This is a genomic window from Rhodospirillaceae bacterium, from assembly GCA_028819475.1.
Taxonomy (GTDB): Bacteria; Pseudomonadota; Alphaproteobacteria; order Bin65; family Bin65; genus Bin65.
The window spans coordinates 1-57,032 of record JAPPLJ010000025.1; the positions used below are offsets into that span (position 1 = coordinate 1).

General features: G+C 67.8%; 57 protein-coding genes (1 of these 57 running past the window's edge). 38 read left to right on the forward strand and 19 right to left on the reverse strand.

From position 1 onward, the window contains the following. Positions 1–83 precede the first annotated feature (83 nt). Positions 84–941, reverse strand: a complete 858-nt coding sequence (locus OXM58_06095; protein ID MDE0147924.1) for a fumarylacetoacetate hydrolase family protein — start codon at positions 939–941, stop codon at positions 84–86. A 2-nt stretch (positions 942–943) separates the two neighbouring features. Next, entirely contained in the window at positions 944–1,507 is a 564-nt protein-coding gene (locus tag OXM58_06100; protein ID MDE0147925.1) for a MarR family winged helix-turn-helix transcriptional regulator, read from the reverse strand. Between the two features lie 142 nt (positions 1,508–1,649). Here OXM58_06100 and OXM58_06105 point away from each other — a divergent pair, with 142 nt between their 5' ends. Beyond that, positions 1,650–2,714 (forward strand): LLM class flavin-dependent oxidoreductase, encoded by a 1,065-nt coding sequence (locus OXM58_06105; protein ID MDE0147926.1) that lies wholly within the window; start codon positions 1,650–1,652, stop codon positions 2,712–2,714. A 252-nt stretch (positions 2,715–2,966) separates the two neighbouring features. Here the strand turns inward: OXM58_06105 and OXM58_06110 are convergent, their stop codons facing one another. Both OXM58_06110 and OXM58_06115 read right to left on the reverse strand, forming a co-directional pair. Further along, a complete protein-coding gene (locus OXM58_06110) occupies positions 2,967–4,232 on the reverse strand; it encodes an MFS transporter (protein MDE0147927.1) in 1,266 nt (421 codons plus the stop codon). Between the two features lie 46 nt (positions 4,233–4,278). After that, the gene (locus OXM58_06115; protein MDE0147928.1) at positions 4,279–5,148 is read right to left on the reverse strand and encodes an MBL fold metallo-hydrolase; all 870 of its coding nucleotides are present in this window, start codon (positions 5,146–5,148) and stop codon (positions 4,279–4,281) included. Positions 5,149–5,271: 123 nt separating this feature from the next. On the opposite strand from OXM58_06115, the gene OXM58_06120 reads away from it, so the two are divergent. Next, positions 5,272–6,306 (forward strand): cobalamin-independent methionine synthase II family protein, encoded by a 1,035-nt coding sequence (locus OXM58_06120; protein MDE0147929.1) that lies wholly within the window; start codon positions 5,272–5,274, stop codon positions 6,304–6,306. Between the two features lie 23 nt (positions 6,307–6,329). Here the strand turns inward: OXM58_06120 and OXM58_06125 are convergent, their stop codons facing one another. The 10 genes from OXM58_06125 to OXM58_06170 form a co-directional block, all read right to left on the reverse strand. Further along, positions 6,330–6,545, reverse strand: a complete 216-nt coding sequence (locus OXM58_06125; GenBank protein ID MDE0147930.1) for a hypothetical protein — start codon at positions 6,543–6,545, stop codon at positions 6,330–6,332. Positions 6,546–6,605: 60 nt separating this feature from the next. Beyond that, on the reverse strand, positions 6,606–6,986 hold the full coding sequence (locus OXM58_06130; protein ID MDE0147931.1) for a helix-turn-helix domain-containing protein: 381 nt from the start codon (positions 6,984–6,986) through the stop codon (positions 6,606–6,608). After that, complete coding sequence (locus OXM58_06135; GenBank protein MDE0147932.1) at positions 6,983–7,318, reverse strand: DUF6516 family protein; 336 nt, start codon at positions 7,316–7,318, stop codon at positions 6,983–6,985. The genes OXM58_06130 and OXM58_06135 overlap by 4 nt, the downstream gene beginning before the upstream one ends. A gap of 96 nt (positions 7,319–7,414) precedes the next feature. After that, positions 7,415–8,035: an SCO family protein gene (locus OXM58_06140; GenBank protein MDE0147933.1), complete on the reverse strand. Its 621-nt coding sequence runs from the start codon at positions 8,033–8,035 to the stop codon at positions 7,415–7,417. 140 nt (positions 8,036–8,175) lie between these two features. Further along, positions 8,176–8,850 carry an SOS response-associated peptidase gene (locus tag OXM58_06145; protein ID MDE0147934.1) on the reverse strand — a complete coding sequence of 225 codons (675 nt, stop codon included), beginning with the start codon at positions 8,848–8,850 and terminating at the stop codon, positions 8,176–8,178. Positions 8,851–9,133: 283 nt separating this feature from the next. Next, the gene (locus tag OXM58_06150) at positions 9,134–9,502 is read right to left on the reverse strand and encodes a DUF1330 domain-containing protein (protein MDE0147935.1); all 369 of its coding nucleotides are present in this window, start codon (positions 9,500–9,502) and stop codon (positions 9,134–9,136) included. 85 nt (positions 9,503–9,587) lie between these two features. Continuing rightward, positions 9,588–10,226, reverse strand: a complete 639-nt coding sequence (locus OXM58_06155; protein ID MDE0147936.1) for an MBL fold metallo-hydrolase — start codon at positions 10,224–10,226, stop codon at positions 9,588–9,590. Beyond that, positions 10,223–10,840, reverse strand: a complete 618-nt coding sequence (locus tag OXM58_06160) for a glutathione S-transferase family protein (protein ID MDE0147937.1) — start codon at positions 10,838–10,840, stop codon at positions 10,223–10,225. Before OXM58_06160 ends, OXM58_06155 begins: the two co-directional genes overlap by 4 nt. Positions 10,841–11,056: 216 nt before the next feature. Continuing rightward, positions 11,057–11,242 (reverse strand): hypothetical protein, encoded by a 186-nt coding sequence (locus OXM58_06165; protein MDE0147938.1) that lies wholly within the window; start codon positions 11,240–11,242, stop codon positions 11,057–11,059. A gap of 7 nt (positions 11,243–11,249) precedes the next feature. After that, entirely contained in the window at positions 11,250–12,854 is a 1,605-nt protein-coding gene (locus OXM58_06170) for an FAD-binding oxidoreductase (protein MDE0147939.1), read from the reverse strand. 211 nt (positions 12,855–13,065) lie between these two features. On the opposite strand from OXM58_06170, the gene OXM58_06175 reads away from it, so the two are divergent. From OXM58_06175 to OXM58_06240, 14 genes are all read left to right on the forward strand, one after another. Then, a complete protein-coding gene (locus OXM58_06175) occupies positions 13,066–13,326 on the forward strand; it encodes a hypothetical protein (protein MDE0147940.1) in 261 nt (86 codons plus the stop codon). 250 nt (positions 13,327–13,576) lie between these two features. Further along, positions 13,577–14,068 (forward strand): ribosome maturation factor RimP, encoded by a 492-nt coding sequence (locus OXM58_06180; protein MDE0147941.1) that lies wholly within the window; start codon positions 13,577–13,579, stop codon positions 14,066–14,068. 34 nt (positions 14,069–14,102) lie between these two features. Further along, positions 14,103–15,863, forward strand: a complete 1,761-nt coding sequence (gene nusA / locus OXM58_06185; GenBank protein MDE0147942.1) for a transcription termination factor NusA — start codon at positions 14,103–14,105, stop codon at positions 15,861–15,863. Positions 15,864–15,942: 79 nt separating this feature from the next. Further along, complete coding sequence (locus OXM58_06190) at positions 15,943–16,695, forward strand: RNA-binding protein (GenBank protein ID MDE0147943.1); 753 nt, start codon at positions 15,943–15,945, stop codon at positions 16,693–16,695. Further along, positions 16,688–19,417, forward strand: coding sequence for a translation initiation factor IF-2 (gene infB / locus OXM58_06195; protein MDE0147944.1), 2,730 nt, complete (start codon positions 16,688–16,690; stop codon positions 19,415–19,417). Before OXM58_06190 ends, infB begins: the two co-directional genes overlap by 8 nt. A gap of 40 nt (positions 19,418–19,457) precedes the next feature. Next, positions 19,458–19,895 (forward strand): 30S ribosome-binding factor RbfA, encoded by a 438-nt coding sequence (gene rbfA, locus OXM58_06200; GenBank protein ID MDE0147945.1) that lies wholly within the window; start codon positions 19,458–19,460, stop codon positions 19,893–19,895. Beyond that, a complete protein-coding gene (gene truB, locus OXM58_06205; protein ID MDE0147946.1) occupies positions 19,885–20,844 on the forward strand; it encodes a tRNA pseudouridine(55) synthase TruB in 960 nt (319 codons plus the stop codon). Before rbfA ends, truB begins: the two co-directional genes overlap by 11 nt. 18 nt (positions 20,845–20,862) lie before the next feature. After that, positions 20,863–21,132: a 30S ribosomal protein S15 gene (gene rpsO, locus OXM58_06210; GenBank protein MDE0147947.1), complete on the forward strand. Its 270-nt coding sequence runs from the start codon at positions 20,863–20,865 to the stop codon at positions 21,130–21,132. A 147-nt stretch (positions 21,133–21,279) separates the two neighbouring features. Beyond that, positions 21,280–23,472 (forward strand): polyribonucleotide nucleotidyltransferase, encoded by a 2,193-nt coding sequence (pnp, locus tag OXM58_06215; GenBank protein ID MDE0147948.1) that lies wholly within the window; start codon positions 21,280–21,282, stop codon positions 23,470–23,472. A gap of 72 nt (positions 23,473–23,544) precedes the next feature. After that, a complete protein-coding gene (locus OXM58_06220) occupies positions 23,545–24,267 on the forward strand; it encodes a glycerophosphodiester phosphodiesterase family protein (protein ID MDE0147949.1) in 723 nt (240 codons plus the stop codon). Between the two features lie 151 nt (positions 24,268–24,418). Then, positions 24,419–24,958 carry a bifunctional 3-hydroxydecanoyl-ACP dehydratase/trans-2-decenoyl-ACP isomerase gene (fabA, locus tag OXM58_06225; protein ID MDE0147950.1) on the forward strand — a complete coding sequence of 180 codons (540 nt, stop codon included), beginning with the start codon at positions 24,419–24,421 and terminating at the stop codon, positions 24,956–24,958. Positions 24,959–24,970: 12 nt separating this feature from the next. Beyond that, complete coding sequence (gene fabB / locus OXM58_06230) at positions 24,971–26,203, forward strand: beta-ketoacyl-ACP synthase I (GenBank protein ID MDE0147951.1); 1,233 nt, start codon at positions 24,971–24,973, stop codon at positions 26,201–26,203. 195 nt (positions 26,204–26,398) lie between these two features. After that, a complete protein-coding gene (gene recA / locus OXM58_06235) occupies positions 26,399–27,481 on the forward strand; it encodes a recombinase RecA (GenBank protein MDE0147952.1) in 1,083 nt (360 codons plus the stop codon). 25 nt (positions 27,482–27,506) lie between these two features. Continuing rightward, a complete protein-coding gene (locus OXM58_06240; protein ID MDE0147953.1) occupies positions 27,507–27,971 on the forward strand; it encodes a GFA family protein in 465 nt (154 codons plus the stop codon). 239 nt (positions 27,972–28,210) lie between these two features. On the opposite strand, the gene OXM58_06245 is transcribed toward OXM58_06240, so the two are convergent. Further along, a complete protein-coding gene (locus OXM58_06245) occupies positions 28,211–28,693 on the reverse strand; it encodes a MaoC/PaaZ C-terminal domain-containing protein (protein ID MDE0147954.1) in 483 nt (160 codons plus the stop codon). Positions 28,694–28,785: 92 nt separating this feature from the next. On the opposite strand from OXM58_06245, the gene alaS reads away from it, so the two are divergent. The 6 genes from alaS (at position 28,786) to OXM58_06275 (ending at position 34,149) form a co-directional block, all read left to right on the forward strand. Then, the gene (gene alaS, locus OXM58_06250) at positions 28,786–31,467 is read left to right on the forward strand and encodes an alanine--tRNA ligase (GenBank protein ID MDE0147955.1); all 2,682 of its coding nucleotides are present in this window, start codon (positions 28,786–28,788) and stop codon (positions 31,465–31,467) included. Positions 31,468–31,507: 40 nt separating this feature from the next. After that, positions 31,508–32,260 (forward strand): ferredoxin, encoded by a 753-nt coding sequence (locus OXM58_06255; protein MDE0147956.1) that lies wholly within the window; start codon positions 31,508–31,510, stop codon positions 32,258–32,260. A 196-nt stretch (positions 32,261–32,456) separates the two neighbouring features. Continuing rightward, on the forward strand, positions 32,457–32,648 hold the full coding sequence (locus OXM58_06260; GenBank protein ID MDE0147957.1) for a hypothetical protein: 192 nt from the start codon (positions 32,457–32,459) through the stop codon (positions 32,646–32,648). Positions 32,649–32,902: 254 nt separating this feature from the next. Then, entirely contained in the window at positions 32,903–33,532 is a 630-nt protein-coding gene (locus OXM58_06265; GenBank protein ID MDE0147958.1) for an LON peptidase substrate-binding domain-containing protein, read from the forward strand. Positions 33,533–33,565: 33 nt separating this feature from the next. Beyond that, a complete protein-coding gene (locus tag OXM58_06270; protein ID MDE0147959.1) occupies positions 33,566–33,772 on the forward strand; it encodes a Trm112 family protein in 207 nt (68 codons plus the stop codon). Further along, entirely contained in the window at positions 33,769–34,149 is a 381-nt protein-coding gene (locus OXM58_06275; protein ID MDE0147960.1) for a DUF971 domain-containing protein, read from the forward strand. The genes OXM58_06270 and OXM58_06275 overlap by 4 nt, the downstream gene beginning before the upstream one ends. 44 nt (positions 34,150–34,193) lie before the next feature. Here the strand turns inward: OXM58_06275 and OXM58_06280 are convergent, their stop codons facing one another. Next, a complete protein-coding gene (locus OXM58_06280; GenBank protein ID MDE0147961.1) occupies positions 34,194–35,456 on the reverse strand; it encodes a UbiH/UbiF/VisC/COQ6 family ubiquinone biosynthesis hydroxylase in 1,263 nt (420 codons plus the stop codon). A gap of 272 nt (positions 35,457–35,728) precedes the next feature. Here OXM58_06280 and OXM58_06285 point away from each other — a divergent pair, with 272 nt between their 5' ends. The 8 genes from OXM58_06285 (at position 35,729) to OXM58_06320 (ending at position 45,306) form a co-directional block, all read left to right on the forward strand. Next, positions 35,729–36,067, forward strand: coding sequence for a P-II family nitrogen regulator (locus OXM58_06285; GenBank protein MDE0147962.1), 339 nt, complete (start codon positions 35,729–35,731; stop codon positions 36,065–36,067). 131 nt (positions 36,068–36,198) lie between these two features. Then, the gene (locus OXM58_06290; protein MDE0147963.1) at positions 36,199–37,386 is read left to right on the forward strand and encodes an ammonium transporter; all 1,188 of its coding nucleotides are present in this window, start codon (positions 36,199–36,201) and stop codon (positions 37,384–37,386) included. A gap of 263 nt (positions 37,387–37,649) precedes the next feature. Next, a complete protein-coding gene (locus tag OXM58_06295; protein ID MDE0147964.1) occupies positions 37,650–38,879 on the forward strand; it encodes an ammonium transporter in 1,230 nt (409 codons plus the stop codon). A 317-nt stretch (positions 38,880–39,196) separates the two neighbouring features. Further along, complete coding sequence (locus OXM58_06300; protein ID MDE0147965.1) at positions 39,197–41,632, forward strand: DNA translocase FtsK 4TM domain-containing protein; 2,436 nt, start codon at positions 39,197–39,199, stop codon at positions 41,630–41,632. Between the two features lie 57 nt (positions 41,633–41,689). Beyond that, entirely contained in the window at positions 41,690–42,343 is a 654-nt protein-coding gene (locus OXM58_06305; GenBank protein ID MDE0147966.1) for an outer membrane lipoprotein carrier protein LolA, read from the forward strand. A gap of 53 nt (positions 42,344–42,396) precedes the next feature. Beyond that, a complete protein-coding gene (locus tag OXM58_06310; GenBank protein ID MDE0147967.1) occupies positions 42,397–43,209 on the forward strand; it encodes a gamma-glutamyl-gamma-aminobutyrate hydrolase family protein in 813 nt (270 codons plus the stop codon). Positions 43,210–43,242: 33 nt separating this feature from the next. Further along, on the forward strand, positions 43,243–44,031 hold the full coding sequence (locus tag OXM58_06315) for an exodeoxyribonuclease III (GenBank protein ID MDE0147968.1): 789 nt from the start codon (positions 43,243–43,245) through the stop codon (positions 44,029–44,031). 96 nt (positions 44,032–44,127) lie between these two features. Continuing rightward, positions 44,128–45,306 carry a serine hydrolase gene (locus OXM58_06320; GenBank protein MDE0147969.1) on the forward strand — a complete coding sequence of 393 codons (1,179 nt, stop codon included), beginning with the start codon at positions 44,128–44,130 and terminating at the stop codon, positions 45,304–45,306. A gap of 13 nt (positions 45,307–45,319) precedes the next feature. Here the strand turns inward: OXM58_06320 and OXM58_06325 are convergent, their stop codons facing one another. The 3 genes from OXM58_06325 to OXM58_06335 all read right to left on the reverse strand — a co-directional run bounded on the left by OXM58_06325 (position 45,320) and on the right by OXM58_06335 (position 49,096). Beyond that, a complete protein-coding gene (locus OXM58_06325) occupies positions 45,320–45,838 on the reverse strand; it encodes a hypothetical protein (GenBank protein ID MDE0147970.1) in 519 nt (172 codons plus the stop codon). A 19-nt stretch (positions 45,839–45,857) separates the two neighbouring features. After that, entirely contained in the window at positions 45,858–46,304 is a 447-nt protein-coding gene (locus OXM58_06330; protein MDE0147971.1) for a cyclic nucleotide-binding domain-containing protein, read from the reverse strand. Positions 46,305–46,366: 62 nt separating this feature from the next. Then, on the reverse strand, positions 46,367–49,096 hold the full coding sequence (locus OXM58_06335; GenBank protein ID MDE0147972.1) for an ABC transporter transmembrane domain-containing protein: 2,730 nt from the start codon (positions 49,094–49,096) through the stop codon (positions 46,367–46,369). Between the two features lie 196 nt (positions 49,097–49,292). Here OXM58_06335 and OXM58_06340 point away from each other — a divergent pair, with 196 nt between their 5' ends. From OXM58_06340 to OXM58_06375, 8 genes are all read left to right on the forward strand, one after another. Then, positions 49,293–50,585: a glycosyltransferase gene (locus OXM58_06340; protein MDE0147973.1), complete on the forward strand. Its 1,293-nt coding sequence runs from the start codon at positions 49,293–49,295 to the stop codon at positions 50,583–50,585. Positions 50,586–50,589: 4 nt separating this feature from the next. Next, complete coding sequence (locus OXM58_06345) at positions 50,590–51,879, forward strand: glycosyltransferase family 4 protein (GenBank protein MDE0147974.1); 1,290 nt, start codon at positions 50,590–50,592, stop codon at positions 51,877–51,879. Then, positions 51,876–53,006 carry a glycosyltransferase family 4 protein gene (locus tag OXM58_06350; GenBank protein ID MDE0147975.1) on the forward strand — a complete coding sequence of 377 codons (1,131 nt, stop codon included), beginning with the start codon at positions 51,876–51,878 and terminating at the stop codon, positions 53,004–53,006. Before OXM58_06345 ends, OXM58_06350 begins: the two co-directional genes overlap by 4 nt. After that, the gene (locus tag OXM58_06355; GenBank protein MDE0147976.1) at positions 53,003–53,623 is read left to right on the forward strand and encodes a histidine phosphatase family protein; all 621 of its coding nucleotides are present in this window, start codon (positions 53,003–53,005) and stop codon (positions 53,621–53,623) included. Before OXM58_06350 ends, OXM58_06355 begins: the two co-directional genes overlap by 4 nt. After that, entirely contained in the window at positions 53,613–54,755 is a 1,143-nt protein-coding gene (locus OXM58_06360; GenBank protein ID MDE0147977.1) for a glycosyltransferase, read from the forward strand. Before OXM58_06355 ends, OXM58_06360 begins: the two co-directional genes overlap by 11 nt. Next, positions 54,752–55,495: a polysaccharide deacetylase family protein gene (locus OXM58_06365; protein MDE0147978.1), complete on the forward strand. Its 744-nt coding sequence runs from the start codon at positions 54,752–54,754 to the stop codon at positions 55,493–55,495. Before OXM58_06360 ends, OXM58_06365 begins: the two co-directional genes overlap by 4 nt. A 67-nt stretch (positions 55,496–55,562) precedes the next feature. Further along, positions 55,563–56,075: a hypothetical protein gene (locus OXM58_06370; GenBank protein MDE0147979.1), complete on the forward strand. Its 513-nt coding sequence runs from the start codon at positions 55,563–55,565 to the stop codon at positions 56,073–56,075. Between the two features lie 18 nt (positions 56,076–56,093). After that, a protein-coding gene (locus OXM58_06375; protein ID MDE0147980.1) for an ABC transporter ATP-binding protein crosses the window boundary here: on the forward strand, positions 56,094–57,032 show its beginning. The gene runs 960 nt beyond the window's last position; the window shows 939 of its 1,899 coding nt (coding positions 1–939); its start codon is at positions 56,094–56,096; the stop codon falls past the right edge of the window.

Consider the following 57,032-nt stretch of genomic DNA (forward strand, 5'->3'; position numbering starts at 1 on the left):
AACGCCAGATCCCTCCCTACCGGCCTTTTGCAGAGGAATCCTCTGAAGAGGGGGAGGTAAAGGAGCGCGCGTCCGCCTACGGACTATGCGTTACGCACCGGCACGTCCATCGACCCGATCCCCTCGACCGTGCAGTGCATCGTGTCGCCGGCCTCGACCGGGCCGACGCCCTCCGGCGTGCCGGTCATGATGACGTCGCCGGGATGCAGGGTGTAGAAGGCGGAGCAGAACTCGATCAGCCGCGCGACCGAAAAGATCATGTTCCGCGTGTTGGATTTCTGTCGGGTCTCGCCGTTCACCCGGATTTCGAGATCGAGATTGTCGGGATCGGCGATCTCGTCCGCCGTCACCAGCCAGGGGCCGAGGACGGCGTAGCTGTCGATGCTCTTGCGCACCGAGCGGTCCTCGCTGCCGCGCACCGTCATGTCGAGGCCGATGGCGTAGGCGGCGATATGGTCGAGCGCGCCCGCCATCGGCACCCGGTCGGCCGTCTTGCCGACGATCGCCGCCAGCTCGACCTCGTGATCGTTGCGCCGGTCGGCGAAGCGCAGCGCCACGCCCTCGGACGGGCCGACCAGCGCGGAGCAGGCCTTCAGGAACGGCCCGGCCTGTTCGATCTTGAGGATCCGGTTGCCGGCCGAGAGGCCCGTGTCCTCCATCGCCTCGTCGATATGGAGCTGGTAGTTGACCGGGATGCCGATCACCTTGGTCGGGTTGGCGACCGGGCTGAGGAACTTTGCGTCCGCGACGGCGATCCGCGCGGCGCCCGACGCAATCTCGCCGACCCGCGCCCGCACGGCATCCAGGTGCCGGATCAGCAGGTCGCCCGGCGGCAGCGGCCAGCCGTAGTCCGGTATCGCTTCGAGGGCGGCGGTGACGTCGGCGATCCGGCCGCCCTCGACCAGGCCGAGGCGGTTGTCGTTGTAGCGGCACAAACGCATGGTCAGCCTCCTTCGCGATTCCGTTCTTTTGCGCTGCGCAAGCCGGCCGGCGAAACGGGCAGGTCGGCAATCCGCGCCAGGTTTTTGAGAAATTGCGCCCGCTGGCCCGCGGGAATCGGCGCGACGATGCGCTCCTGGGCGCGCTCGACCCGGTCCGCGGCAGCTTCGAGCGCCGCAACGCCTTCGGCCGTGACGCTGAGCCGGTTGGCGCGGCCGTCCGCTTCGGTGCGGACCCGGCGGATCAGGCCGCGGCCGGCCAGGCGCGTGATCATGTCGGCAGCCGTGCTGCGGTCGATCCCGGTGATGCGGACCAGTTCGCTCTGATTGGCCTCCGGATTCTGCCAGGCCGCCAGCAGCAGGGCGAATTGCGGCGGGCGCAGCCCCCGCTCACCGACCGCCTGGACGAACAGGTCGACGGCGCGCTGCTGCGCCCGGCGCAGCAGGTGGCCGGGCGTTTCATGCAGGGCAATACCGTCGATGGGCCGCCCGGCGGCATTCGGCCCGGCGGTATTCGGCGCGGGGTCCTGCACGCCAGGGCCGTCGCCGGTCGGGTTCGGTCTGTCCATGGGCCGATCATAGGCCCGAAGATTTCCTCCGTATACTGATAAAACCGATTGCCGGCGCACAACTCCTCTGTATACTGACGATCGATCCGCCAAGACGATGGTGGGGGCGCCGGCGTGGATGTCCGGCCGGGGAGAGGCGTTCATGGCTGGCAGAATCGATTTCGGGCTGCAGTTTTTCCCGGACGTCGGGCCGGACATCCTGTCGGCGCGCGACTATTGGGGCGAGGCGCTGCGCCTGGTCGACCATATGGACGCGCTCGGCTACACCAACCTGCGCACCGTCGAGCACTATTTCCTGCCCTATGGCGGCTATTCGCCCAACCCGCACCTCTTCCTGTCCGCGGCCTCGATGCGCACGCAGAAGGCGCGCTTCGTCACCGGCGCGGTCCTGCCGGCCTTCAACCATCCGCTCAAGATCGCCGGCGAGATCGGCATGATGGACGCGATCACCGGCGGGCGCATGGAATGCGGCTTCGCCCGCGCTTTCCTGCCCCACGAGTTCGAGAATTTCGGCGTGAGCCTGGACGAGAGCCGCGCCCGCTTCGAGGAAGGCATGGAGACGGTGCGCCGCCTGCTCGAGGAGGAGGACGTTTCCCTCGACGGGCGGTTCCACAGCTTCCAAAACGTCACCTCCCTGCCCCGGCCGACCCAGAAGCCGCGCCCGCCCTTCTGGATCGCCGCCTTCGCCACGCCGGAGAGCTTCGTCAACGCCGGGCGGAAGGGCTACAAGGTCATGGCGATCCCGCTGGCCGGCGGCAAGATGAAGGAATTGATCGGCCTGTATCGCGACGCCTGGCAGGAAGCCGGACACCCGGGCAGGGGCAAGGTCATGCTCGCCTTCCACATGTTCTGCCATGAAGACGGCGGCATGGCGGCGGAGATCGCCCGCCAGCCGCTCAACAACTATCTGAAATCCCTGGTCGATGCGGCGTCCCACTGGACCGGCGGCACGACCTCGAAGGACTATCCCGGCTACGACAAGATCATCGCCGGGCTGGCGAAGGATTCGTTCGAGAGCCAGGTGGAAAAGGGCGCGGCCTGGGTCGGCACGCCGGCGGATATCAGGCAGCGGATCGAGGATTACCGGGACTTTACCGGCGGCTTCGAAATCGCGTCCCTGCAGGTCAATTTCAACACGATATCCTACGACGACGCGCTGGCCTCGATGCGCCTGTTCTCAAAGGAAGTGATGCCGCACTTCCGGTAGGATTCTTCTGCGAAAAGCTGCGCGCCTCCGCGGCGCTATACCTCCCCCTCTTCAGAGGGGGAGGCTCGGACAAGAATCGGGGTGGGGGTGGCGCGTCGAAAGACGCGCAGCGCCGAAAGGCGCTTCTTCCAGCCTCGACACGGCACCCCCATCGACCTCGCTGCGCTCGGCCACTTCCCCCTCTGAAGAGGGGGAAGGATATCCGGCAGCGGCCGCGCTGGATTTTGCGGACGAATCCGTCCGCAACCGCCTTCACGCCGCCGCGCGGTGGGGCAGCCACAGCTTCATGCCGCCGCCGCCCTTGATCCGGCCGGCGAAGAAAACGAGCACGACCAGGTTGGCGACGCCGGCCGCGACCGCCAGGGCGAAAGCCAGCCGGTAGTCGCCGGTCCAGTCGAAACCGGCGCCGCCGATGAAGCTGCCGAAGCCCATGCCGCCCCAGCCGAGCAGGCCGACGACCGCCATGCCCCGGCCGCCGATGCGCGGCGGGATGAATTCCCGGCAGCAGGTGATGAACGACACCATCACGCCGGCGAAAAACAGGCCGAACATGATCGCCAGCAGCCAGATCAGCGCCATGCTGTCGACCACGACGAACCAGTAGATCACGGCCGTCTGCCCCACCGACATGGCGAAATAGGTCGGCAGGACGCCGAGCCTGTCCGCAACGGTGCCGCCGACCAGCCGGCCCCCGGCCCCGGCCAGCATCAGGGCCGACAGGATCTGAACGGCCGTCGAGGCATCCACGCCGCGGTCGGTCAGCAACGGCACGAGATGCACGATCAGCACCGACATGCAGGTGCAGCACAGGAAGACCGCGACCGAGAGCCAGGCAATGACTTCGTTCGCCGGCAGGCCGGTCTGGCTCCGGGTCAGGGCGCCGTCCGCGTCGCCGGCGGCAGCCCGCCGCGCCGCCAGGCGGACCGGCGCGTCGCGCACCATCAGCGCGAGGGGAATTCCGAGCGCGAGATAGATCAGCCCGAGGCTGAACAGCGCGTCGCGCCAGCCTCCGGACTCGATCAGCCAGTGATCGACGATCGGCATGAGGCCCTGCCCGACGCCGCCGCCGCACGCGACGATGCCGATGGCCAGCCCCTTGTTGCGGCCGAACCAGTAGCCGATGCCGATCAGCATCGGGCCGCTGACCACGGCAAGGCCGGTCGCGCCGAACAGGAAATGGGCGAGGTAATATTCGGTGAGCGTCGACTGGCCGGACTGCAGCAGATAGGCGGCGCCCATGCCGACGACCGCGACCGCGGCGATGGCGCGGGTGCCGAACCGGTCGGCCAATATCCCGAAGCCCAGCCCGGCCACGGCCGCCGAGACCGCGATGGCGGTGTAGCCCAGGGACGTCTCGCCCCGGGTCCAGCCGAACTCCAGGGTCAGCGGCTTGATGAACACGGCCACCGCCGGCAGGCCGCCGAAGGTCAGGACCGACAGCAGGAAGGTGACCGCGACCATGATCCAGCCATAGGGCTGTTCCCTGACGTCGAGGGCTGCCGGTGGGGTTCGCGCCATTGTCCTGTCGGAAAATCGAGGTTTGACCGCGGACGGAGCCTGCCGGCTACAGCCGGTTCAGCGGCACTTTCAGGTAGACCGCGCCGTTGTCTTCGGCCGGCGGCATATGGCCGGCGCGCATGTTGACCTGGATCGAGGGAATGATCAGCAGCGGCATGTCCAGTGTCCTGTCCCGGCTTGTGCGCATCTCGACGAATCCGGCCTCGCCGATCCCTTCGTGGATGTGGACGTTGCGCCGCCTCTGCTCGCCGATGGTGGTCTGCCAGGCGAACGCGTCCCGCCCCGGCGCCTTGTAGTCGTGACACAGGAAGACCCTGGTTTCGTCGGGCAGGGCGAACAATCGCTGCACGGAACGGTACAGCGTGCGCGCATCGCCGCCGGGAAAGTCGCAGCGGGCGCTGCCGTAATCCGGCATGAAAATGGTATCGCCGACGAACGCGGCATCGCCGATCACATAGCTGACGCAGGCCGGCGTATGCCCGGGCGTATGCAGCACCTCGACGGCCAGCCCGCCGAGCGCGAAGCTGTCGCCGTCGCCGAACAGGTCGTCGAACTGCGAACCGTCGGGCCCGAAATCCGGCCCGCTGTTGAACACGTCGGCGAAGGCGCGCTGCACTTCGACGATGCCGGCGCCGATGCCGATCCGGCCGCCGAGCGCCGCCTTCAGCCAGGGGGCGGCGCTCAGATGATCGGCATGGGCGTGGGTCTCCAGAATGCGCTCGACCGCGAGATCCCGGTCCCGGACGAAATCGGCGATCTCCTGTGCGGCCTCGGTCGTCAGCCGGCCGGAGCGGTGGCAGAAGTCGCGCACCGAATCGATGATGGCGGCCTTGCCGCTATCCGGGCACCAGACGACGTGGGTCGCGGTGTAGGTCGGCTCGTGAAAGAAGGTCTCGACTGCGGCGGGCCGGCTCATCTCGGGTCGCGTTCCTCCTTTTCCCGCACGGACTCTATCGCGCCGCGGCGGCGCGGCGAAGGCCATTGCCTCCGGCGCTGCACGTTGCGACAGTCGGGCCGTCCAGTCGAGAGGGCGTTCCGCATGAACGATATTCCGTTTCCGGCGCTGCCGGCGTTGCCGACGATGGGCGTCGGGTCGATGGCGGCGCCCGGCTGGTTTATCGCCTCCTGGCGCGCCGCGCGAAAGGGCGAATGGGGCGCCCATGACGTCGAGGAGCTGTTCGAGGACGCGACGCGGATCGTCGTGGCCGACCAGTTCGACGCCGGCGTCGACATTATCGGCGACGGCGAATTGCGGCGCCAGCGTTTCGTCTACGAGATGTTCGACCGGCTGAGCGGCCTCGACCGCGTGGCGCCGCGCCGGCGCCTCGGCATCGCCGGCTACGACATGGCGCCGCATTTCACCCCCGCCGGCGGGATCGACGCGCCGGAGGGCCTCGGCGCAGTCGAGGAGTTCGCGCTGCTGAAGGCGCTGGCGCCGGACGCTCCGCTCAAGGTCGCCGTTCCCGGGCCGCTGACCTTTCTCCAGGCGATCGAACTGAACGGCAGTGACCGGGATGGCGTTCTCGACCGGCTGGTCGCCATCGTCCGGGCCGAACTGGTGGCGCTCGCCGAGGCCGGCGCCGATCTGGTCCAGGTCGACGAGCCCGGCCTGCCCCGGGCGCCGCACGGCCTTTCCTTCGCCGAGGGCGCGGATGTCATCGGCCGCTGCCTGGAGGGCGTCGCGGCGCGGACCGCGGTCCATGTCTGCTTCGGCAACAATGCCGGCCGGCCGTTCGCCGACCGCCGCATCGGGCCGATGATGGACGCGATCCGGGCGCTGCCCTGCGAAATCCTGATGTTCGAGTTCGCCAACCGGGAAATGGCGGAACTGGAATTGATGGCGGCGCTGGCCGGCCGCTTCGCCATCGCGGCCGGCGTGGTCGACGTGAAGAACTTCCTGGTCGAGGACGCGGACACCGTCGCCCGGCGGATCGAGCTGTGCCTGGAGCACATTCCCGCCGGGGCGCTGTGGATCACCGCCGACTGCGGTTTCTCGGCCCTGCCGCGCTACATCGCGAAGCGCAAACTGGCCGCCATGACCGCCGGTGCCGCGCGGGTGCGGGACGGCCTATAGCCCTTGCGAACCCGCCGGCGGCGTCAGCCGCAGAAGGGGACGCCGCTCAGCAGCATCTCGAAAAAGGCCGGCACCATCCAGGCACTCCACACGCCGATAACGGCCAGGACGATCTCGGTCGCGAAGGCGGCCCCGAGCGCGCCGCCCGCCAGCGCCGCGCCGAACAGGACCGCCTGCTGGCGCGACAGGGGCCGCAGGACTGCGCGACCGGACAGTGTGGGGGCGGCGGACGAAGTCATGCCCGCATCATGGCCCGGCGGCGGCGGGAGGGCAAGGCGAGGCGGCAGATGCCGGCGGACCTACGCGGCCTGGCGGGACGCCGATGTCAACGGCAGATCGAGGCGGACCCGGTCGAACCGCACCCGCGGGGTCACGGCGCCGCGCTGTCCACGCTTCAATTCGACGAGGCCGTATTGCGACATCGTCTTCAGGGTGCGCGAGAGGTTGGACTTGTTTCGCCCCGAGAGCGCCGCCAGTTCGGTAAGCGATGCCGGCCTTTCCCGGGCGATCAGCGCCAGAAGCTCGCGGTTGCGTTCGGACAGCACCTTCGCGAAGCTTTCGACCGACGTGAACCAGACCGAGGGATCGTCTTCGGCCGGCTTGTAGCGGCCCCCGGCAATTGCCAGGGTGCGCGCCTTCATCGACTCGTAGCTGGCGATACCGATTTTGAGAGTGTTCACGGGATCGACCCTCTTTCCTGCAAAATACTGTCGACCTCGGCCCAGAAATCTTCGAGGAGAGTGACGGCATCTGCGTAATCGTAAGGCCGGACGACCCGCAGCCGGTGGCGGTGGTCGCTCTCCCTGCGCAATCCCGCGCCCGGCCTTCCCCGGTCACGAACCGGGTGTGCGTTATCGAACCCAACCAATCTTGTCCCGTCCGGTGCATGCAGAGTCAGCGAGTAGCGAAGACCGTGCGGCCGTGCCGCTGTGACTTCGGTCCGCCGTACGACGAATTTCACCCAGTGTCCGAACTCATCCACGAAGAATGTCTGGCCGTGCAGGTCCAGCAAGGTGTCGAGCCCATGATCCCGATCAGAGACCGACATTCTCAATGATTATGAGTATCTGATAACAAAAGACAAGCCTTCAGGCTACGCCGACGCCTGTCAGCTCTCGCGAGCCACCCACTTCTTCAGCGCCGCCGCCAGCTTGTCCGGCGCGATCCGGAAGGGGAAATGGGTGATGTAGCCGCCGTCCGGGCCCATCAGGTAGATCAGCGCCGTGTGGTTCACCATGTAGCTGCCGTCTTCCGCCGGCTTCATCCGGCTGTAGCCGACCTTGTAGGCCTTGGCGGCCCGGGCGACCGCCGCCTCGCTGCCGGTCAGCATCAGGATGCGCTCGTCGAAGGCTTCGCGGTAGGTTGTGAGGCGTTCGGGCGTATCGCGGTCCGGATCGACGCTGACGAAGACCGGCCGGATGCGCTGCGCCGACGGCCCCATCAGTTCGAGAGCGTCCGAAATCGTCTGGAGGGTAGTCGGGCAGACGTCCGGGCAGTTCGTGAAGCCGAAATTGACGACGGCGAATTTGCCCAGCAGGTCCTTCTCCGTCCGGGCCGTGCCGGTGTGGTCGACCAGCGCGAACGGGCCGCCGATCAGCGCCTTGCCCGCGCTGCGCGTTTCGGCCGTTTGCCTGACGTCGTCGCCGGCGCGCCACAGATAGACGCCGGCGGCAGCCGCAACAGCGGCAATCAGGGCGACGAGCAGAGCCTGTATCGCAGTTTTCGACATGCCGTTCGCTTTCGCCATGAATGGTGGGAGGCACGGGGCGCGTCGCCCGGAAATCTGGGCATTGCCGGCCGGATCGGAAAGACGGCGCGGTTGCGCTGCGCCACATTGCGCCGGGATGCTGCCGCGGGGGCAGGACGGCTTCAGGCGGCGAGCGGCTCCAGGATCGCCGGATCGTTGTTCTGCACCTTGTTGACCCGGTCGCTGACCCGGTAGGGGCGGAAACCCTCGATTTCACGCGGCGCCAGCAGGGCGTGCAGGTCCTCTTCCGGAGCCGGTTCGAGGCCCAGCCAGCGCCCGAATTCCGGCGGATCGATCACGACCGGCATCCGGTGGTGGATCGGCGCGAGCAGGGCATTGGCATCCGTCGTGATTATGGTGCAGGAGCGCACCGGCCCGTCCGGGCCGTCCCAGCGTTCCCAGAGGCCGGCGAAGGCGAAGGGCCGTTCGTCCTCGTAAGACACCCGGAAGGGGACTTTTGCCGCGCCGTCCGTCCGCCATTCGTAGAAGCCGTCGGCGGCGATCAGGCAGCGGCGCGCCTTCCAGGCGTTGCGGAAACTCGGCTTTTCGGCAATCGTCTCGGCCCGCGCCTGAACGAGCCTGGCGCCGATCTTCATGTCCTTCGCCCAGGGCGGGATGAGCCCCCAGCGCGCCTTGACCAGCGCACGCGGCCTGTCGCCGGAGCCCCTGACGACCGCCGGGACTTCCACCGTCGGCGCCACATTGTACATGGGCGGCCAGTTCAGGGCCGGGCCGTCATAACCGAACAGCAGGCGGATCGCCTTGTCCGGATCGGTCAGCGTGTAGCGGCCGCACATCGATGAGCCCGTTTTGCCGGCGGGTCGCTCATCCCACGCATCTTTGATGCCGTCGGTTTCAGAACTAACAACTGTCTTGGATACAAAAATCCTTTTATTTTACAATGAGTTTTTGGATACCTGCGAACTACCTCTTCCTCCTCCTCACTACGAACCCAATTCGTGCTCAGGACACGCAATAACCGAGACCGACACAAAGTGACGGTCTCGGTTTGAGTGTCTGCCGAGCCTCGCTCTGACGAATTCTGCAACGCCTCCTGCCTCACCGGCGCCGCGGACATCGTCACTCCCCCGGCGGGGCGAGCTCTGGATTCTGCGTCAGCAGATCCTTCAGATCGAAGCCCTCCACCGCGAAGGTGAAGTTAGGCGGAATGACGTCGGTGCGCAGATGCTTTATCGCTTGGTACTCCGGCGAATGCCAGAACCCCTGCAGCGCCGCCATCGACGGGAACCGGAAGATGGTGATGCGCGCATCCGTGGCCCAGTTTCCCTCGTAATGATCCATGAACTGGCCGACATGCCCCGCGACCAGAACCTCGCCCCCGGCCGCCTCGATCAGCGGATGCGAGGCAAGGGCATAGTCGTCGAGCGCGCCGTGACCCTCCGGCATGAACGAGCTCGCAATCAGATAGGCGGGCTTCCCCTCGGTCATCGTCGATTTCCTCCGACAGACAGGGCGGGTGGTCGTACCGTCGCGACGTGCCGGTCGCAGAGGCGACTTGGGGTTCCGCTTCGGCTCACGACGATCCGCCGAGGCGGGCAATGCGCTCGTCGAGCGCCGCCGTCCAGTCCTCGCGCGTGACTTCCCTGTACGCCACCTCGCCGACAAAGCCGCTGCTCAGCACGATGTCCGGGCTCCAGGCGCGCAATCTCGTCAGGCTCTCTGCAAGAGCCACCTTGCTGCCCCCGAAGCTGGAAAGCACGAAGGTCGACCATTTTCCGTTCCACTGGAAGATCGTGTCGCCGCTGAACAGATAGGATTGCCCGTGCGGGGAGCGGTAGAAGAAGCAGACGCTGCCGTCGGTGTGCCCCGGTGTGTGGACGATGTCGAAGTCCTCGATCCGGACGTCGTCCGCGCCGAATTCCAGATCGGGCTTGCCGTGCTTCGCCACGAACGGCGCCTCGATCGCGCTGCAGCCGAGCTTGCAGCCGAAGCGCTCCCGGATCCGCGCCTGGGACGGGCCGGCCTCGTCCCGGTGCGTCAGCAACTGGTAAACAACGCCGCCGTGGTCGGACATATGCTGGAGGTCGCCCTCGTCGCCGGTGTTGTAGAACAGCACGTTGCCCGACGGGCGCTCCAGGAAATAGGCGTGTGTGTTCAGTATGCCGCTGCTGTAGAGCGAGCTCTGCCACAGGTCGGGCGCGATCTGTTTCACGCCCGAATTCCCTCTTCCTCCTCGGCGCGCACCACACCCGGTTCGTCGCGAAACCGCCCGAAATGCCGCTTCAGATTCCGGAACTCGTCAATGCCGATCCCGCTGTAGGGCAGCCATCGGGTCATGACGCAGGCGAAGGCGTCGGCGCAGGTTCGTGCCTCGCCGACCATGAAGTCCCGCCCGTCGAGGTGACGGTCGAGGACCGAGTAAATGCCGCGCAGCCGAACGCCCGCCGCGGCCTTCACGTCGGCCAAGCTCGCCTCGTCCCGCTCGCCCGTGAAGCGTTCGGGCTTGAAGATCGGCATCCAGGCCGGATGCAGGTCGCCGTTCAGAAACGACAGCCACTGGTCGAAGGCCTGCTTCGCACGCGGCGTGTCCTCCCCGGCCAGCTTCTTCTCAGGGGATTTCGCCGCCACATAGTTGAGCAACGCGTGAGCCTGGGTCATCACGCCGCCGTCGCCGTCAACCAGCGCGGGGACCGCGCCCATAGGGTTGATCCGGCGGAACGCCGGATCGTCGAGATCGACCTTCTCCAATTCGTAGGGCTCCCCGGACCAGATGAGCGCGACATGAACGGCCAAAGCGCAGGTGCCGGGCGCATAGTAGAGCTTCATGGTCGTATCCAATCCACCTACTTCTTGTATGTCGCTCTCTCGAACATCCGCATCGGCTTATGACCGCTTGTATGTTGCCGGTCGGCAACCACGATGTCGCATCGAGCCTGCTTGAAGCCTTTGTCTGATGGCCGTTAATCGGCGTTCAACTTTGACCCCCGAGCGGCGTGCAATGTTGACCCCTCCAAGGGGCTGGACGGAGGCTGTCCCGGTAGGTCAACAGGGCCCCTCGGCAATGTGCGCATGACTGGAGGTGGTCGCGATTCCGGCATGGCCGAGCAGCCCGGCGACGGCGCGTACGCTCTCGCCGCCGTTGACCGCGACCGCCGCGTGCGAGTGTTGGAAAACGTGAATGCGCCGCGTCGACAGTCCCGCCGCTTCGCGGATGCGTGGGCGGACCAAGATTTCTCTACTTCGGAGGCGCTGTGAACTCACACCGCACGATCACGCCGGGGTTCATGATGCCGGCCGGATCGAGCGCCCGTTTGGCCGCGTCGTAGGCCGCGCCGAACAGGTCCGGCCGCTGGCGTTCGTACCAGGGCTGGTGGTCGCGGCCGACGGCATGGTGGTGGGTGATCGTGCCGCCGTTGTCGATCACCGCATCGGACGCCGCCTGTTTGATGACGGTCCACTGCTCCATCATGCGCGCCCGGTCGCCCTTGCAGTGCAGGGTGAAATAGGGCGCCGGCCCGTCGGGATAGACATGGGTGAAGCGGCAGGTGACGATGCCGTCTCGCCCGGTCGCCGCGCGGATCGCCCGCTGCGTTGCCGCCATCACGTTGCGGTGGAAGTCGGGGAACCGGTCCCAGGTGATGCTGGTCTCGAAAGTATCGTTCAGCACCCCCCAGGGCGTGATGACCTCGCGGAAATAGGGCATGCGGATGAAGGCGGTGCGCCAGCGGCCGACCGCACCCTCGGCATGGCCGCTGTCGTCGACCTGCCCGCCGTGATCCTGCACCAGTTCCCGGGCCCGCGCCATCGCCGGCGCGACATCGGCATGGGCCGATTCGAAACCCAGAACCAGCAGATGCCGCCCGTCCTCGCTCACCCCGTTGATCCGGCATTCCTCGCCGTCGACCAGGCGGCAGTTGGCCGGGTTCAGGCCCGACTGCGCAACCGCCCGCACGGCTTCGGCCGCCGCGTGGAAATCGTCGAAGGCCGCCGCGGCGTTGGCGCGGTGGACCGGCTTGTCCTGCAGCCGCAGCCAGGCCTCGGTAATGACGCCGACCGAGCCTTCGGAGCCGATAACGAAGCGGTCCGGGCTCGGCCCCGCGCCGCTGCCCGGCAGGCGGCGGCTCTCCATGACGCCGGCCGGCGTCACCGTGCGCAGCGACTCCACGAAATCGTCGATATGGGTGTAGAGCATGGCGAAATGGCCGCCGGAGCGCGTCGCGATCATGCCGCCGACGGTCGCCATCGGGAAGCTCTGCGGAAAATGGCGCAGGGTGAGGCCGTGGGGCTTCAGCGCCGCTTCGAGATCCGGCACCCGCGTGCCGCCGCGGATGCGCGCCGCGCGGGAGGTCCGGTCGACCTCGGCCACGCCGGTCATGCGCACGGTGGAGAGCGTGATCGCCGCGGCGTAGCCGTCGTCGACCTTCGGCTCGACGCCGCCGACCACCGAACTGCCGCCGCCGAACGGGATCAGCGCCGCCCCGGCGTCCGCCGCCCAGTCCATGACCGCGAGCACCTGCTCTTCGGTCTCCGGGAAAGCGACGATGTCGGGAACATGGGGCGTCTGCCGGTCGAACATGCGCACGGCATCGGGCAGCGACTTGCCCATGGCGTGGACCAGCCTGGTATGGGGATCGCGCGCGCAGATGGCTTCGAGGGCCGGCGGCGGCGACAGCCGGGGGGCGGGCAGGTCGAACTCGTCCTCCCGCGGCGGCGGCCCGTCCGGGAAACTGTCGATGCCCAGCGCCGCGCCGTAGGTGCGCTTCAGGTGCGCGACCTCCGCGTCCGTCGCGCCCTCGCCTTCCCAGCCCCAGCCCCAGAATTTCAGCCGTCCCTCGGTCATGCCGCCCTACCGTCTTCCGTGTCGTCGCGCCCGGTACATCGGTTCCGGCGGCATTCTTGCCCGAAGGGGCCGCGGAGTTCAAAGGAAAGGATATACGCAACTGAGAGCCGGCAATAATCTGGCGCTTTATGCTAAAGCATCGTCTTGACTGCGTTGTGTGACCACGCATTACCGATTCGGACAGCACATTTTGGCAAACAGGGAGACTGACGTGAGCGATCTGCTGGAACGTTCCCGAGCAGCAAAAATAGAACTTGAGGAGTGCATTCTTGAGCTCCTTTGCACCTGCCCTAGCGGCCTTCGCAATGCCGAGATTGCGGAGGCTTTGGATCTGCGGTCGGATTTTAATGGAAGGCAGAAGGATTATTTGAGCTACTCGCTCCTTGGCGGGCTGCTAAAGGCTGGCAAGATAGACAGGGATCAGCGCACAAAGCTGTTCACTGTATCGGGGAAGGCAAAAGTACCTGTCTAGATTGCGTGCCTTTCTGCGCTACAGCCTAGCGGCCCGCGTGGACTACTTCGACGACGGAGAGCGTCAAGAGCCTTGCCAGATCGCGGCAAGTCCGTATATTGCACGGTAGAACAAAAACCCGATGGGTCCTTGAGGGGCCCGGTGCAAAGGGTGGGCCCGGCGGCCCGCTCTTTTTTGTTGGCGCGGCCGCGGCCCGCCGGCAGCGCCGCGCCCGCGGGCCCTGAAATCCCGCCGCCAGCCCCGGAGCGCCATGCCCCTGTCCGACCGGATCGCCGCGATGACCGAACCCGCCCTGACGGCGATGGGCTATGAGATCGTGCGCGTGCAGCTTGGCGGCAGCCATAACCCGTCCGGCCGCAGCGCGACATTGCAGATCATGTGCGACCGGCTGGACGGGCAGGCGCTCACGCTGGACGATTGCGCGGAGATCAGCCGGCTCGCCTCTGCGGTGCTCGATGTCGAGGACCCGATTGCCGGGGAATACACCCTGGAGGTCAGCTCCCCCGGTCTCGACCGGCCGCTCACCCGGCCGAAGGATTTCGAACGGTTCGCCGGCGCCGAGGCGCGCGTCGAACTGAGCCTGCCGGTCGACGGCCGAAGGCGCTTCAAGGGCGTGCTGCGCGGCCTGGACGACGATGCGGTCGTCCTGGAAACCGGCGACGGCCGATGCCGCCTCGCGCTGGCCGACATCGAGAAGGCGAAGCTGGTCCCGGCCGGCCTGCCGGGCCGACCCAACGTGTGAGGAACCACGAGATGAATTCTGACGGTATTGCGTTATGAACGTCGCAACGACATTGCACCGGCCGGAACTGATCCAGGTCGCCGACGCCGTGGCGCGCGAAAAAGGCATCGAGCGCGACGAGGTCCTGGACGCGATGGAACAGGCCATCCAGAAGGCCGGCCGCTCGAAATACGGCCACGATCTGGACATCCGCGCCACGATCAACCGCAACAACGGCGAGATCCTGCTGGCGCGCTATCGCGAGGTCGCCGAGGAAATCGAGGACGAGGGCGCGCAGATCACGCCGGAGCATGCCGCCCGGATCGATCCGGAAAAGAAGGTCGGCGATTTCATCATCGATCCGCTGCCGCCGATCGATTTCGGCCGCATCGCGGCGCAGACCGCCAAGCAGGTCATCGTCCAGAAGGTGCGCGAGGCCGAGCGCGGCCGGCAATACGAGGAATACAAGGACCGCGTCACCGAGGTCGTCCACGGCGTCGTCAAGCGGGTCGAGTTCGGCCATGTCATGGTCGATCTGGGCCGGGCCGAAGCGATCGTCCGGCGCGACGAACTGATCCCGCGCGAGAATTTCCGCCAGGGCGACCGCATCCGCGCCTACATCTACGACGTGCGCCAGGAGCTGCGCGGGCCGCAGATCTTCCTGTCGCGCACGCATCCGCAATTCATGGCGAAGCTGTTCGCCCAGGAGGTGCCGGAAATCTACGACGGCATCATCGAGATCCGCGCCGTGGCGCGCGATCCCGGTTCGCGGGCGAAGATCGCCGTGATCTCCAACGACAGCTCGATCGACCCGGTCGGCGCCTGCGTCGGCATGCGCGGCAGCCGGGTCCAGGCCGTGGTGCAGGAGCTGCAGGGCGAGAAGATCGACATCATCCCCTGGTCGCGCGACCACGCCACCTTCGTCGTCAACGCCCTGGCGCCGGCCGAGGTCGCCAAGGTCGTGCTGGACGAGGACACCGGCACCATCGAGGTCGTCGTGCCCGACGAGCAGCAGAGCCTCGCCATCGGCCGGCGCGGCCAGAATGTGCGCCTGGCCTCGCAGCTTACCGGCTGGCACATCGACATCCTGACCGAACAGGCCGAATCCGAGCGCCGCCAGGAAGAGTTCCGCACCCGCAGCGCCATGTTCATCGAGGCGCTGGATGTCGACGACGTCATCGCCCACCTGCTGGTGACGGAGGGCTTCTCGACGATCGAGGAAGTCGCCTTCGTGCCGCTCGAAGACCTGATGGCCATCGAGGCCTTCGACGAGGATATCGCCGAGGCCCTGCGCGAGCGCGCCCGGGATTTCCTCGAGCGCCGCGACGCCGAACTGACCGAACGGCGACGGGCGCTGGGCGTCGAGGATGCGCTGGCGGAGATCGACGGGCTGACGCCGGCCATGCTGGTGCAGCTCGGCGAAGCCGAAGTCCGGCAGATGGACGATCTGGCGGATCTCAGTTCCGAGGAATTGCGCTTCATCGTGCTGACGAAGGACGCGCGCATTTCGGCGGACGATCTCGGCCATGTGAAGGAAAACCGGCGCGCCCGGCTGATGGCCGGCCAGACCCCGGACGAGGACAACAAGATCGACCTCACCCTCGACATGCTGAACTTCCTCAAGCCCTACAAGCTCGCCGCCATGGTGCAGCCGAGCCCGCTCGATACCGAGGAGGCCGAGGCCATTGTCATGGATGCCCGCAAGGCTGCCGGCTGGGTGACCGAGGAAGACCTGGCCGCCCTAGAGGCGGAAGCCGAAGCGGACGAAGCCGAAGCGGACGAAGCCTCCGGGGGCGAACCGGCGCCGGCGGCATAGCCGGCGCGAACGGGAAGGAGACCAGCCGATCGATTCCGCAACGCCATCGCCGGCCCGCACCGCCGACACGGAAACTTCCGTGCCGGACGGCGTGTCTCCGGACATCGTTACTCCCGACATCGGCAGCCGGGACGAGGCAGGCCGGGCGTGTACCGCTGACGGCGGCAATCCGCGCCGCTGCGCGGTCACCCGCCGCGCCGGGCCGCGCGCGGGCCTGATCCGGTTCGTCGTGGCGCCGGACGGAACGCTGACGCCGGACCTCGCGGAAACGCTGCCCGGTCGCGGCCTGTGGGTTACCGCCTCCGGCGCGGCGCTGGCCGCGCCGGGTCTGGCGAAAGCGGCGGCGCGGTCGGCCCGCAAACGGGTGCGGGTGCCGGACGGGCTGCCCGATACGGTCGAGCGGCTGCTGGCGCAGCGCTGCCGGGCGACCCTCGGCCTGGCGCGCCGGGCGGGGCTGGTCGAGGCCGGCTACGAAAAGGTCAGGGCGGCGGTTGCGGACGGCAGGGCATCGCTGATGTTGACGGCGCGGGACAGTGCAGGCAGGGACAGCCGGGAACTCGCCCGGCGGGCTGCGGCCGGATCCCGGCCGGTCCGGATCGCCGCGACGCTGGATTCGGCCGAACTCGGCGCGGCCCTCGGCCGCGAACGGCTTGTCCATGTCGCGGTGGCGGGCGGTTCGCTCGCCGATCACCTGTATCGGGATGTGCAGCGGCTGGCCGGCGTGAGAGGCACGGACGTTTCGGACGGAATGGCGGGGACGGCTGACGCCGGCCCCGGGAAGGTCGAAGAAGCGGCGCACACAGCGGCGCGGGGACGGATAGGGCATGGCTGAGACCAAACAGGACGAAGAAAAGAAGCCGCTGACGCTGACACGGCCCGGCCGCCTCGAACTCAAGAAGACGGTCGAATCCGGCGTTGTGAAGCAAAGCTTCTCCCACGGCCGGTCCAAGACCGTTGCCGTCGAGGTGAAGAAGAAGCGCACCTTCCGGCGCGGCGAAAGCGGCCGGATGGCCGAGGTCAAGGAAGAGGTGGCGCAAAGCGCGGAAGGCGCCTTCGCCGAGAAGAAGAGCAGCGCCGGCCCGATGCTGAGCCAGGCCGAGCGCGATGCCCGGCTGCGCGCCCTGAAACAGGCCGACGCCACGCATGGCATCCCGGAACGGCCGCTTCCCGCCGGCGAGGAGCAGCCCGCGATCGCTCCGCTGGACGCCGATACGGCGCCGGAAGCCGCGGACGCCCTGCCGGAAACGGTCGATCCCGGCGAGGCACCCCAGCCCGATCTGGATGTCGCCGCGGCGGATGCAGCGCCGCCCCAGGCGCTGCCGGCGGAAGACGGGGCCGAGGCCGACGCCGACGCCGGACCGCCCGTGGTGCAGCCGGAGGACGAGCAGCCCGATGCGTCGGACGCGGAAAGGACGCGCCGGTTCGCCGAAGAGCGCGCGAAAGCCGACGACCTCGCCCGGCGGCTGGCGTCGAAGGAGCTGGGTGTCGGCTTCACGCCGAGCTCGAAGGTGGCGCCCAAGCCGGCGGCCAGGACCGCCGCGCCGCAGACGGAGCGGGCCGCCGGCCCGGCCGAACCCGGGCGGGAGGAAGACCGCGACGAGCGGCGGCGGCGGTCCGAGCCCAAGCGGCCGGCGACCGGCAAGCGCGGCGAACCGCGCCGCCGGACGGGCCGCCTGACCATCGCCCAGGCCCTCGAGATCGGCGATGCCGGGATGGAGCGCAAGCGTTCGGAAGCGGCGGCGCGGCGGCGGCGGGAAAAGGAAAAGCAACGCGCCCTGAAGGGCCCGATCGAACACCGGAAACAGAGCCGCGAAGTCGTCGTCCCCGAAACCATCACGGTGCAGGAACTCGCCAACCGGATGGCGGAGAAAGGCGCGGACCTGGTCAAGTCGCTGATGAAGATGGGCGTCATGGCGACGCTCAACCAGTCGATCGACGCCGACACCGCCGAGCTGATCGTGGAGGAATTCGGCCACAAGATCCGCCGCGTGTCGGAAGCCGATGTGGAAATCGGCCTCGAAGGCGCGCCGGACGATGAAGAGACGCTGAAGCCCCGGGCGCCGGTGGTGACCGTCATGGGCCATGTCGACCACGGCAAGACATCGCTGCTCGACGCCCTGCGCGAAACCGATGTGGCCGGCCGCGAAGCCGGCGGCATCACCCAGCATATCGGCGCCTACCGGGTCACCCTGGCGAGCGGAGGCCAGATTACCTTCCTGGACACGCCCGGCCACGCGGCGTTCACCGAAATGCGGTCGCGGGGCGCTACGGTCACCGATATCGTGATCCTCGTCGTCGCGGCCGACGACGGCGTGCAGCCGCAGACCGTCGAGGCCATCGCCCATGCCAAGGCGGCGGAGGTGCCGATCATCGTCGCCGTCAACAAGATCGACGCCAGGGGCGCGGACGCGAACCGGGTGATGACCGAACTGCTGCAGCACGACATCCAGGTCGAGCCGATGGGCGGCGACGTGCTGTGCATCGAGGTGTCGGCAACGGAAAAAACCAACCTCGACAAGCTGGAAGAGGCGATCCTGCTGCAGGCCGAACTGATGGACCTCGCCGCCAATCCGGACCGCGAGGCCCAGGGCGTTGTCGTCGAGGCGAAACTGGAGCGCGGGCGCGGCGCCGTCGCCACCGTTCTGGTGCAGCGCGGCACGCTCGCGGTCGGCGACATTTTCGTGGTCGGCCGGGAATGGGGCCGGGTGCGCGCGCTGGTCGACGACCGGGGCGAGACCGTCCAGACGGCCGGCCCGTCGGCGCCGGTCGAGGTTCTCGGCCTGAACGGAACCCCGGGCGCGGGCGACGATTTCCTGGTCGTCGACGACGAGGGCCGGGCGCGGGAGATCTCCGAATACCGCCAGCGCGTCGCCAAGAAGGACGCCGGCGTCCCGCGCAGCTCGATCGAACAGATGTTCTCGATGATCCAGGCCGGCGAGGCGCAGGAACTGCCTGTCCTGATCAAGACTGACGTTCACGGCTCGGCCGAGGCCATCGCCGGCATGCTCGACCGGCTGTCGACCGACGAGGTCAAGGTCCGCATCCTACACAGCGGCGTCGGCGCCATCAGCGAATCGGACATCACGCTCGCCAAGGCCTCCGGCGCGATGATCATTGCGTTCAACGTGCGGGCCAACAATCAGGCGCGCGACCTGGCGGCGCGCGACGGCATCGACATCCGCTACTACTCGATCATCTACGACATCAACGACGACATCAAAGCGATGCTGTCGGGCATGCTGGCGCCGGAAATCCGCGAGACCTTCCTGGGCTACGCCGAGATTCTCGAAGTCTTCAGGGTGTCCAAGGTCGGCAACGTCGCCGGCTGCCGGGTGACCGAAGGGGTGGTCCGGCGCGGCTCCGGCGTGCGGCTGCTGCGCGACAGGGTGGTGATCCATGAAGGCAGGCTGGCGACCCTCAAGCGCTTCAAGGACGAAGTCCGCGAAGTGCATGGCGGCATGGAGTGCGGCATGTCCTTCGACCGGTACCAGGACATCCGCGTCGGCGACCAGATCGAGTGTTTCGAGGTCGAGGAGGTGCAGCGCGAACTGTAGCCCGGTGCGGCCTGCGCCTGCGGCCTGAGAGGGACGACCGATGGTTGCGGGCAAGCCCCCGACCCAGCGGCAATTGCGCGTCGGCGAAGAAATCCGCCATGCGCTGGCCCGGCTGCTGGCCGAGGAGAATTTTCGCGATCCGGTGCTCCGGGACGTGTCGATCACGGTCAGCGAAGTCGTGCCGGGCCGCGACCTGAAAACGGCCAAAGCCTTCGTCTACCCCCTGGGCGGCCGGTCGGCGGACGAGGTGACGGCAGCGCTGAACCGGGCCGCGCCCTTCCTGCGCGGGCGCCTCGGCCGGGAAGTCCGCCTGAAGTTCACGCCGCAGCTGGTCTTCCACGCCGACCGGTCCTACGACACCGCCAGCGCCGTCGACGCCCTGCTGACCGACGACCGGGTGGCGCGGGATCTGGCGGTCGGGGATCTGACGGCCGGGGATCTGACGGCCGGACCCGACGGAACGGGCGATGGCGCGTAAGCGGCGCGGCCGGCCGGTTCACGGCTGGATCAACCTCGACAAGCCGGTCGGCATCGGTTCCACCCGGGCGGTCGCAATCGTGCGGCGCGCGTTCGACGCGCAGAAAGCCGGCCATGCCGGGACCCTCGATCCGCTGGCCTCCGGCGTCTTGCCGATCGCCCTGGGCGAAGCGACCAAGACCGTCCCCTTCGTCGTCGACGGCCCGAAATCCTATCGCTTTACCGTCCGCTGGGGCGAGGCGCGGGATACCGACGACAGCGACGGCGCGGTTGTCGCGACCAGCGGCCGGCGGCCCACCGAGGCCGAAATCGAGCGCGCCCTGCCCGCCTTCACCGGCGAGGTCGCACAGACGCCGCCGCAATTTTCCGCCGTCAAGGTGGGCGGCCGGCGCGCCTACGCCCTGGCGCGGTCCGGCGCACCGGTCGAGCTGGCCGCCCGGCAGGTCGTTATCGACCGGCTGGCGCTGGTCGAAACGATCGACGCCGACCGTACCGCCTTCGAAATGGATTGCCGCAAGGGCGCCTATGTCCGCAGCGTGGCCCGCGACCTTGCGGTTTCGCTCAGCACCGTGGGGCATGTCTGCGGCCTGCGGCGCACGCGCAGCGGCCCGTTTCGCGACTGCGACGCGATACCTCTGGAAAAACTGGCGGCGCCGGGCCATATGGGCGCGCAAGACGGCGGCGCGGAACCGCCCGCCGTTGACTGTGCAGCCCTGCTGCAACCGGTCGCCAGGGCGCTGGACGACATCCCGGCCCTTGACGTGACCGAAAGTGAGGCCGCCCGGATCCGCAACGGGCAACCGGTGCCGGTTCTTCGGACCGGCAACCGCCGACGGATCGACGGCCTCTCCGACAACGCCGCCCTGTGTGCGTTGCTGAACGGCGAGGCGATCGCGCTGATGCGACTCGAGGGCCGTTCGGCTCAGCCGGTGCGGGTTTTCAATCTTTAGCCCCGAAGGAGGGTTACGATGTCGATTACCGCCGAGCGGAAGCAGGCGCTCATCGAGGAATACGGCCGGCAAATGGGCGACACGGGGTCGCCGGAAGTCCAGGTCGCCATCCTGACCGAACGCATCCGCAACCTGACGGACCATCTGGGCGATCACCGCAAGGATCACCATTCGCGCCGCGGCCTGCTGATCATGGTGGGCCAGCGCCGCCGGCTGCTCGACTATCTGAAAGGCAAGGACGAGAGCCGGTATGCATCGCTGATCGAGAGCCTCGGAATCCGGCGATAGGATTTCCGGCGGCCCCGGTCCGAGGCGCATCGCCCGGCCCGGCCATCGGCGACATCGTGCGGCCCGTCCACACGCGGCGGGCCCTGGAAGGCCCCACCGGCAATCCGGCCGGCGGGTAACGCAAGGTATACAGGACAAACACCCTACATGTTCGACATCTGCAAACGCTCCATCGAGTGGGGCGGCCGTACGCTTACGCTCGAAACCGGCCGGATCGCCCGACAGGCGGACGGCGCCGTGTTCGCCACCTATGGCGAGACCACGGTCCTGGCGACGGTCGTCGCCGAACACAGTCCGCGCGAGGGCATCGATTTCTTTCCGCTCTCCGTTCACTACATGGAAAAAACCTACGCCGCCGGAAAGATTCCCGGCGGCTTTTTCAAGCGCGAAGGCCGGCCGAGCGAAAAGGAAACGCTGGTCTCGCGCCTGATCGACCGGCCGATCCGGCCCCTGTTCGCAAGCGGTTTCCGCAACGAGACCCAGGTGATGATCCAGGTCATGAGCTATGACATGGAGAACGACGCCGACATTCCGGCGATGATCGCCGCTTCGGCCGCCCTGACGATCTCCGGGATCCCCTTCATGGGCCCGATCGGCGGCGCCAAGGTCGGCTACATCGACGGCGAATACGTCCTCAACCCGACATTCGACCAGCTGGACGATTCGGAACTGGAACTGGTCGTCGCCGGCACCCGCGACGGCGTGCTGATGGTCGAATCCGAAGCCCGGGAACTGAGCGAGGAAACCATGCTCGGCGCCGTGAGCTTCGGTCACGACGGTTTCCAGCCGGTAATCGACACGATCATCGACATGGCCGAAGCCTCGGCCAAGGAGCCCCGGGACGTGCCGGAGCCGCCGGCGGCGCTCGCGGAAGTCGACGGTGTCTGGCGCGACGCCGGGATCGACGGCGCCCTGCGCGAGGCTTATGCCGAAAAGATCAAGCAGGCGCGCCACGCCAGGATCGGCGCGGTGCGCGACCAGGCGTTCGCCGCCGTCGCGGAGGATGAAGACCGGCAGGCCGTCGCGCCGGAGGTCTTCAAGACGCTCGAAAAGGAGATCGTCCGCGGCGACATCCTCGATACCGGCGTTCGCATCGACGGGCGCGACACGAGCACGGTGCGCCAGATCGTTGCCGAAGTCGGCGTGCTGCCGCGCACCCACGGTTCGGCCCTGTTCACCCGAGGCGAAACCCAGGCCATGGTCACGGCCACCCTGGGCACCGGCCAGGACGAGCAGATCATCGACGCGATGGAAGGCGAGTACCGGGAGAACTTCCTGCTGCACTACAATTTCCCGCCCTTCTCGGTCGGCGAGACGGGCCGCGTCGGCTTCACCGGCCGGCGCGAGGTCGGCCATGGCAAGCTGGCCTGGCGGGCGGTCCGCCCGATGATGCCGGGCGAGGAGGATTTCCCCTACACCGTCCGGGTCGTCTCCGAGATCACGGAATCGAACGGATCGTCCTCGATGGCGACGGTCTGCGGCGCCTCTCTCGCCATGATGGACGGCGGCGTGCCGATCAAGCGGCCGATCGCCGGCATCGCCATGGGCCTGATCAAGGAAGGCGAACGGTTCGCCGTCCTGTCCGACATCCTGGGCGACGAGGACCATCTGGGCGACATGGACTTCAAGGTCGCCGGAACGGCCGAGGGCATCACCTCGCTCCAGATGGATATCAAGATCACCTCGATCACCCGGGAGATCATGCAGGTCGCGCTGGAGCAGGCGCGCGACGGCCGCCTGCACATCCTGGACGAGATGGGCAAGGCCATCGCGGGCTCGCGCGAGAGTGTGAGCGCCCATGCGCCGCGGATCACCACGATCCAGATCAACAAGGACAAGATCCGCGACATCATCGGCACCGGCGGCAAGGTGATCCGCGAGATCACCGAGCAGACCGGCACCAAGATCGACATCGACGACGACGGCACGGTGAAGATCGCCGCGACCGACGAGGCGGCGACCCAGGCCGCCATCGACTGGATCAACGGCATCGTCGCCGAACCGGAGGCCGGCAAGATCTATACCGGCAAGGTCGTCAAGGTGATGGACTTCGGCGCCTTCGTGAACTTCCTGGGCGCGAAGGACGGGCTGGTCCATATCAGCGAACTGACCGACGGCCGGGTCGGCAAGGTGACCGACGTCGTCGACGAGGGCGACGAGGTGAAGGTCTACTGCATCGGCTTCGACGACCGCGGCAAGGTCAAGCTGTCCATGCGCAAGGTCGATCAGGAAACCGGCGAGGAGCGGATGGACGTCGAAGTCGCCGAACCGCGCCGCGGCCCCCGGCGCGACCGGGACCGGGACCGCGACAGGGACCGGGGCCCGCGCCGGCGGGACTGACCGGACGCTGCCGACGCCTGCCCCGGCGTTTTTCGCTCCGGGGCGGGCGAAACGCGGGCCGGGCCGACGCCGATGCTGCCCCGGATCATCGGTCATCGCGGCGCGGCCCTGCACGCGCCGGAAAACACCCTGGCCGGGTTGCGCGAAGCCGCCCGGCAGGGCTGCCGCTGGGTCGAGATCGACGTGCGCCTGACCGCGGACGGCGGGCTGGTGCTGATGCACGACCCGACCGTCGACCGGACGACGGCGGCGACCGGCAGGGTCCGCGAACTGGCGCTGGCCGAGATCGCCGGAATGGACGCCGGCGCCTGGTTCGGTGCGGCCTGGGCCGGCGAACCCGTCCCGGCACTGGCCGACGCCATCGCCGCGGCGCACGCGCTGGCGCTGCGCCTCAATATCGAACTGAAATGCGATCCCGGCGATTCCGCAGCGGCGGCCGCCGCGCTGGTGCGCGAGGTCGGGCGGGGCTGGAAGGCGGACGAGCCGCCGCTGGTTTCCAGCTTCGACCATGCCGCGCTGGCGGCGGTGCGCGCAGCGCGGGCCGACCTGCCGGTCGCCGTCGTGACGCCGGCCCTCTCGGACGCCTGGCGCGAACCCTTCGAGGCGCTCGGCGCGGCGAGCCTGCATGTCGGCGCGCGCGGCCTGACTCAAGAAGCGGTAAGCCCGCTCGTCGCCGAGGGGATCGAGATCGGCGTCTATACGGTCAACGATGCGGCGCGGGCGAAGGAATTGCTGTCCTGGTGCGTCGCCGGGATATTCAGCGATTGTCCCGGCGCGATTGCCGCGGCGCTGTAAATTTCCTTGGCGTTTTGCGGAACCGCTTCCTATATGCGTTTTTTCAGGAACAGGTTGACAGTTCCGGGCGCGTCAACGCCCCCTGCGGACTTGCGGTCGGCGTAACGGTGGACGGCGAGTGCGTAGGGTTTTGGCATGCCCGCCGACACCGATGACGCCAGAGCCCGCCGACGGCCCGATGACGGATTTCCGCGACCGCAACGCCTTCGACTACGAAGACCTGATCGCCTGCGGCCACGGCGACCTGTTCGGCCCGGGCAACGCGCAGCTGCCCCTGCCGCCGATGCTGATGTTCGACCGGATCACCGAGATCGTCCGGGACGGCGGCGCCCACGGCAAGGGCGCGGTGACCGCCGAACTCGATATCCGGCCGGACCTGTGGTTCTTCGGCTGCCATTTCGAGAACGATCCCGTAATGCCGGGCTGCCTGGGCGTCGACGCGCTGTGGCAGCTCGCCGGCTTTCATCTGGGCTGGCTCGGCCATCCCGGCCGCGGCCGGGCGCTCGGCGTCGGCGAGGTCAAGTTTTCCGATCAGGTGCTGCCGTCGGTCAATATGGTGACCTACCGGGTCGATTTCCGCCGGGTGATCGCCCGCAAGCTCGTGCTCGGCCAGGCCGACGGCCGGCTTCTGGCCGACGGCGCCGTCATCTACGAGGCCCGGGATCTCCGGGTCGGCCTGTTCACCGGCTGACGGGGGGGCGGGATGCGGCGCGCGGTCGTCACCGGCATCGGCATCGTCTCGGCGATCGGCAACAACCGGCGCGAGGTGACGGACTCCCTGCGCGACGGCGCCTCGGGCATCCGCTTCTGCGAGACCTACCGGGACATGGGCTTCCGCAGCCACATCCACGGCGCGATCCGCATGGACCCGGACAAGGCGGTCGACCGGCGGCTGCGCCGCTTCATGGGCGACGGCGCGGTCTACAACTATGTCGCGATGGAAGAGGCCATCGCCGACGCCGGGCTGGAGCCGCACGACGTTTCGAACGAGCGCACCGGCCTGATCATGGGGTCGGGCGGGCCCTCGACCCGGAACCAGGTGCTGGCCGCCGACCTGCTGCGCGACAAGGGCACGACGCGCAAGATCGGCCCGTTCATGGTGCCGCGCACCATGTCGAGCACCAATTCGGCGACCCTGGCGACGCCGTTCGGCATAAAGGGCGTCAACTATTCGATCACCTCGGCCTGCTCGACCAGCGCCCATTGCATCGGCAACGCGCTGGAGCAGATCCAGCTCGGCAAGCAGGACATCGTGTTCGCCGGCGGCGGCGAGGAACTGCACTGGTCGCTGTCGATGCTGTTCGACGCCATGCCGGCGCTGTCCTCCGGCTTCAACGACACGCCGGAAAAGGCCTCGCGGCCGTTCGACGTCCGGCGCGACGGCTTCGTGATTTCCGGCGGCGGCGGCTGCGTCGTCGTCGAGGAACTGGAGCACGCAAGAGCGCGCGGCGCGAAAATCTATGGCGAGATCGTCGGCTACGGCGCGACGTCCGACGGCTACGACATGGTCCAGCCGTCCGGCGACGGCGCGGTGCGCTGCATGACGATGGCGATGGACGGGCTCGACGCGCCGGTCGACTATATCAACACCCACGGCACCTCCACGCCGGTCGGCGACGCGACGGAACTGGAGGCGATCCGCGCCGTCTTCACCAACGGCAAGGGCAACCAGCAGCCCCACCTCGCATCGACCAAGTCCCTGACCGGCCACGCACTGGGCGCCGCCGGCGTGCATGAGGCGATCTATTCGCTGATCATGCTGGACGAGGATTTCGTCGCCGCGTCGGCCAACCTGGACGAGCCGGACCCGGCGGCGGACGGCCTGTCGCTGGTGACCGAGCGGATCGACGACGCCGGCCTCCGCCAGGTGATGAGCAACAGTTTCGGCTTCGGCGGCACGAACTGCAGCCTGGTCTTCCGGCGCCACCAGACTTGAACTGCGCCTGACGCTTTTCTTCGCGTCCGTCTTTCTTGGCGTCCGTTCCCCGATCTTGCGGAAAGAACAAAATCAGACACAACATGAACACTTGCGGAACTTGAACAAACGGGATACATTCCACGTTCGCAAGGTTTCGGAGCCGCCGCGACCCCCTCGTCAGGCCGCGGCGGATATGAAATAAGGGAGCGTTCAATGTCTCAGGTTGCCCTCCGGATTGTCGAATCGGACGATATGGACCGCCAGAAAGCCCTCGAATCCGCCCTCAGCCAGATCGAACGCGCCTTCGGCAAGGGCTCGATCATGAAGATGGGCGAGACCGACCGCCAGGTGGAGGTCGAGACCGTGTCCACCGGGTCGCTCTCCCTCGATATCGCGCTCGGCATCGGCGGCCTGCCCAAGGGCCGGGTCGTCGAGATCTACGGCCCGGAAAGCTCGGGCAAGACGACGCTCGCCCTGCACCTGATCGCCGAAGCGCAGAAGGCCGGCGGCACCTGCGCCTTCGTCGACGCCGAACATGCGCTGGACCCGACCTATGCCGAGAAGCTGGGCGTCGACCTGGACGAACTGCTGATTTCCCAGCCGGATGCGGGCGAACAGGCGCTGGAAATCGCCGATACGCTGGTGCGCTCCGGCGCCATCGACGTGCTGGTGGTCGATTCGGTGGCCGCGCTGGTGCCGCGGGCAGAGCTGGAAGGCGAGATGGGCGACACCCATGTCGGCCTGCAGGCGCGGCTGATGAGCCAGGCCCTGCGCAAGCTGACCAGTTCGATCTCCCGGTCGAACTGCCTGGTCGTCTTCATCAACCAGATCCGCATGAAGATTGGCGTGATGTTCGGCAGCCCGGAAACCACGACCGGCGGCAACGCGCTGAAATTCTATTCCTCGGTAAGGCTCGATATCCGGCGCATCGGCCAGATCAAGAACCGGGACGTGGTCGTCGGCAACCAGACCAAGGTGAAGGTGGTCAAGAACAAGATGGCGCCGCCGTTCCGCGTCGTCGAGTTCGACATCATGTATGGCGAGGGCATTTCCAAGACCGGCGAGTTGATCGACATGGGCGTCGCCGCCGGCATCGTCGAGAAATCCGGCACCTGGTTCTCCTTCGGCAACCAGCGCATCGGCCAGGGCCGGGAGAACGCCAAGGCCTTCCTGCGCGACAACCCGGACATTGCCGGGCAGATCAAGGACCGCATCCTCGAAAGCGCCGGCCTGCTGGCCTCGAAGCTCGAGATCAGCGCCGCTAGCGATTCGCCGGCGGAAGAACTCGCCGGATGATCGCGCCGGGCGGACGGACGCCATAATGGCAACCGGCGGTTCCGGCGATCCGGAAGAAAAGGGCGCGGAAGCGGGGCAGCGCGGCTCCTGCCTGTGCGGCGGCGTGGTCTACCGGATACGCGGCCCGATGCGCGACGTGATCGAGTGCCATTGCACGGCCTGCCGCAAGACCACGGGCCACTATCTGGCGGCGACCCAGGCCTGGACCGACGATTTCGAGCTGGAGGCGGCCGGCGGCCTGCGCTGGTACGCCTCCGGGCCGCACAGCCGGCGCGGCTTCTGCGACCGCTGCGGTGCGACCCTGTTCTTCGAGTTCACCGGCTCCGGCAAGATTTCGATCGCCGCCGGAACGCTCGACGGCAGGACCGGCCTCAAGACCGCCTTCGGCATCTACGCCGACGACAAGGGCGACTATTACGACCTGCCCGACCGGCTCCATTTCCCCGCCGAATCCGACAACCGCGCACCCCTGCCGCCGCGGGAGGGTTGAAACCGGCCCGCGGCGCGTCCCCTTCGGCAGGCTCAGGGCAGACTCTCGATACGGCCCCCTCGATACGGCGCTGACGCGCCTACTCGGGATGAGGGTGTGTAATGCGTTCACCCCCCTTCACCCTCACCCTGAGTAGCCCCGGCCCCCGGCCGGGGCGTATCGAAGGGCCTGCCCTGAGCGAAGTCGAAGGGCCGGGGCGTATCGAAGGGTCGGGCGGGTGCATCCGCAAAATCCGGCGCTTACGCTGCCGTCCCGCCGTCCGGGCGTTTGCGGATCAGGTAGCGGTGGCGGCCTTCGAAGACCAGGGCATCGTCCTGGTTGTGGACCGTGGCGCGCATCTCGACGACGCCGGTGGTTTTCTGCGGCTCCAAGCCGACGATTTCAAGCTGCGGATAGAGCGTGTCCTCCCGGTAGACCGGCTTGAGGAAGGAACCGCTGACGTCGAGCATCGCGATCAGCGAGTCGGCGACCTCGGACGGGAAGGTTCCGGCGCCGGCCGCCGACTGGATCATCACCTGCATGCCGTGGGCGAGCATGTCGCGATGGCCGCGCGCCCGGCAATATTCCGCGTCGTAGTGGATCGGGTCGTTGTCGCCGGAGGCGGCCTGGAACATGGCGAACAGGCCGCCGGTCTGGGTCCGCGACGGCAGGGTATAGACCTCGCCCAGGCTGAAATCCTCGAACCAGCGCGACGGGCTTGCGTTCCGGTTGCGGTCGTTCATCAATCCACACTCCCGGGCTGTGCGGCGATTGGGCGTGGCGCCGCCGCGGCTGCCGCCTTTTTCCTCTGCGCCCCCAGCCATAGATTGTCGCCATGTCAACAGGCAACGAAATCCGCTCGACCTTTGTCGATTTCTTCGCCCGCCACGGCCATGCGCCGGTCGCCTCGAGCCCGCTGGTGCCGCGCAACGACCCGACGCTCATGTTCGTCAACGCCGGCATGGTGCAGTTCAAGAACGTCTTCACCGGCCTCGAGCAGCGCGACTACAGCCGGGCGGTCACCTCGCAGAAATGCGTGCGCGCCGGCGGCAAGCACAACGACCTGGAAAATGTCGGCTACACGGCGCGGCACCACACCTTCTTCGAGATGCTCGGCAACTTCTCGTTCGGCGACTATTTCAAGGATGTCGCGATCGAGCTGGCCTGGAACCTGGTGACGAAGGAATACGGGCTGCCGGCCGACCGGCTGCTCGCGACGGTCTACGCCGAGGACGACGAAGCCTTCGACCTGTGGCGCAGGATCGCCGGCCTGCCGGAGAGCCGGGTCATCCGGATCGCCACCTCGGACAATTTCTGGTCGATGGGCGACACCGGCCCGTGCGGGCCGTGTTCCGAGATCTTCTACGATCATGGCGACCATGTCCCCGGCGACCCGCCCGGCAGCCCGGACGAGGACGGCGACCGCTTCGTCGAGGTCTGGAACCTCGTCTTCATGCAGTTCGAGCAGTTCGACGACGGAAACCGCGAGCCGCTGCCCCGGCCGTCGATCGATACCGGCATGGGGCTGGAACGGATCACCGCGATCCTCCAGGGCAGGCACGACAATTACGACAGCGACCTGATCCGCCCGATCATGGACGCCGCGGCCCACGCCACCGACGGCGACCCGGACGCGGAACAACGCGCCAGCTTCAAGGCGATCGCCGACCATCTGCGCGCGTCGGCCTTCCTGATCGCCGACGGCGTGCTGCCGTCCAACGAAGGCCGGGGTTACGTCCTGCGCCGGATCATGCGCCGCGCCATGCGCCATGCCCATATGGTCGGCGCGCGCGACCCGCTGATGCACCGGCTGGTCCCGGTCCTGAACGACATCATGGGCCACGCCTTCCCGGAACTCTTGCGCGCCGAGGCCCTGATCGCCGAGACCCTGAAGCTGGAGGAAACGCGTTTCCGGCAGACCCTGGACCGCGGCCTCAGACTGCTGGCCGAAGAGACCGGCCGGCTCGGCGACGGCGAGACGCTGGCCGGCGACGTCGCCTTCCGGCTTTACGACACCTACGGCTTTCCCCTCGACCTCACCCAGGACGTGCTGCGCGGCCAGGGAAGGACGGTCGATCTCGACGGCTTCAACGCGGCGATGGAGCGCCAGCGGGCGGAGGCGCGCAAGGCCTGGGCGGGCTCCGGCGACCGGGCCGAGGACAGCATCTGGTTCGCCCTGCGCGAGAGCCACGGCGCGACCGAATTCCTCGGCTACGAAACGGAGGCCGCAGAAGGCGAACTGCGCGCCCTGGTGCGCGACGGCGCCGCCGTCGAGCGCGCGACGGCCGGCGACGCGGTCTCCGTCATCGCCAACCAGACGCCCTTCTACGCCGAATCCGGCGGCCAGACCGGCGATACCGGAACGCTCGAGGCCGAGGGCGGCCGGATCGAGATTACCGATACGGTCCAGCGCGCCGAGGGCCTGCACGTCCATATCGGCCGGGTCGCGGAGGGCGCGGTGGCGGTCGGCGACGCGGTGCGCCTTGTCGTCGACGGCGAACGGCGCACCCGGATACGCGCCAACCATTCGGTCACCCACCTCGCCCACGAAGCCCTGCGCCGCGTGCTCGGCGATCATGTGACCCAGAAGGGCTCGCTGGTCGGCCCGGAGCGGATGCGCTTCGATTTCAGCCATCCGAAGGCGCTCGCGCCCGACGAGATCGCCGCGGTCGAGGACGACGTCAACCGCCGCATCCGCGCCAACGGCGAGGTCGCGACCCGCCTGATGACGCCGGACGCCGCCGTCGAGGCCGGCGCGCTCGCCCTGTTCGGCGAAAAATACGGCGAGGAGGTGCGGGTCGTCTCGATGGGCCCGCCCGCCCCCGGCGAAGCCGGCGATTTCTATTCGACCGAACTGTGCGGCGGCACCCATGTCCGCCGGACCGGCGATATCGGCCTGTTCCGCATCCTTTCGGAAAGCGCGGTCGCCGCCGGCGTGCGGCGCATCGAGGTGGTGACCGGCGCAGCGGCGGAGCGGCACGCCCGCGCCGAAGCGCAGGCGCTGGCCAGCGCCGCCGCGGCCCTCAAGACCGGCGCTGCAGACCTGCCGACGCGGGTGGCGGCGCTGCTGGACGAGCGCAAGAAGCTGGAACGCGAACTGGCCGAGGCCCGGCGCGCCCTGTTGAGCGCCGGCGGGGCGGCCGGCGGCGGCGGGGCTGCGGGACCGGCAACGCGCCAGGTCAACGGCGTGACCTATGCGCCGCGCACCCTCGACGGCGCCTCGCCGAAAGAGCTCAAGCCCATGGCCGACGATCTCAAGGCGCAGATCGGCTCCGGCGTCGTTGCCCTGGTCGCCGCCAGCGGCGGCAAGGCGTCCCTCGTCGTCGGCGTCACCGACGACCTGACCGACCGGATCAGCGCGGTCGACCTGGTGCGCATCGGCTCGGCGGCGCTCGGCGGCAAGGGCGGCGGCGGCCGGCCCGACATGGCCCAGGCCGGCGGGCCCGACCCGTCAGCGGCCGATGCGGCGCTGGCGGCGATTGAGGACGCGCTGAAAGCGGCCGCAGACGCGGCCTGAAGCGACAAGCGCGGCGGCTGCGCGGCGCTGGAACGGAGCGATGGCCCGACCGGACTGGACGCGAAGGATCGAAGGCCCGCTCGCCGGCAGCGGCCTGTTCCTGCGCGGCGCGTTCCATCCGACGCCCGAAGACGCGGTGCCGCCGCTCCCGGACGGCCGGGCGACAGGGACGGTCGTGCTGATCGGCAACGCCGGCAACGACCTGTGGCGGGCGTTCCGGGCCAGCGATCCGGACATGGCGGCGCGCCATCCGCTGGATCGCTGGGTCGCCGGGTACCTGCAGGCTGCGGCCGAAGCGCTGGGCGCCGAGCTTGTCGATGCCATGCGGCCGCCCTGGCCGCCGATCCAGCAATGGGCCGCGCGCGCCGGCGCCGGTTACCGCTCGCCGATCAATCTGGTCATCCACCCGGAATACGGCCTGTGGCACACCTTCCGCGGCGCCCTGCTGACCGCGCAAAGACTGCCCCTGCCCGACGCGCCGGCGCTGGACAACCCCTGCGATACCTGCGCCGGCAAGCCCTGCCTGACGACCTGCCCGGCGGATGCCTTCGCCCTGCCCGAGAAAGAGACCGGGAACGGGCCGGAGGGCGGCCGTTTCGCCGAATTCGATTCGCCGGCCTGTGTCGACCATGTCGAGAGCCCGGCGGGACGCGGCTGCCGGACCGTCGGCTGCCTGGCGCGCCGCGCCTGCCCGGTCGGCCGCCCCTGGGCCTACGACCGCGAACCGGCGGCCTATCACATGGCCGCGGTGGTCAGGACGGTCCGCCGCTGGCAGGCCAAGCGCGCCGGATAGCCGGGACGGGCGCTTTCCGATTCCTCCCCCTCTTCAGAGGGGGAGGCCAGGTGGGGGTGCCGTAACACTTGGCACGGCCCTACAGGCGCACGGACACCCCCATCGACCTCGCTGCGCTCGGCCACCTCCCCCACTGAAGAGGGGGAAGGACAAGGTGGGGGTGGGCATGCGCCAGCCTCTTGGCAGAGCGACCAGTATGGACGTTGAGATTTTTCAGAAAAAATACGCCATTTTGATATTTTTTCTTGATTCTTTAGAATTTAGTGCCTATGTTCCTTTCATCAACGCCACAAATGCGCCCGCAACCCGTCTGGCCGGAGGGACGCGCCGCCCGTCGGACGGCCGGCAGGGCGCTCCCGATGGGCCCGCAGCCGGGCCGGCCGACTAAGGAATTAATCCTACGACGAACGCTTTTGTGTCACCGGGGGCGGCCAAAACGGCGCATTTCCGCCGTTTTTCGATTCGGCGTAGAAAAATTTTTCAAAAAAACATACCGGTCTGTCCAATTTCGCGGCCCGGCTTTGCATCCCGGCCTTGCATCTTGTCCGCGGCGGGTCAATGTAAGCCGGAGCAACCCCCGCGAGCCGACGCTGCGAGCCGATGCCCCGCCCCTCGACGTCCCGACCCTCTTCCGTCGCCGACATGCCCGCGCCGATCCCGGTGTTCCCGCTTCAGGGGGCGCTGCTGCTGCCCGGCGCCCGCCTGCCGCTCAACATATTCGAACCGCGCTACCTGGCGATGGTCGACGACGCCCTGGCGGGCCACCGGACGATCGGCATGATCCAGCCGAAGGTGCCGGAGCAGACGGCGCCGGACGACCGGCCGCCGCTGTACGATCTGGGCTGCGCCGGCCGCATCGTATCGTTCGAGGAAACCCACGACGGGCGCTACCTGATCGGCCTGCGCGGCCTGTGCCGGTTCGGCGTTGCCGGGGAACTGGACCTGCACAACGGCTACCGCCGGGTCCGGCCGGACTACGGCGCGTGGGCGGTCGATTTCGAGCGCCGGGACGACGCCGGCATCGACCGGGACACGCTGGCCGGCGCGCTGAAATCCTATCTGGCCGCCCGGCAGCTGGGCGCCGACTGGGATACGATAGAGAAGACGCCCACCGCAGAACTGATCTCGATCGTCGCGATGGTCTGCCCTTTCTCGCCGCCCGAGAAACAGGCGCTGCTGGAGAGCCGCACATTGACCGGGCGGGCCGAGCTGATCATTTCCATGCTGACCATTGACAGCGCCGCGACGCCGGCGCCGGACCGGGTGAACTAGGCGGGTGAACCGGACGCAGGGGGAATGAAGAAGATGACCGAACCGGCCCCGGCGGACAGCCCGAAGGTGGATCCGAAACTGCTGGAAATCCTGGTCTGTCCGGTGACCCGCCAGCCGCTGCAATACGACGCCGGGGCGCAGGAGCTGATTTCCGAAGCGGCCGGCCTCGCCTATCCGATTCGCGACGGCATTCCGATCATGCTGCAGGACGAGGCTCGCGCCCTGTCGGTCGACGAATGAGCGAAGCGCCGACCTTCGGAACCCGGGTCTGGCCGACCGAGATCGATCTCGACCGGGCGGCGAAGCGGCTGACCGTCACCTTCGAGGACGGCGAAACCTTCAGCTATCCGGCCGAACTGCTGCGGGTCGAGAGCCCGTCGGCTGAGGTCCGGGGCCATGGCGCCGACGAGAAGAAGATCGTCGCCGGGCGCCGGCATGTCGGCATCCTGAATGTCGAGGCGGTCGGCAACTACGCGATCCGGATCGCGTTCGACGACCTGCACGATACCGGCATCTACAGCTGGAGCTACCTGTACGGCCTGGGCCGGAACAGGGACGCGATCTGGCAGCGCTATCTCGACGCGCTGGAAGAACGGGGCCTGAGCCGCGAGCCGTAGCGCGTGTCCGTTTCAGGCGGACCGGGGCCGGACCGGGAGTGCCGTCAGAGGGCCTCGCCGCGCAGCAGCCGGGGCAGCGCGCCGACCGTGCCCATGGCGTGCTGCATGAACAGGCGTTTCAGGCCCGGCATGCGGTCGACCGCCGCCATGCCGAGATCCCGCGCCAGCCGCACCGGACCGACATCGTTGGAGAACAGGCGGTTCAGCCCGTCGGTCACGGCCATCAGCGTGGCGTTGTCCGGCCGCCGCCAGCGCTCGTAGCGCTCCAGGGTCGCGAGACCGCCATGGTCGAGGCCGAGCCGCCGGTCGTCGACGATGACCTCGGCCAGCGCCGCGACATCGCGCAGCCCGAGATTGAGGCCCTGGCCCGCGATCGGGTGAATCGTGTGAGCGGCGTCGCCGATCAGGGCGAGGCGCGGGCCGACATAGCGCTCGGCATGAAGCATCCGCAGCGGATAACGCCAGCGCCCGCCCAGCACGCGCAGGGCGCCGTACCAGTCGCCGAACCGGCGCTGCATCTCGCTGCCGAACGCGGCGTCGGACAGCTTCATCATGGCCGGCGTGCGCGGCGCCCGCTCGGTCCAGACGATCGAGGAGCGGTGGGTGCCGTCCGGCGCGTCGGTCATCGGCAGGACGGCGAACGGGCCGGCGGCGAGAAACCGCTCGTGGGCGATGCCGTCGTGGGGTTCGTCATGGCCGATGGTGCAGACGATCCCGTCCTGGGGATAGCGCCATTGCGCGGCGGCGATGCGGGCCTGGCCGCGCAACAGGGAGTCGGTCCCGTCCGCGGCGACGATCAACGGCGCTGCCAGAACGGCGCCGTCGGCGAGGGCCAGTTCGGCAACCGGGTCTCCCGGCTCCAGGCGCTCGGCCCGGGCCGGCGCCACGACCTGCACATTCGGCGCCGCTTCGAGCAGGGCGGCCAGGCCCCGGCGGATCGCGCCGTTCTCGACGATCCAGCCGAACGGCGCGCCCTCCAGCGTGCCGCCGAGCTCCCGGTGGTCGTAATGCAGGAACAGCGACGAGGCGCCGTCGGAAACGCGGATATCGAGGATCGGCTCGGCGGCATGCTCGACCTCCCGCCACAGGCCGATCTGCGCCAGCAGCCGCTGCGACGCGTAGGCGACCGCCGAGGCCCGGCCGTCATAGGCTGCGGCGGCCATCGCCGGCAGCGGCGTCCGGTCGACCAGGGCGACGGCGAGCCCGCCGGCCGCCAGCGCCAGCGCCAGCGTGCCGCCGACCATGCCCCCGCCGACCACGATCGCATCGGCAGTGTCCGACCGTCCGTTCGAGCCGCGCGCCGCCATGGGGCGAGAAGTGGCGCTTCGGCCGCGGCGGGTCCACAGCCAAATCGTCCGCGGCGTAGTCTGCGGTTATTTTGGGCAAGAATCATTTTTGCCTATTTATTGTTCATGTCCGTTCGAATTGCTGCACCGCAATATCCGTCGGCCCGCCGGCGTCCCGGACTTTTCCGCTGTTTTTCGACTATTGCTTAAATTTGGCATGGAAATTGCTTCCCCTTGGGCATCTGGCGTTTTGCAGTTGCGAAAGCGCCGCAAGCCAAATGAGGAGAGTCGTTGTGAAACTGGTCATGGCGATCATCAAGCCCTTCAAACTGGACGAGGTGCGCGAGGCGCTGACCGAGGTCGGCGTCACCGGGCTCACCGTCTCGGAAGTGAAGGGATTCGGCCGGCAGAAGGGCCACACGGAAATCTATCGCGGCGCGGAATACGCCATCAGCTTCCTGCCGAAAATCAAAATCGAGGCGATCGTGGACGACGGCCTCGCCGACCGGGCGGTGGAAACCATCATGGAGAGCGCCCAGACCGGCAGCATCGGCGACGGCAAGGTGTTCGTTATGGACGTGGAATCGGCCGTTCGCATCCGCACCGGCGAAACCGGCGCCGAAGCGCTGTAGAGGGGGCCCAGAACATGCAATCCTTTCGCAACCTGAAACGGCTTCCGGCGCTTCTCGCAGGCCTCGCCCTGTGCCTTGTGCCCGGGGCCGCCCGCGCCGCCGACAAGCTCGACTCGGGCGATACCGCCTGGATGCTGACCGCGACGGCGCTCGTTCTGCTGATGACGATTCCCGGCCTCGCCCTCTTCTACGGCGGCATGGTGCGCAAGAAGAACGTGCTGAGCGTTCTGATGCAGGTGTTCGCCGTCTGCTGCGTCGCGTCCATCGTCTGGGTCGTCATCGGATATTCCATCGCATTCGGCGGCGACGGCCCGTATATCGGCGGCTTTTCGCAGCTGTTCCTGGCCGGCATCGCGCCGGAATCCATGTCCGGCTCGATCCCCGAGAGCGTCTTCGCGATGTTCCAGATGACCTTTGCGATCATCACGCCGGCGCTCATCGTCGGCGCCTTCGTCGACCGGATGAAATTCTCGGCCATGCTGCTCTTCACCGTGATCTGGCTGATCGTCGTCTACGCGCCGATCTGCCACTGGGTGTGGGGATCGGGCGGCTGGATCGGCGGGCTCGGCGCGCTGGACTTCGCCGGCGGCACCGTCGTGCACATCAATTCCGGCGTCGCCGCGCTGGTCGCGGCGATCGTCGTCGGCAAGCGGCTGAATTACGGCCGCGAGAACATGGCGCCGCACAACCTCACGCTCAGCGTCATCGGGGCGTCGCTGCTGTGGGTGGGCTGGTTCGGATTCAACGCCGGGTCCGCCCTCGCCGCCGGCACCGGCGCCGGTTTCGCCATGCTGGTCACCCAGCTGGCCACCGCAGTCGCCGCACTGGCGTGGACTTTCGCGGAGTGGATGCAGCGGGGCAAGCCGAGCGTTCTGGGTATCGTCTCCGGCGCGGTCGCCGGGCTGGTCGCGATCACGCCGGCGTCCGGTTTCGTCGGCGTCCTGGGCGCGATCGTCATCGGCCTCGCCGCCGGCCTGGTCTGCTACTGGGCCTCCACCAGCCTCAAGCACAAGCTGGGGTACGACGACTCGCTGGACGTCTTCGGCATTCACGGCGTCGGCGGCATCGTCGGCGCGCTGCTGACCGGCGTCTTCGCCACCCGGTTCGTCACCGGCGGCGAGGATGCGGTCGGCTGGGTCGACGGCAACTTCGCCCAGATCCTGCCGCAGATCTACGGCGTCCTCGCGACGATCGTGTGGACCGGCGTCCTGACCGTCGTCATTCTGGTCGTCGTCAGGGCGATCACCGGGCTTCGCGTGAGCGAAGAGATCGAGCGCGGCAGCCTCGACCTCGAACTCCACGGCGAAACGGTGCAGTAGTCCTTCGGCTGCGCCGGGGTTCCGGACCCGGCCAGCAGCCGGCTGCCTCGAACCGAAAATGGCCCGGATCCCCGGTCCTGGGGGTCCGGGCCATTTTGTCGATTGCGCCGAGGCGGGATTGCCGTACTCGATCCGGACCGGCCGAAGCGGATCCGCCTCGGCGAAGCCGGCGCCGGAGCATCGTCGAAACTGCCGTCCCGCGGCGCGCCATCCCAGCGCGCCCGCCGGGCCGGCAGCGCGTTCAGACAGGAAAGGTTGATCCCATGGAGGCATTCAAATCGGGCGGCGACGTCCTGTTCGTCCTGATGGGCGCGGTCATGGTGCTCGCCATGCATGCGGGTTTTGCCTTTCTCGAGGTCGGCACGGTGCGGCGAAAGAACCAGGTTAACGCGCTGGTCAAGCTGTTCGCCGACTTTTGCGTGTCGACCGTCGTGTATTTCTTTATCGGCTACATGGTCGCCTACGGCGTGACCTTCCTGGCCGACGCCGCGATGCTGACCGGCGCCGCCGAGGGCAGCCCCTTCGCCAAAAGCGGCTACGACCTGGTGAAGTTCTTCTTCCTGCTGACCTTCGCCGCCGCCATCCCGGCCATCATTTCCGGCGGCATCGCCGAACGGGCGCGCTTCTGGCCGCAGGTGCTGGCCTCCGCGATCCTGGTCGGCCTGTTCTATCCGCTGTTCGAAGGCGTCGTCTGGAACGGCAATTTCGGCATCCAGGGCTGGCTGGAAAGCAGCTTCGGGGCGCCGTTCAACGATTTCGCCGGCTCGATCGTCGTCCACGCCGTCGGCGGCTGGATGGCGCTCTCGGCGGTCCTGCTGCTCGGCGCGCGCCGGGGCCGCTACCGCAAGGACGGCAGCGCGGTCCCGATTCCGCCGTCCAACATTCCGTTCCTGGCGCTGGGCAGCTGGATCCTGTCCGTCGGCTGGTTCGGCTTCAACGTGATGAGCGCCCAGAAGCTCGCCGACGTGACCGGCCTGGTCGCGCTCAACTCGGTGATGGCGATGGCGGGCGGGCTGCTCGCCGCAACGGTGGTCGGGCGGCGCGATCCGGGATTCGTCCATAACGGCGCGCTCGCCGGGCTGGTGGCGGTCTGCGCCGGCTCGAACCTGATGCACCCGATCGGCGCGCTGGCGACCGGCGCGGTTGCCGGTGTGCTGTTCGTCGTCACCTTCATGCTGTGCCAGAACCGCTGGAAGATCGACGACGTGCTCGGCGTCTGGCCGCTGCACGGCCTGTGCGGCCTGTGGGGCGGCATCGCCTGCGGCATCTTCGGGCTGACGGCATTCGGCGGACTGGGCGGCGTTACCTTCCTGTCCCAGTTGGTCGGCTCGCTCGCCGGCGCCGGCTATGCGCTCGCCGCGGGTGCAATCGCCTATGGCGCGGTCAAATTGACAATAGGAATTCGCCTGACCGAAGAAGAGGAAGAAAGAGGAGCCGACCTTGCGATACACAATATCGGTGCATATCCCGAAGAAGAATTTGTAAGACGATAAGGTTCAATTCGATAAGGATTCAGGGGCGCTTCAAGCGCCCCTTTTTTATTTGTTGCGATTTATTGTATACTTGCGCCGATTCAATATGTCCCGATTCCGCGTGGGCATGGGCTCACGCCGCGAATCGGATGCAACGGCATGCCGTTCGGCGCGACGCACGCCGCCGTCCGGCACCATCGGGAGCAGCCATGGCGCGCGCCGCCGCCCTGTCCGGCAAAAGCAGAGCCTCGTCCCGGCAGGCGAAGAAACGGCCTGTCCGCGCACCGGCCGGCACACAGGCCCGGCGCGGAACCAGATCGGCTTTCCTGCCGCCGGAAATGAAGGATCTGCTAAAGCGCAGCTGGCGGCGCGCCTGCGGATTTGCGCTGGCGCTGATTGCCGGCGCGTTCCTGTTAGCGCTGTTGTCCTACGCGCCGTCCGATTCTTCCTGGAACACGCAGTCCGGCGCACCGGTCAGGAACGTCATGGGGATTGGCGGCGCCTGGGTCGCCGACGCGGTGCTGCAGGCGATCGGGCTGGGCGGCTACGTTCTTGCGCTGGCGGTCGCCGCCTGGTCGGGCCGGCTGGCGAGCGGCGTGCGCCTGGACGCCTTCGGCTGGCGGCTGCTGCTGCTGCCCGTGGCCCTTTTGCTTCTGGTTGCGGCCTTTGCCGGCATTCCGGGGGCACAGGGATGGCCGGTCCATGCCGGGCCGGGCGGCGCGGTCGGACGGGCGCTGGCGCTTGCCGCGCGCGACATGTTCGGCGCCATGGCGCAGGGCTGGCCGGCCGTCCTTGCCGTTCTCGGGCTGGGTATCGTCGTTCTGTTGCCGATTCTGGGGCTGACGCTGCGCGAATGGCGCCGGGTCGGCGCGGCGTTGTTCTGGCCCTTCCGCCTTCTGCTCCGGCGGCGGGCCCGCACCGAATCCCGGATCGTGCGCCCTGCGCGGGCGGAGCCCGATTTCGTGCCGCCCGACGAGCGGCCCGATGAGCGGGACATCAGCCCCGCGGCCGAAGTCGCCGCGCGGCCCCTCGCGTCCAAGGTCAAGCGCGAACAGGCCAGGGCCGGCGACCGGAAACGCGGCGAACGGGGCCGCGGCAAGCGCGAACCGGCATCGGAGTCCGGAGAAAAGAAGGCTGCCAGCGCCGCGCGCGGCGCGAAACGGGCGGGCGCACGCGCGGCGCCGTTCCTCAAGAAGGGCGCCAGGCTCATCGCGGACAAGGCCAAGCCGCCGGCCCCGGGGGACCGGGCGCGCGAAGCCCGCGAACCGAAACTGGACCTGGACCCGGGCCGGTACAAGACTCCGGCGCTCAGCCTGTTGCAGGAACCGCCGCCGGGCGCCGGCGACCATCTCGACACGACGGCGCTGGAGCAGAATGCCCGCTACCTGGAGACCGTCCTGGCGGACTTCGGCATCAAGGGGCGGATCGTCAAGGTCAGGCCGGGGCCGGTCGTCACCCTGTACGAGCTGGAGCCGGCGCCGGGCGTGAAGTCGTCCCGGGTGATCAACCTCGCCGACGATATCGCCCGGTCGATGAGTGCCCTGTCCGTCCGGGTCGCCGTGGTGCCGGGCCGCAACGTGATCGGCATAGAACTGCCGAACCAGAACCGGGAAACGGTCTATCTGCGCGAGATGATGGCGGCGCGCAGCTTCGAGCGGTCGGCGCACAAGCTGGCGCTGGCGCTGGGCAAGGATATTGGCGGCGCGCCGGTTCTGGCCGACCTGGCCAGGATGCCCCACCTGCTGATCGCCGGCACCACCGGTTCCGGCAAGTCGGTGGCGGTCAACACCATGATCCTGTCGCTGCTCTACCGGCTGCCGCCCGACCGGTGCAAGTTCATCATGATCGACCCCAAAATGCTGGAACTGTCGATCTACGACGACATTCCCCAGCTGCTGACGCCGGTGGTGACCGACCCGAAAAAGGCCGTCGTCGCCCTGCGCTGGGCGGTCCGGGAGATGGAAAACCGCTACCGCGCCATGTCCAAAATGGGCGTGCGCAACATCGATAGTTACAACCAGCGCCTCGCCGAAGCGCGCAAGAACGGGGAGACCGTTACCGAGACCGTCCGCACCGGAACCGACGATAGCGGGCAGCCGGTCGTGGAAGCGCGGGAGATGCCCCTCGACCCGCTGCCCTATATCGTCGTGATCGTTGACGAGATGGCCGACCTCATGCTCGTCGCCGGCAAGGACATCGAGGGCGCGGTCCAGCGCCTCGCCCAGATGGCGCGCGCCGCCGGAATCCACCTCATCATGGCGACCCAGCGCCCGTCGGTTGATGTCATCACGGGGACGATCAAGGCGAACTTCCCGACGCGCGTCTCCTTCCAGGTCACGACCAAGATCGACAGCCGCACCATTCTGGGCGAACAGGGTGCCGAGCAGCTGCTGGGCCAGGGCGACATGCTCTACATGGCGGGCGGCGGGCGCATCACCCGCGTGCACGGCCCCTTCGTCAGCGACGAGGAGGTCGAGGATGTGGTGGCCTACCTGCGCACGCAGGGCGAGCCGATCTATCTCGACCAGATTACCGAGGAAGAGGAAGAGGACGGACTACCTGGAGCGGCCGGCGCCGAGAGTGGCGGCGACGACCTCTACAACAAGGCCGTGGACATCGTCATGACGGAGGGGAAATGCTCCACCTCCTTCATTCAGCGCCGTCTTCAGATCGGGTATAACCGGGCGGCGCGGCTCGTCGAACAGATGGAGCAGCGCGGCGTCGTGAGCCCGGCCAATCACGCCGGCAAGCGCGAAGTCCTGATCGGCGCCTGACGCGTCCCCGCCGCCCGGATACCCGGCCCTCCCTTCCCGGCCGCATTCGAGGTCGACATGACATTGCCACGCGCGATTCCGGGTCTCGCCGGCGCCGGCCTCGCCGCGCTCCTCCTGACGGCCGGCGCAGGCGCGCAGACACCGGACCCGGGACCGCTGAGCGCGCGGGACCGCGCCGACCTCAAGCGGATCGAAGCGAAGGTCAACAGTTTCCGCACGCTGCGCACCCGGTTCAGGCAGATTTCGCCCGGCGGCCGGATCAGCCGGGGCGACATCTTCATCCAGCGGCCGGGACAGATGCGGATTCAGTTCGACCGGCGGGATCTGGTGCTTCTCACGTCCCGGCTGTGGCTTATCGTGATTCAGGGCAAGCATGGCGAACCGCAGCATTTCCCGCTGAACGCGACGCCCGCCGGCATTCTCGTCCGCAGCGAGATACGCTTCGACCGGGACATCCGGGTCATTCGGGTTCACCGGACCGCAGGAGAGATTCTGGTCACGGTCGTTCGGCGGGATTCGTCGCGCCAAGGCCGGATGACCCTGGCCTTCGACCGCGACACGCTCGACCTGTCCGGCTGGACCGTTCTCGATGCCCAGGGCGAGCTCACGCAGGTTTTCCTGTCGGAAACGCAACTCGACGTCGCGCTCGATCCGTCGCTGTTTGCGTTGCCCGCGGGGCGCCTGCCGGCGCCTCACGGTAGCGACCGGTAGCCCGGATCGAAGAACCATTTTACGCGGCGGCGCGGATGCCTATAGTGCGCGCCATGACCGTCCCCGTTCCTCCGTCCGCACTTGTCCCGATCGTCGGGGTTTCCGCCTGCCGCCGCACTTGGGAGGATACCTTCGTCGTCCACTGGGTGATGCAGCGCAATCTGGAAGCGATCCTCGAGGCGTCCGGCTGCGTGCCGCTGGCGGTGCCCGCCATGGCGCGGCATTTCCCGGACGGCGCGATCGACAGCATCCTCGACCGTCTTGACGGCCTGCTGCTGACCGGCAGCCCGTCGAACGTCGAACCCCATCATTATGGCGCCGAGCCCTTTGAGGGCGATCTGAACGATCCGGACCGGGACGCGACGACCCTGCCGCTGATCCGCGGTGCCGTCCGCCGCGGCATTCCGGTCCTCGCGATCTGCCGCGGCATACAGGAACTGAACGTCGCCATGGGCGGCAGCCTTTACGGCAAACTGCACGAAGCGCCCGGCCACCGGGATCACCGGTCGGACAAGACTCGGCCGAGGGGCGTGCGGTCGGCGCGCGAGCACCCGGTGGCCATTTCGGGGCAGGGTCTGCTGCGCCGGATTATCGATGCCGACAGGATCGTCGTGAACACGCTGCATGCGCAGGGGATCCGGGAGCCGGCGCCGGGCGCACGGATCAACGCCGTGGCGGACGACGGAGTGATCGAAGCGATCGAATTTCCGGAAAGCACCGGTTTCGTTCTCGGCGTGCAGTGGCATCCCGAAATCACCCACGACACGGACGATAACAGCCGTGCCCTGTTCGAGGCGTTCGGCGCTGCGGTTCGGGCCTATGCCGGCGCGGATGCGGCCGGCGGCCTGCTGACCGCGGCCGAATAGGCGCCCCATCGCTTTCTGGCCGACCTTGCGGGCATGAAACTCGTCACCTGGAACATCAATTCCATCCGCCCCCGCCTTCACCTGATCGAACGGCTGGTCGCGGCCGATGACCCCGACGTGGTCTGCCTGCAGGAAACCAAGGTCGAGGACGGCAAGTTTCCGCTGGAGGCCTTGCGCGCTATGGGCTTCGCGCATATCGAAATCTTCGGCATGAAGGCCTATCACGGCGTGGCGATCCTTTCGCGCGTACCCTTGGCCGGCCACGCCCGGCATAACTGGTGCGAGATCGACGATGCGCGCCACCAGTCAGTGACGCTGCCCGGCGGCATCGAGCTGCATAATGTCTATCTGCCGTCGGGCGGGGACGAGCCGGACCCGGAGATCAACCCGAAATTCGCCCACAAATTACGGTTCATGACCGAACAGGCCAGCTGGTGGGCGGCACAGGACCCGTCGAAGCCGCGCATCCTGGTCGGCGACCTGAACGTCGCGCCGCTGGAAACCGACGTGTGGTCCCACAAACAGCTTCTGAAGGTGGTGAGTCACACGCCCGTCGAGGTCGAGCATTTCGGGCGGATGCAGGCGGCCCACGAATGGGTCGATGCCGTGCGCGCCAAAATCGACCCGGCCGAACCGCTGTTTACCTGGTGGAGCTACCGCGCCCGGGACTGGCGCGCCTCGAACCGGGGCCGGCGCCTCGACCATATCTGGGTGACGCCGCCGCTGGCGCCGAAAGTCGCCGACGCCAGGGTAATCGCCGATGCGCGGGATTGGGAAAAGGCGTCCGACCACGCGCCGGTGCTGGTGGAATTGGACGCCTGACCGTCCGACCGCGGCGCGGCAGCCTTGCGGCGGCCCTGCCTCCCTCCCATATGCCGCCGGACGGCCGCCGCAGCGGCTACTGCACCGGGAACCCGTATGGCGCGCAACTCAAGAGCATTCTCGGTCGCCTCGGCAATCATCTTCGCCGCCTTTGGCGCCGCAGAGGCCCAAGAGACGCCGCGCTCCGGAACGGACCGCGCTACCGCCCCGGAAATCCGCCGATCAGGCTGGGATGCGGCCGGCCTCGCCGAGGTCGTCGCGTATGCGAAAACCCTGAGCACCGATACGCTTCTGATCGTTTCGCACGGCAAGGCGGTAGCGTCGCTGGGCAATGCCTCGCAACGATACAATGTGCACTCGATTCGCAAGGCGCTGCTGAGCGCGCTTGTCGGACAACATGCCGGCAAAGGCCCGAAACGGATCGATCTCGACGCGACCCTGGCGCAACTCGGCATCGACGATTCGCCGGATCCCCTCTCGCCGCGGCAAAAGCAGGCGACCGTCCGGCATCTCATCCGGAGCGTTTCGGGCATAAATCACCGGGCCGCCGCCGAGCAGGGGCAGCGCGAAGAGAGGACACGCCGCCTCGGCATCGGCGAAAACGAACCGGGATCGAAATGGGCGTATAACAACTGGGACTACAACGTCCTGACGACGATTTTCGAGGGGCGCACGGGATTGTCGATCGGAGCCGCGTTCACGGCCGGCGTCGCCATTCCGGCCGGAATGGCGGATTACGCGGCGTCGGACGTTTCGTATGTCGCTTCGCCGCGGGTCTCGAGACATCGGGCAGCCATGTTCCGCATGTCCGGGCGCGACCTTGCCCTGTTCGGGCAGCTTTTTCTCGACGGCGGTGTCGTCAACGGCAAGCGCCTTCTGCCCCGTTCCTGGATCGACCGTATCGCGGCGGAAGCGACCGGGACCGGCATGGGCGGCTTGCGGGCCGGCCACAGTTACCTGTGGTGGGTGCCATCGCCGGATACCGGGCTGCCGGCCGGCAGCTTCTGGGCGCTCGGCCTAGGCCATCAGGCCGTTATCGTGGTGCCGGCATGGCACACGGTCATCGTCCATCAGGCGGACATGACCGTTTTCATGCGGCGCTTCCTGGGCCTGATCGGCGAACGGGGCATGGCCCCGCAGGCGGCGCTGGAATCCCTTGCCCTCTCGTGTCTTGGCGACGCCGGGCGAACGTCCGATTTCTGCCGGAACGACAGGTTCGTCCTGCGCCGGGAATTCAGGCGGCTCATTTCCCTGATCGTCGCTGCACGCCGTTGAGCCGGTGTCGCGGTTACCGCCGGTACACGCAATAGGGCCAGGCCGAGACCCCTTCGGGGAGCGCCACGGCCGGGGGGTCCAGCGAGACAAGGCCGGGACTGCTCATATCCCGGTCGCCCAGCAGAATGCCACCCGGCGCCAGCCGCTGCGCCATGATGCTGCCGACGAACCGGGCGAGCGCGGCATCGGCCCGGCGGCTCTCGGTGCCGATATCGGCATGGGCAAGCGCCGGCGGCGCCTCGATTTCGGCCCAGCAGGCCGGCAGCGTCTCGCGAAAATCGCCGAGCAGGATCCGCTCCGGCGCCGGCCGGCTGTGCGCCGGCGCGTGGACCTCGTAATCGAACGCCCAGATGTCCCGGCCGGGAAACAGGCGCCGCAAATGGCTATAGGTCCGGCCCTTGCCGAGGCCGATTTCGAGAACCGGGCCGTCGATGCCGGAAACCCGTTCGGCGGCCCAGTCCAGCAGCACCCGCTGCGTAGCCAGCCGGGCGATCATGCGCTCGAGCCGGCTTTCCGTCGCCGCTTGGCTCATCGGCCGCCGCCGCCTTCTGTCAGGCAGCGCTCAGCTCCCGGATCCGGGCGTTGGTCGCCTCCAGACGCTTGGCCAGTTCGCGCATGATTTCCACCGCGATCTGCGGAAACTCCATGACGAGGCGGAAAAACAGCTCTTTTGAGATCACCATCGCGTCGAGCCGGGTCGTCGCCTTCACCGTCGCCGTGCGCGGCACGTCGGTCAGGATGGCGATTTCGCCGATCAGCGCGTTCTTGCGGAAATGCGCCACGGTCAGCGGGCCGTCGTCGGTCTCGATGATCACGTCGGCCTCGCCCTCCACGATGATGTAGGCGCTGTCGCCTTCGTCGCCCTCGTGGAACAGGTATTCGCCTTCGTTGTAGGCGTGACGCTCGCTCGTGAAGGCCAGGAGCTTCAGTTTGGACGATTCGATATTGGCGAACATCGGAATGTTGCGCAGAATCTCGACTTCTTCGTTCAGGCTCACGTTACGTCCTCCGGGCCCTCTGTCGGGCGCACTTTTCGCGGCCGGCCGGCCGTCGCTGCATTCTATTCCGATTCCAGCAGTTCCCGCAGCGTCGAACCCTCCCTGTCGAGCTCGGCGAAACTGCCCTGCTCGACGACCCGGCCGCTCTTCATCACGATGACATGGTCGAAGTTTCGCGCGAAGCCGGGCCTGTGCAGCGACCAGATCACACCACGGCCCTTCATCTCGCCGAGAACGGCGTCGAGCACGCGGCGCTGGGCGGCGCCGTCGAGATTGCTGATGCCTTCGTTGACGACGAAAAGGTCGGGCCGCTTGATCAGGCCGCGAGCCATATTGACCTTCTGCCGCTGGGCCGCCGACAGCCGGGCGCCGGCTACGCCCACGGAGTGGGCCAGCCCCGCCACCATCACGGCGTCGCGGAGCGACAGGGAATCGAGCACCTCCCCGATCATGGCGCTCAGCTTGCCGGCGGCGTTGGCTTCGCCGTAGGACACCTTGCCGAACAGGATGTTGTCCTGCAGGGTCGCCGCCCGGTTGTACCGGTCGGGGTCGAAGAACTCGACTTCGCCGCGCAGCGTGTCCGGCAGGGTCGCGGCGAAGATTTCCCGCGCTTTCAGTGCCTTGGCCTGGATTTCGTCGTTCAGCAGACCCAGGCGATGACGGGCGGGAATCAGCTTGAACGGCAGCGAACGCAGGCGGAACCGGTCTTCCTCGCGCATGTCCGCCGCGGTTTGCCCGGCCGTTCTGGCGAGGAGCTGCTGGTATTCCGGCATCTCTTCGGAGCCGAAGAAGCTGAACTGGTCGAAGAAGGCGTGGCCCGGCGGCAGGTCGGCAAAAATCTCCACCATGGTTTCGGTGAGCTGCCGGCCGACCTCGAGCAGCGTGTCGGCAAGATCCGCTTCGTGGATCACCTGCCGGACAAACGGATGCTCGGCCAGCCGCTCGATATCGAAAACCGCGCCCGCCGGTGTGCCGAACAGCAGGTTTTCCGCAAGGGTTGCATTGGTGTTGTAGCGTGTCCGGTCGAACGGCTCGACCAGAGCCGACTGTTGCGTCTCGTCCAGTCTGGCACGCAGGGCCGCCCGGGCCGCAAGCATCGCTTCGGCCAGATCGGGCCGCTCCGACGGATCGATCGTCCCGCGCAGGCCGAACTGGTACAGGTCGTCGCCCAGATCGACCAATCGCAGCATGTCCACGCATTTCCGGTCCAGCGTCTCGCGATCGGAAACGCCGGCGGCGGCGTAGTCCACCCAGTCCGCCTCGGGATCGGCATCGATGTTCGCTGCCGCATGCGCATCGCGGACATAGCGGTTGCGCTGCGAACGGGCGGACTCCGTCTCGGCCGTCGGCCGGAGCGGCCTGTAGCGCAGGCCATAGTCGAGATTTGCGCGCAGGTCGGTCGAGAACAGATAGGGCACCGGTCCGGCGAACGACATCCTCCGGCCGGTAAAGGGCTCGGGCAGATCGTCCAGGTGCCGGCCGGCCAGATCGACGCGACCGCCCGTTCCTTTCACCAGCCGGGCGAGCAGCAACACCAGTTCGTCCCGGCCGCTGCTGCCGCTGCCGACGATCGCCGTATGCTTGCCGAGATCGACCGAGAAGGTGACGCCGTCGACGGTTTTCGACTGGCCGTCTTCGGAATAAGCAAGGCCGGCAGCCTCGAGGGTCCGGCCCATCGCCTCCGGGCCGGCTTCGTCGGTCAGCTGCAGGGACTCGTCGAACAGGCCGGGCGGATCGAACTGCTCGACCACCGCTTCATACTTCACCTTGATGTCGGCCTGGAGCTGGTAATAGTTCAGCAGTTCCTTCCACGGCGAACTGAGGTCCTTGTACGCCGCCAGCACGGCGGTCAGCGCGCCGATGGTCATGTCGCCGGCTATCACCAGGTAGCCGCCGATCGCATAGAAGAAGAACGGCGTGAGTTGCGCCATGAAGCTGTTCAGGAACTTGATGGCGAACTTGCGGCGGAAAATTTCGTACCGGATTGTGTAGATGCGATCGAGCCGGCGGGCGATGCCGGCGCGCTCGAAGAGCGAGGCGTCGTTGGCATGGATTTCGGCAATGCCGGCGATCGATTCGCCGATATTGTCGGCAAGGCCGCGCACTTCCCGCACCCGCGCCTTGCCGAGCGCGATGACCCGCTTCTGCAGCTTTGGAACGATGTAGATCTGGAGCGGATAGAGCGCCGTCGCGGCGAGGCCGAGAAAGACGTCCTGGGCAAAGATGAATCCCAGATAGACCAGCAGCAGGCCGCCAAAATACAGCGGCGTCGACGTCGCCGTGCCGACATAGCCGCCGACGGGCTCCACCTCGGCGGTGATCATCGGAATGATCTCGCCCTGGGAAACTTTCTTGAAATGGGGCAGCGGAAACCGAAGGATGCGCGAGTACAGCATGTAGCGCAGGCGGCGGAGCATCTGCTCGCCCAGCCGGCCGGCGTAGACGTTCAGCACGTATTTCACGCCGCCGCTGAGGATGACGAAGAACAGGAAGCCGAAGCTGAGCGCCATCAGGAAGGTGATCTGCTCCATTTCGGCGCCCAGAACGTCGCGCGCCCAGCCTCCTTTCGCCCCGATCGCCTGGTCGATGATCGCTTTCGGCAACTCCAGTGTCAGATAGATGATCGGCCAGGAAACGACGGTCAGGGCAAGCACAACAAGCTGCTGCCGCTTGCTGTACTTCATGATGAAGCGGAAGATGCTCGGCTCCAGCGGCACGTTCGGCTGATAGCCGGGGGTCTCGCGCCCCGGTAGCCGGCCGGCGCCAGCGCCTGCGGTCGCAGAATCCGCCATCAGGCCGGAAGAACCGCGGCGAAAGCCGCGTCAGGACTGGCAAAAATGCGCATGGATACCGACATTGAACCTAGCGTCCGGTTCTGACACCATAATTCAGGGCAAGGCGGACTGGCGATACGGAATCCGTGGCGCCGGGACGAATGGCGGGAATGCGGCCGCCACTGCCCAGGGGGTCCAGCCGATCGGAGCGGCGATGGCGGCAGACAAGACAGCGCGAGCCGAGTGCAGTCCGGCCCTCCGGGAGGCCGGGGCTTCCGAAAGCCTGCCGGCGGACGCGCTCGGAGACGGTTTCCGCATCCTGATCTACAGCCATGACAGTTTCGGCCTCGGGCATCTGCGCCGCTGCCGCGCCATCGCCCACGCGCTGGTCGAGCATCGCAGCAACCTTTCGGTCCTGATCCTATCCGGATCGCCGATCATCGGCAGTTTCGATTTCCGTTCGCGCGTCGATTTCGTGCGGGTTCCCGGCGTCATCAAGCTGCGCAACGGCGAATATACCGCGCTGAACCTCCATATCGGCCTGCAGCAGACCCTGGCGATCCGCGAGTCGATCATCCGGCACACCGCCGAAGTTTTCGCACCGCACATGTTTCTGGTCGACAAGGAGCCGCTGGGCCTGCGCGGCGAGATCGAGGAAACGCTGGCCTTTCTCAAGGAACGCCGCACGCCCCTGGTCCTCGGACTGCGCGACGTTATCGACGAACCGGAACTGCTGCAGCCGGAATGGGAACGCAAGAACGCCGTCCCCGCCCTCTCGAAATACTACGATTCGATCTGGGTTTACGGCCTGCCGCAGATCTGCGACCCGCTCGCCGGGCTGCGGGTGCCGAAATCCGTTCGGCGCAAGATGGTCTATACCGGCTATCTGCATCGGGACCTTCCGACCGGCGGACCCGCAGACCCGTCGCAACTCGAAGATCCGTACATCCTGGTGACGCCCGGTGGCGGCGGCGACGGCGAAGCGCTGGTCGATTGGGTGCTGCGCGTCTACGAACAGCGCCGGACCATGCCGTTGCGCGCCGTCATCGTGACCGGTCCGTTCATGCAAGCCGACAAGCAGGCCGAATTCCAGCAGCGCGCCGCCGCCCTGCACGATGTCAGCGTCACGACCTTCGATGCGGCGTTCGAGCATCTCATTTCGGGCGCCGAAGCGGTTGTTGCGATGGGCGGCTACAACACTTTTTGCGAGGTTCTGTCGTTCGACAAGCGGGCCTTGCTGGTGCCGCGGACCGTGCCGCGCCGCGAACAGTTCATTCGCGCCTGCCAGGCCCAGGAGGCCGGCCTCCTGACCATGCTGGAAGACGACGGGGTCCGCGACGTTGACCGGATGGCGACGGCGTTACGGCAACTGCCGCAGCAGAACCGGCCCTCGGATGTGATCGTCCCGGGGCTGCTGGACGGTCTTGACAATGTCAACCGGCTGGTCGGGCGGATCATGGACACCGGGCCCCGCCACGTCCTGCCGGGCGCCGTGAAGGCCGCCTGAGGCGTTGACGGCAACGACGAGACCGCCAGGCGCACCCGGTCCGACCGGGCCGATTGTTTTCGTCCTCAAGGGCTATCCGCGCCTGTCGGAAACCTTTATTGCCCAGGAAATCCTTGCGCTGGAAAGGCTTGGGCTGGATATCCGCCTGTTTTCGCTGCGCTATCCGACCGAGACGCGGCGCCATCCGGTTCATGACGAGATTGCCGCGCCGGTCACCTATCTGCCGGAATACCTGCATCGGGAACCGCGCCGGGTTATGGCCGCCTGGCGCCGCGCACGACGCCTGCCGGGCTATGACCGGGCCGTTCGCGTGTGGCGGCGCGATCTTTGGCGCGACCGGACGCGCAACCGGGTGCGCCGCTTCGGGCAGGCTGTGGTCTTGGCGGCCGAACTGCCGGACGACGTCAGGCGGCTGCACGCCCATTTCCTGCATACGCCGTCGTCGGTCGCCCGCTATGCCGCCACCATGACCGGCCTGCCGTGGAGCGCCGCGGCGCACGCCAAGGACATCTGGACGATCCCGGACTGGGAAAAGCGGGAAAAACTGGCCGACCTGGACTGGCTGGTGACCTGCACCCGGTACGGCTGGGCGCATTTGCGCGACCTCGCCCCCCATCCGGACAAGGTCAGCCTCGTCTACCACGGCCTCGATCTGCGACGGTTTTCGCCCGGCGGCGGAACGCCTTCGAACCGGGACGGCTCGGACCCGAACGATCCGGTCCGGCTCCTGTCGGTCGGGCGCGCTGTCGAGAAAAAGGGGTTTCCGGTCCTGATCGAAGCCCTGGCCTCGCTGCCCCGGACGCTCCACTGGCGCTGGACGCTGATCGGCGACGGCCCGCTGCTTGCCGGCCTTCGGAAGCTGGCGGCGCAGCAGGGCATCGCCGACCGGATCGACTGGCGCGGCGCCCTTGACCAGCAGGCCGTGCTGGAGGCCTACCGCTCGGCGGACCTGTTCGTGCTGCCCAGCCGGATCGGCAGCGACGGCGACCGGGACGGGCTGCCCAACGTGCTGCTGGAAGCGCAGAGCCAGGGCCTGTGTTGCCTGTCAACGAGCCTGTCGGGCATTGGAGAATTGATCGATCATTTAAAAACAGGATATCTGGTCGAGCCGGGCAAGGCCTCAGCGCTGCGTGATGCCTTGCCGGACCTGATCCGCGATCCGGAACGCCGCCGTCGTTATGGCGCGGGGGGCGAAGAGCGGGTCCGGTCCGGATTCGATGCTGAACTGACCGTCCGGGCGCTGCATGACCGGTTCATCGGACGCAGCACGCAGCCGGCGAAAGACGGCCGGTGAATATCGCCTTCTATGCGCCGATGAAGCCGCCCGACGCGGCCCGCCCCTCCGGCGACCGCACGATCGCCCGCATGCTGTTGCGGGCCTTGGCGGAAGCGGGTCACGATGCGACGGTCGCCTCCAGAGTGCGCAGCTATATTGCGGAGCCGCCGGACCGGAAGCGCTTCAGGACTCTCCAGCGGCAGGCCGACGACGAAGTTCGGCGGCTGATCGACGAATGGGGGCGCAATCCGCCCGATCTCTGGTTCACTTATCACCTGTTCCACAAGGCGCCGGATCTGATCGGCCCACCGGCCTGCCGGGCAGCCGGCCTGCCCTATGTCGTCGCCGAGGCCAGCTTTGCGCCGAAGCGGGCAACCGGGCCTTGGGCCGGCGGCCATGAGCGCGTGCGCGACGCGATCGGGCAGGCCGACCATGTGTTCTTTCTCAATCCGGATGACGAAGCGTGCGTTCTGCCGCTCTTGAAGCCCCGGGCAACCAGTTCCCGCTTGCCGCCGGTGGTTTGTATACAGGAAACGCTTGAACCGGACCGGCGCCGCGAAGAGCGCCGCCGCCTGGCGGCCGAATGGACTCTTCCGCCGGAGGCGGTCTGGGCCGTTGCGGTCGGCATGATGCGGCCGGGCGACAAACTCGTTTCCTACAGACGTTTGGCGCAGGCTTGGGCGAACCTGGCGGAAGACGGCGCGCATCTCCTGGTCGTCGGCGACGGCGAGTCAGACACCGAAGTTCGACACTTGTTTTCCGACTGCGCGGCCCAGGTCAGCTTCCTCGGCATGTTGCAACCGGCCAATCTGAATTCTGTATACAGAGCAGCCGATCTCTTCGTTTGGCCGGGTATACAAGAGGCAGTCGGCATGGCGACGCTGGAAGCCATGGCCGCCGGACTGCCGGTGGCGGTCGGCCCCTGGGGATCGGTGGCGCAGGAAATCGAGCCGGGCGTGACAGGGCTCGTCGCGCGGACCGGCGACGAGCTCGCGCAAGCGGCGCGGCGCCTGATCGCGAGCCCGGAGCTGCGCCGGAACCTGGGCGCGGCGGCGCGGGCCCACGTTCTTCGCCGGCACAGTCTGCCGCTGGCGGCGAAGACGCTGACCGCGGTGTTCGAGGACGTGGCGGGCCGCACCCGATGACAAGAATTCTGTTCCTGCGGCACGGGCCGACCGACTGGAACACCGAAGGACGGGTCCAGGGACAAACCGACGTGCCCCTGAGCGACGCCGGCCGGAAGTCCGTGCAGGGCTGGCGGCTGCCGCCCTTTGCGGTGAACTGGGAGTGGTACGCCAGCCCGCTGCGCCGGGCGGTCGAGACGGCGACGCTGTTGGGCGCCGATCCCGCGCGCCTGCATCTCGACAACCGCCTCAAGGAAATCGACTGGGGCGATTGGGAAGGAGCGATCCTTCAAGAACTGAGGGCCGAACAGGGCGAGGCCATGCGGCGGATTGAGGCGCGCGGCCTCGACATGGCGCCGCCCAACGGCGAATCGCCCCGCCAGTTGACCAAACGGCTGGCCGAATGGCTGGTGGAAGCGGCGGCGCGGCGGCGGGATATCTGTGCCGTCTGCCACGCCGGTGTCCTGCGCGGCGCCTATACGCTGGCGACCGGCTGGGACATGCGCCGCGCCGCGCCGCTCGAAAGGGGTCACGCCTGGGCCCATCTCTACGGCCTGGGGCCGGACGGCGCGCTGACGCCCGAGACGCTCAATATCCGCCTTGCCGATCGGGAACCGCCGTCCGGCTATGACCGCTGAAGCGCCGCCCGCCATCCTGTTCTGGGTCCAGCATCTGCTCGGCGTCGGCCACTTCGCGCGGACTGCGGCGCTGGCCGGAAGCGCCGCTGCCAACGGCTACGCCGCCCATATTGCGAGCGGCGGCGCAAGCGTTCCGGAAGCGCGGACAGGCGGCGCAGAGCTTCATCCGCTTGCGGCGCTGCGCGCCGGCGATGAATCGTTCGGCCGCCTAGTCAACGCGCGGGGCGACCCGGCCGGCGATGCGGACTGGCGGGAACGCAGCGACCGGCTCGCGGCCATTGTCTCAAAAATCCGGCCGCAGCTTATCGTCCTGGAGCACTATCCCTTCGGGCGCCGCGCCTTCGGGCGGGAAATTGCAGCCCTGCTTGACCGCGCGCGGGCGCAGGGCGCCGTCAGGGTCGCGGTCTCCGTGCGGGATATCCTGGTCGGCCGCAAGGCGGAACGGTGGGTCGAGGCCGCCGAATTCATCGAGCGCCACGTCGACCGCGTGTTCGTCCATGGCGACCCGGCCTTCGTCGCGTTCGACGAGACCTTCCCCCTGGCGCGCCGGATCGAGCCGAAACTTCACTATACCGGCTATGTCGATCCGCACCCGGCGGAAGCGGCAGCCCCGGCGGAACCGGAGATCCTGGTGAGCAGCGGCGGCGGTCGCGTCGGCTCCGCCCTGCGCCGCGCGGCGCTGGCCCTCGGCGGCGGGCCGGACGGCGAACCGATCCGGATCCGGGCGGGGCCGTCCGTTCCGGCGCATGCCCTCGCTGCGCTAACGGCCTCGGCCGGACCGCGGATAACGGTGGAGCGCAACAGGCCCGATTTCCGCGCGCGCCTGGCCGGTTGCGCCTGTTCGGTCTCCCAGGCGGGATACAATACCGTTGTCGACATCCTGAAGACCGGCGCTCCCTCGGTCCTGGTGCCGTTCGACGCGAGCGGCGAAACCGAACAGATGCGCCGCGCCCGCCGGCTCGAGGAAATCGGCCGGGCGGTCGTCGTGCCGGAAGCCGAACTGACACCGGCGCGATTGCGGATCGCGATCGCCGCCGCGCGGGCACTGCCGCGCAGGCCCGTCGAAATCCGGCTGGACGGCGCGGAAGCGTTTGCGCGCGCGCTCTCTGGCCTGCTTGCGGGTTCCGCATGACCGGCTGGGACGCGCTCCGCCGCGAACTCGACCTGTGGGCCGCGCGCGGCGAGGCGCCGGCGCTGTGGTGGCGCGACGACGATGCGGTCGAGCCGTCGGCGGCCCTTGAGCGGACGATGGCGCTCGCCGAGGCAGTTGCGGTGCCGCTCGCGCTGGCAGTCATACCCGCGGCAAACCGGCTTACCGCGGCGGATCTGAGCGGCCCGGTCACGGCGGTGCAGCACGGCTATGCGCACCGGAACCATGCCGGGCCGAAGGCGAAGAAGTGCGAACTGGGCGCCGAACGCCGCGCCGATCATGTGATCGCCGAACTGATGACCGGAAGGTATGTGCTGGAACAATCCTTCGGAGATTCCTTCCGGCCGGTCCTTGTGCCGCCCTGGAACCGGCTTGGCGCCCACCTGCCCGCAATGCTGCCGGAACTGGGTTACATCGGCCTCAGCCGGTTCGGCACGCGCGACCGGCCGGCGATCGGCGCCATGCGGATCGTCAACGCCCATGTCGACATCATCGACTGGCAGGGAAGCCGCGGTTTCGTCGGCACCGAAACTGCGCTCGCCCGGACTGTCGGCCACCTGCGGGCGCGCCGCGAAAGCGCGGCCGACCCGGCGGAAGCGACCGGCCTGCTGACCCACCACCGGGTGCACGACGCAGGCTGCTGGGACTTCCTCGAAAACCTGTTCGCAGTAACGGCCGGTAGCGGCCTCGCCAAGTGGCGCAGCGCTACGTCGTTGTTCTAGCCCGGAAACAGCGCGGAATGCGACGCCGGCCGTGACCCGGGCGCGAAATCCGGGCTAGGCTTGCGCCATGACCGTACTGCGCTATCCGCGGGCGACCTTGCGCAACGACTATATCCGCGCCGGCATCGGGGTGGCCCTGTGCGTGCCGCTGGCCGTGATTTCCCGGGGCAGTTCGTTCGGATTCTGGTTATTCGTCGCCCTGATCGTGCTCTTCGCGGCCTTTGGCGCACGGACCTGGCTGCGCGCGCAGGCCGAATACAGATTGACCGAAGCCGGGCTCCTGCGCACAAATGCCGCGTTCAGTAGGAAGGTGGCGACCGGGGTTGCCTGGGCCGAACTGTCCGGCCTGACGCTGCGCTTCTATCCTCTGCGCCGCGACAGGTCCGATGGGTGGATGCAACTGACCGTCCGGGCAGCCGGGGCGCGCCTGTCCATCGATTCGACGCTCGAGAATTTCGACGCGATCGCCGAAGCGGCGCTGGCTGCCGGATTGCGCAACGACCTGCCGATGACCCAGACGACCTTGGCGAACTTTCAGGCCCTGGGATTTTCGCCCGAAAAGCTTTCGGACTCCAACTGACCGTCAGGCGGGAAGAACGTGGCCGCACCGCTGATCGAAATCCGCGACCTTCACGTCTCCTTCGCCGTGCACGGCGGTGAAGTGCCGGCGGTGCGCGGCGCCTCCTTCAAGATACCGGCCGGCGGCACGGTTGCGCTGGTCGGCGAGAGCGGCAGCGGCAAGACTGTCGTCTCCCAGACGCTGATGGGCATTCTGCCGAACAATGCGATCATCAAGCAGGGCGAGGTCCTGTTCCGGGATCCGGAAGGCGACGGCGGTGCAATCGACCTGGCGGCGGAAGACCCCGATGGCGCCCGCCTGCGGTCGATCCGCGGCGGCCGGATTTCGATCATTTTCCAGGAGCCGATGACGTCGCTGTCGCCGCTGCACACGATCGGCGACCAGGTCGGGGAAGCCTTGAGCCTGCACCGCACGGTCAACTCCAGGGAGCGGGACGAAGCGGTCGCCGATATGCTCGGCCATGTCGGCTTTCCCGATCCGAAGCGCGCCTTGAGAACCTATCCGTTCGAGCTGTCCGGCGGCCTCCGCCAGCGCGCGATGATCGCCATGGCGCTGGTGTGCCGGCCCGCGCTGCTGATCGCCGACGAACCGACGACGGCGCTCGACGTGACCATTCAGGCGCAGATCCTGAAGCTGATCCGCGATCTGCAGGCCGAGTTCCATATGGCGGTCCTGATGATTACCCACGATCTGGGCGTGGTCGCCAATGTCGCCGAGGAAGTCGTCGTGATGTACCACGGCGAGATCATGGAAATCGGCACGACCGAACAGATATACGGCGACCCCCGCCACCCTTATCTCAGGGCCCTGATGAAGGCGGTGCCGCGCTTCGACATGGACCGCGGCGAGCGCCTGACCCCGCTGCGCGAAATCGAGGCGGACTCAGGCCACCTGCTGGCGGCGCGGACGCGGCAGCCGGATGACGCCGACCGGGCCGGACCGCTGCTGAAAGTCGAG

Coding starts and splice junctions, on each gene's coding strand:
- OXM58_06095 (MDE0147924.1), bottom strand. CDS start 941: ATGCGTTTGTGCCGCTACAACGACAACCGCCTCGGCCTGGTCGAGGGC.
- OXM58_06100 (MDE0147925.1), bottom strand. CDS start 1,507: ATGGACAGACCGAACCCGACCGGCGACGGCCCTGGCGTGCAGGACCCC.
- OXM58_06105 (MDE0147926.1), top strand. CDS start 1,650: ATGGCTGGCAGAATCGATTTCGGGCTGCAGTTTTTCCCGGACGTCGGG.
- OXM58_06110 (MDE0147927.1), bottom strand. CDS start 4,232: ATGGCGCGAACCCCACCGGCAGCCCTCGACGTCAGGGAACAGCCCTAT.
- OXM58_06115 (MDE0147928.1), bottom strand. CDS start 5,148: ATGAGCCGGCCCGCCGCAGTCGAGACCTTCTTTCACGAGCCGACCTAC.
- OXM58_06120 (MDE0147929.1), top strand. CDS start 5,272: ATGAACGATATTCCGTTTCCGGCGCTGCCGGCGTTGCCGACGATGGGC.
- OXM58_06125 (MDE0147930.1), bottom strand. CDS start 6,545: ATGACTTCGTCCGCCGCCCCCACACTGTCCGGTCGCGCAGTCCTGCGG.
- OXM58_06140 (MDE0147933.1), bottom strand. CDS start 8,035: ATGTCGAAAACTGCGATACAGGCTCTGCTCGTCGCCCTGATTGCCGCT.
- OXM58_06145 (MDE0147934.1), bottom strand. CDS start 8,850: ATGTGCGGCCGCTACACGCTGACCGATCCGGACAAGGCGATCCGCCTG.
- OXM58_06150 (MDE0147935.1), bottom strand. CDS start 9,502: ATGACCGAGGGGAAGCCCGCCTATCTGATTGCGAGCTCGTTCATGCCG.
- OXM58_06160 (MDE0147937.1), bottom strand. CDS start 10,840: ATGAAGCTCTACTATGCGCCCGGCACCTGCGCTTTGGCCGTTCATGTC.
- OXM58_06170 (MDE0147939.1), bottom strand. CDS start 12,854: ATGACCGAGGGACGGCTGAAATTCTGGGGCTGGGGCTGGGAAGGCGAG.
- OXM58_06180 (MDE0147941.1), top strand. CDS start 13,577: ATGCCCCTGTCCGACCGGATCGCCGCGATGACCGAACCCGCCCTGACG.
- nusA (MDE0147942.1), top strand. CDS start 14,103: ATGAACGTCGCAACGACATTGCACCGGCCGGAACTGATCCAGGTCGCC.
- infB (MDE0147944.1), top strand. CDS start 16,688: ATGGCTGAGACCAAACAGGACGAAGAAAAGAAGCCGCTGACGCTGACA.
- rbfA (MDE0147945.1), top strand. CDS start 19,458: ATGGTTGCGGGCAAGCCCCCGACCCAGCGGCAATTGCGCGTCGGCGAA.
- truB (MDE0147946.1), top strand. CDS start 19,885: ATGGCGCGTAAGCGGCGCGGCCGGCCGGTTCACGGCTGGATCAACCTC.
- rpsO (MDE0147947.1), top strand. CDS start 20,863: ATGTCGATTACCGCCGAGCGGAAGCAGGCGCTCATCGAGGAATACGGC.
- pnp (MDE0147948.1), top strand. CDS start 21,280: ATGTTCGACATCTGCAAACGCTCCATCGAGTGGGGCGGCCGTACGCTT.
- OXM58_06220 (MDE0147949.1), top strand. CDS start 23,545: ATGCTGCCCCGGATCATCGGTCATCGCGGCGCGGCCCTGCACGCGCCG.
- fabA (MDE0147950.1), top strand. CDS start 24,419: ATGACGCCAGAGCCCGCCGACGGCCCGATGACGGATTTCCGCGACCGC.
- fabB (MDE0147951.1), top strand. CDS start 24,971: ATGCGGCGCGCGGTCGTCACCGGCATCGGCATCGTCTCGGCGATCGGC.
- recA (MDE0147952.1), top strand. CDS start 26,399: ATGTCTCAGGTTGCCCTCCGGATTGTCGAATCGGACGATATGGACCGC.
- OXM58_06240 (MDE0147953.1), top strand. CDS start 27,507: ATGGCAACCGGCGGTTCCGGCGATCCGGAAGAAAAGGGCGCGGAAGCG.
- OXM58_06245 (MDE0147954.1), bottom strand. CDS start 28,693: ATGAACGACCGCAACCGGAACGCAAGCCCGTCGCGCTGGTTCGAGGAT.
- alaS (MDE0147955.1), top strand. CDS start 28,786: ATGTCAACAGGCAACGAAATCCGCTCGACCTTTGTCGATTTCTTCGCC.
- OXM58_06255 (MDE0147956.1), top strand. CDS start 31,508: ATGGCCCGACCGGACTGGACGCGAAGGATCGAAGGCCCGCTCGCCGGC.
- OXM58_06260 (MDE0147957.1), top strand. CDS start 32,457: ATGGACGTTGAGATTTTTCAGAAAAAATACGCCATTTTGATATTTTTT.
- OXM58_06265 (MDE0147958.1), top strand. CDS start 32,903: ATGCCCGCGCCGATCCCGGTGTTCCCGCTTCAGGGGGCGCTGCTGCTG.
- OXM58_06270 (MDE0147959.1), top strand. CDS start 33,566: ATGACCGAACCGGCCCCGGCGGACAGCCCGAAGGTGGATCCGAAACTG.
- OXM58_06275 (MDE0147960.1), top strand. CDS start 33,769: ATGAGCGAAGCGCCGACCTTCGGAACCCGGGTCTGGCCGACCGAGATC.
- OXM58_06280 (MDE0147961.1), bottom strand. CDS start 35,456: ATGGCGGCGCGCGGCTCGAACGGACGGTCGGACACTGCCGATGCGATC.
- OXM58_06290 (MDE0147963.1), top strand. CDS start 36,199: ATGCTGACCGCGACGGCGCTCGTTCTGCTGATGACGATTCCCGGCCTC.
- OXM58_06295 (MDE0147964.1), top strand. CDS start 37,650: ATGGAGGCATTCAAATCGGGCGGCGACGTCCTGTTCGTCCTGATGGGC.
- OXM58_06300 (MDE0147965.1), top strand. CDS start 39,197: ATGAAGGATCTGCTAAAGCGCAGCTGGCGGCGCGCCTGCGGATTTGCG.
- OXM58_06305 (MDE0147966.1), top strand. CDS start 41,690: ATGACATTGCCACGCGCGATTCCGGGTCTCGCCGGCGCCGGCCTCGCC.
- OXM58_06310 (MDE0147967.1), top strand. CDS start 42,397: ATGACCGTCCCCGTTCCTCCGTCCGCACTTGTCCCGATCGTCGGGGTT.
- OXM58_06315 (MDE0147968.1), top strand. CDS start 43,243: ATGAAACTCGTCACCTGGAACATCAATTCCATCCGCCCCCGCCTTCAC.
- OXM58_06320 (MDE0147969.1), top strand. CDS start 44,128: ATGGCGCGCAACTCAAGAGCATTCTCGGTCGCCTCGGCAATCATCTTC.
- OXM58_06325 (MDE0147970.1), bottom strand. CDS start 45,838: ATGAGCCAAGCGGCGACGGAAAGCCGGCTCGAGCGCATGATCGCCCGG.
- OXM58_06335 (MDE0147972.1), bottom strand. CDS start 49,096: ATGGCGGATTCTGCGACCGCAGGCGCTGGCGCCGGCCGGCTACCGGGG.
- OXM58_06340 (MDE0147973.1), top strand. CDS start 49,293: ATGGCGGCAGACAAGACAGCGCGAGCCGAGTGCAGTCCGGCCCTCCGG.
- OXM58_06355 (MDE0147976.1), top strand. CDS start 53,003: ATGACAAGAATTCTGTTCCTGCGGCACGGGCCGACCGACTGGAACACC.
- OXM58_06360 (MDE0147977.1), top strand. CDS start 53,613: ATGACCGCTGAAGCGCCGCCCGCCATCCTGTTCTGGGTCCAGCATCTG.
- OXM58_06365 (MDE0147978.1), top strand. CDS start 54,752: ATGACCGGCTGGGACGCGCTCCGCCGCGAACTCGACCTGTGGGCCGCG.
- OXM58_06370 (MDE0147979.1), top strand. CDS start 55,563: ATGACCGTACTGCGCTATCCGCGGGCGACCTTGCGCAACGACTATATC.